Source organism: Clostridium sp. CX1 (assembly GCF_025398335.1).
GTDB lineage: Bacteria > Bacillota > Clostridia > Clostridiales > Clostridiaceae > Clostridium_AM > Clostridium_AM tanneri.
Genome location: NZ_JAODOO010000010.1, coordinates 115,343 through 167,876, shown reverse-complemented (window position 1 = coordinate 167,876; position 52,534 = coordinate 115,343). Strand labels below are relative to the sequence as shown.

49 protein-coding genes (1 of these 49 only partly in view) are annotated in these 52,534 nt (G+C 30.8%); 10 read left to right on the top strand and 39 right to left on the bottom strand.

Translation table 11 applies throughout. The annotated features are described in order from the left end of the window. Positions 1–8 precede the first annotated feature (8 nt). Together N4T77_RS12735 and N4T77_RS12730 are read right to left on the bottom strand one after the other, a co-directional pair. Positions 9–434 (bottom strand): hypothetical protein, encoded by a 426-nt coding sequence (locus tag N4T77_RS12735; protein WP_261672183.1) that lies wholly within the window; start codon positions 432–434, stop codon positions 9–11. 12 nt (positions 435–446) lie between these two features. After that, positions 447–908 (bottom strand): peptidylprolyl isomerase, encoded by a 462-nt coding sequence (locus N4T77_RS12730; RefSeq protein WP_261672188.1) that lies wholly within the window; start codon positions 906–908, stop codon positions 447–449. 430 nt (positions 909–1,338) lie between these two features. On the opposite strand from N4T77_RS12730, the gene N4T77_RS12725 reads away from it, so the two are divergent. After that, the gene (locus N4T77_RS12725) at positions 1,339–1,650 is read left to right on the top strand and encodes a YciI family protein (RefSeq protein WP_261672182.1); all 312 of its coding nucleotides are present in this window, start codon (positions 1,339–1,341) and stop codon (positions 1,648–1,650) included. A 316-nt stretch (positions 1,651–1,966) separates the two neighbouring features. Here the strand turns inward: N4T77_RS12725 and N4T77_RS12720 are convergent, their stop codons facing one another. The 5 genes from N4T77_RS12720 to N4T77_RS12700 all read right to left on the bottom strand — a co-directional run bounded on the left by N4T77_RS12720 (position 1,967) and on the right by N4T77_RS12700 (position 7,623). Next, positions 1,967–2,467 (bottom strand): hypothetical protein, encoded by a 501-nt coding sequence (locus N4T77_RS12720; RefSeq protein ID WP_261672187.1) that lies wholly within the window; start codon positions 2,465–2,467, stop codon positions 1,967–1,969. 166 nt (positions 2,468–2,633) lie between these two features. After that, positions 2,634–2,837: a cold-shock protein gene (locus N4T77_RS12715; RefSeq protein ID WP_261672181.1), complete on the bottom strand. Its 204-nt coding sequence runs from the start codon at positions 2,835–2,837 to the stop codon at positions 2,634–2,636. A gap of 287 nt (positions 2,838–3,124) precedes the next feature. Further along, positions 3,125–5,563, bottom strand: a complete 2,439-nt coding sequence (locus N4T77_RS12710) for an ABC transporter substrate-binding protein (RefSeq protein ID WP_261672180.1) — start codon at positions 5,561–5,563, stop codon at positions 3,125–3,127. 124 nt (positions 5,564–5,687) lie between these two features. Beyond that, the gene (deoD, locus tag N4T77_RS12705) at positions 5,688–6,395 is read right to left on the bottom strand and encodes a purine-nucleoside phosphorylase (protein ID WP_261672179.1); all 708 of its coding nucleotides are present in this window, start codon (positions 6,393–6,395) and stop codon (positions 5,688–5,690) included. A gap of 19 nt (positions 6,396–6,414) precedes the next feature. Then, entirely contained in the window at positions 6,415–7,623 is a 1,209-nt protein-coding gene (locus tag N4T77_RS12700) for an MFS transporter (RefSeq protein ID WP_261672178.1), read from the bottom strand. A gap of 611 nt (positions 7,624–8,234) precedes the next feature. Here N4T77_RS12700 and N4T77_RS12695 point away from each other — a divergent pair. After that, entirely contained in the window at positions 8,235–9,095 is an 861-nt protein-coding gene (locus N4T77_RS12695) for a hypothetical protein (RefSeq protein WP_261672177.1), read from the top strand. Between the two features lie 75 nt (positions 9,096–9,170). Here N4T77_RS12695 and N4T77_RS12690 read toward each other — a convergent pair whose 3' ends face one another. The 5 genes from N4T77_RS12690 to N4T77_RS12670 all read right to left on the bottom strand — a co-directional run bounded on the left by N4T77_RS12690 (position 9,171) and on the right by N4T77_RS12670 (position 13,961). Then, a complete protein-coding gene (locus tag N4T77_RS12690; RefSeq protein ID WP_261672176.1) occupies positions 9,171–9,893 on the bottom strand; it encodes a VanW family protein in 723 nt (240 codons plus the stop codon). Between the two features lie 91 nt (positions 9,894–9,984). Continuing rightward, positions 9,985–10,614 (bottom strand): hypothetical protein, encoded by a 630-nt coding sequence (locus N4T77_RS12685; protein WP_261672175.1) that lies wholly within the window; start codon positions 10,612–10,614, stop codon positions 9,985–9,987. Positions 10,615–10,809: 195 nt separating this feature from the next. Further along, positions 10,810–11,715, bottom strand: coding sequence for a 3'-5' exonuclease (locus N4T77_RS12680; RefSeq protein ID WP_261672174.1), 906 nt, complete (start codon positions 11,713–11,715; stop codon positions 10,810–10,812). A 238-nt stretch (positions 11,716–11,953) separates the two neighbouring features. After that, entirely contained in the window at positions 11,954–13,432 is a 1,479-nt protein-coding gene (gene malQ / locus N4T77_RS12675; RefSeq protein ID WP_261672173.1) for a 4-alpha-glucanotransferase, read from the bottom strand. 46 nt (positions 13,433–13,478) lie between these two features. Next, positions 13,479–13,961 carry a hypothetical protein gene (locus N4T77_RS12670; RefSeq protein WP_261672172.1) on the bottom strand — a complete coding sequence of 161 codons (483 nt, stop codon included), beginning with the start codon at positions 13,959–13,961 and terminating at the stop codon, positions 13,479–13,481. Between the two features lie 62 nt (positions 13,962–14,023). Between N4T77_RS12670 and N4T77_RS12665 the strand changes: the two genes are divergently transcribed. Next, entirely contained in the window at positions 14,024–14,320 is a 297-nt protein-coding gene (locus N4T77_RS12665) for a hypothetical protein (protein ID WP_261672171.1), read from the top strand. 104 nt (positions 14,321–14,424) lie between these two features. Here the strand turns inward: N4T77_RS12665 and N4T77_RS12660 are convergent, their stop codons facing one another. Beyond that, entirely contained in the window at positions 14,425–15,495 is a 1,071-nt protein-coding gene (locus N4T77_RS12660) for a DMT family transporter (RefSeq protein WP_261672170.1), read from the bottom strand. Positions 15,496–15,710: 215 nt separating this feature from the next. Between N4T77_RS12660 and tnpA the strand changes: the two genes are divergently transcribed. From tnpA to tnpC, 3 genes are all read left to right on the top strand, one after another. Then, a complete protein-coding gene (gene tnpA, locus N4T77_RS12655) occupies positions 15,711–16,091 on the top strand; it encodes an IS66 family insertion sequence element accessory protein TnpA (protein ID WP_261672169.1) in 381 nt (126 codons plus the stop codon). Further along, positions 16,081–16,437 carry an IS66 family insertion sequence element accessory protein TnpB gene (gene tnpB, locus N4T77_RS12650; protein ID WP_261672168.1) on the top strand — a complete coding sequence of 119 codons (357 nt, stop codon included), beginning with the start codon at positions 16,081–16,083 and terminating at the stop codon, positions 16,435–16,437. The genes tnpA and tnpB overlap by 11 nt, the downstream gene beginning before the upstream one ends. A 108-nt stretch (positions 16,438–16,545) precedes the next feature. Continuing rightward, positions 16,546–18,087, top strand: coding sequence for an IS66 family transposase (tnpC, locus tag N4T77_RS12645; RefSeq protein WP_261672167.1), 1,542 nt, complete (start codon positions 16,546–16,548; stop codon positions 18,085–18,087). A 209-nt stretch (positions 18,088–18,296) separates the two neighbouring features. Here the strand turns inward: tnpC and N4T77_RS12640 are convergent, their stop codons facing one another. The 11 genes from N4T77_RS12640 to N4T77_RS12590 all read right to left on the bottom strand — a co-directional run bounded on the left by N4T77_RS12640 (position 18,297) and on the right by N4T77_RS12590 (position 32,479). Beyond that, positions 18,297–19,004: a 1-acyl-sn-glycerol-3-phosphate acyltransferase gene (locus N4T77_RS12640; protein WP_261672166.1), complete on the bottom strand. Its 708-nt coding sequence runs from the start codon at positions 19,002–19,004 to the stop codon at positions 18,297–18,299. Between the two features lie 269 nt (positions 19,005–19,273). After that, positions 19,274–20,434, bottom strand: coding sequence for a transposase (locus N4T77_RS12635; RefSeq protein ID WP_261672165.1), 1,161 nt, complete (start codon positions 20,432–20,434; stop codon positions 19,274–19,276). Between the two features lie 244 nt (positions 20,435–20,678). Further along, positions 20,679–20,840: a hypothetical protein gene (locus N4T77_RS12630; RefSeq protein ID WP_261672164.1), complete on the bottom strand. Its 162-nt coding sequence runs from the start codon at positions 20,838–20,840 to the stop codon at positions 20,679–20,681. Between the two features lie 41 nt (positions 20,841–20,881). After that, positions 20,882–21,064 (bottom strand): hypothetical protein, encoded by a 183-nt coding sequence (locus N4T77_RS12625; RefSeq protein ID WP_261672163.1) that lies wholly within the window; start codon positions 21,062–21,064, stop codon positions 20,882–20,884. A 580-nt stretch (positions 21,065–21,644) separates the two neighbouring features. Next, positions 21,645–23,777 carry a dynamin family protein gene (locus N4T77_RS12620; protein WP_261672162.1) on the bottom strand — a complete coding sequence of 711 codons (2,133 nt, stop codon included), beginning with the start codon at positions 23,775–23,777 and terminating at the stop codon, positions 21,645–21,647. A 17-nt stretch (positions 23,778–23,794) separates the two neighbouring features. Further along, on the bottom strand, positions 23,795–25,138 hold the full coding sequence (locus tag N4T77_RS12615) for a hypothetical protein (protein WP_261672161.1): 1,344 nt from the start codon (positions 25,136–25,138) through the stop codon (positions 23,795–23,797). Positions 25,139–25,249: 111 nt separating this feature from the next. Then, positions 25,250–26,629, bottom strand: a complete 1,380-nt coding sequence (locus N4T77_RS12610; protein WP_261672160.1) for a hypothetical protein — start codon at positions 26,627–26,629, stop codon at positions 25,250–25,252. A 4-nt stretch (positions 26,630–26,633) separates the two neighbouring features. Beyond that, the gene (locus tag N4T77_RS12605; RefSeq protein WP_261672159.1) at positions 26,634–27,776 is read right to left on the bottom strand and encodes a right-handed parallel beta-helix repeat-containing protein; all 1,143 of its coding nucleotides are present in this window, start codon (positions 27,774–27,776) and stop codon (positions 26,634–26,636) included. An 11-nt stretch (positions 27,777–27,787) separates the two neighbouring features. Then, on the bottom strand, positions 27,788–29,272 hold the full coding sequence (locus N4T77_RS12600; RefSeq protein WP_261672158.1) for a dynamin family protein: 1,485 nt from the start codon (positions 29,270–29,272) through the stop codon (positions 27,788–27,790). Next, entirely contained in the window at positions 29,262–30,935 is a 1,674-nt protein-coding gene (locus tag N4T77_RS12595; protein ID WP_261672157.1) for a dynamin family protein, read from the bottom strand. Before N4T77_RS12595 ends, N4T77_RS12600 begins: the two co-directional genes overlap by 11 nt. 200 nt (positions 30,936–31,135) lie before the next feature. Then, positions 31,136–32,479, bottom strand: coding sequence for a hypothetical protein (locus N4T77_RS12590; RefSeq protein WP_261672156.1), 1,344 nt, complete (start codon positions 32,477–32,479; stop codon positions 31,136–31,138). Positions 32,480–32,820: 341 nt separating this feature from the next. Here N4T77_RS12590 and N4T77_RS12585 point away from each other — a divergent pair, with 341 nt between their 5' ends. Continuing rightward, positions 32,821–33,027, top strand: coding sequence for a hypothetical protein (locus N4T77_RS12585; protein ID WP_261672155.1), 207 nt, complete (start codon positions 32,821–32,823; stop codon positions 33,025–33,027). Positions 33,028–33,058: 31 nt separating this feature from the next. After that, positions 33,059–33,655 carry a hypothetical protein gene (locus N4T77_RS12580; protein WP_261672154.1) on the top strand — a complete coding sequence of 199 codons (597 nt, stop codon included), beginning with the start codon at positions 33,059–33,061 and terminating at the stop codon, positions 33,653–33,655. 79 nt (positions 33,656–33,734) lie between these two features. On the opposite strand, the gene N4T77_RS12575 is transcribed toward N4T77_RS12580, so the two are convergent. After that, positions 33,735–35,069, bottom strand: a complete 1,335-nt coding sequence (locus tag N4T77_RS12575) for a CCA tRNA nucleotidyltransferase (protein WP_261672153.1) — start codon at positions 35,067–35,069, stop codon at positions 33,735–33,737. 213 nt (positions 35,070–35,282) lie between these two features. Here N4T77_RS12575 and N4T77_RS12570 point away from each other — a divergent pair, with 213 nt between their 5' ends. Further along, positions 35,283–35,738, top strand: coding sequence for a DMT family transporter (locus tag N4T77_RS12570; protein WP_261672152.1), 456 nt, complete (start codon positions 35,283–35,285; stop codon positions 35,736–35,738). A gap of 82 nt (positions 35,739–35,820) precedes the next feature. On the opposite strand, the gene N4T77_RS12565 is transcribed toward N4T77_RS12570, so the two are convergent. After that, positions 35,821–37,614, bottom strand: coding sequence for an ATP-dependent metallopeptidase FtsH/Yme1/Tma family protein (locus tag N4T77_RS12565; RefSeq protein WP_261672151.1), 1,794 nt, complete (start codon positions 37,612–37,614; stop codon positions 35,821–35,823). A 397-nt stretch (positions 37,615–38,011) separates the two neighbouring features. Here N4T77_RS12565 and N4T77_RS12560 point away from each other — a divergent pair, with 397 nt between their 5' ends. After that, positions 38,012–38,689: a PHP domain-containing protein gene (locus tag N4T77_RS12560; RefSeq protein ID WP_261672150.1), complete on the top strand. Its 678-nt coding sequence runs from the start codon at positions 38,012–38,014 to the stop codon at positions 38,687–38,689. 130 nt (positions 38,690–38,819) lie between these two features. On the opposite strand, the gene N4T77_RS12555 is transcribed toward N4T77_RS12560, so the two are convergent. From N4T77_RS12555 to N4T77_RS12495, 13 genes are all read right to left on the bottom strand, one after another. After that, positions 38,820–40,073, bottom strand: a complete 1,254-nt coding sequence (locus N4T77_RS12555) for a glycosyltransferase family 4 protein (protein WP_261672149.1) — start codon at positions 40,071–40,073, stop codon at positions 38,820–38,822. 480 nt (positions 40,074–40,553) lie between these two features. Next, positions 40,554–42,596, bottom strand: coding sequence for a DUF6449 domain-containing protein (locus N4T77_RS12550; RefSeq protein WP_261672148.1), 2,043 nt, complete (start codon positions 42,594–42,596; stop codon positions 40,554–40,556). Further along, on the bottom strand, positions 42,571–43,470 hold the full coding sequence (locus N4T77_RS12545; RefSeq protein ID WP_261672147.1) for an ABC transporter ATP-binding protein: 900 nt from the start codon (positions 43,468–43,470) through the stop codon (positions 42,571–42,573). The genes N4T77_RS12550 and N4T77_RS12545 overlap by 26 nt, the downstream gene beginning before the upstream one ends. Before the next feature lies 1 nt (position 43,471). Further along, a complete protein-coding gene (locus N4T77_RS12540; RefSeq protein WP_261672146.1) occupies positions 43,472–43,852 on the bottom strand; it encodes a GntR family transcriptional regulator in 381 nt (126 codons plus the stop codon). Between the two features lie 183 nt (positions 43,853–44,035). Further along, entirely contained in the window at positions 44,036–44,434 is a 399-nt protein-coding gene (locus N4T77_RS12535; RefSeq protein ID WP_261672145.1) for a hypothetical protein, read from the bottom strand. A gap of 157 nt (positions 44,435–44,591) precedes the next feature. Beyond that, positions 44,592–45,704, bottom strand: a complete 1,113-nt coding sequence (locus N4T77_RS12530) for an amidase domain-containing protein (RefSeq protein ID WP_261672144.1) — start codon at positions 45,702–45,704, stop codon at positions 44,592–44,594. Between the two features lie 211 nt (positions 45,705–45,915). Next, a complete protein-coding gene (locus N4T77_RS12525; RefSeq protein ID WP_261672143.1) occupies positions 45,916–46,857 on the bottom strand; it encodes a M15 family metallopeptidase in 942 nt (313 codons plus the stop codon). Between the two features lie 164 nt (positions 46,858–47,021). Continuing rightward, a complete protein-coding gene (locus tag N4T77_RS12520; RefSeq protein WP_261672141.1) occupies positions 47,022–48,065 on the bottom strand; it encodes an HD-GYP domain-containing protein in 1,044 nt (347 codons plus the stop codon). A gap of 32 nt (positions 48,066–48,097) precedes the next feature. Continuing rightward, the gene (locus N4T77_RS12515) at positions 48,098–48,490 is read right to left on the bottom strand and encodes a response regulator (RefSeq protein ID WP_261672140.1); all 393 of its coding nucleotides are present in this window, start codon (positions 48,488–48,490) and stop codon (positions 48,098–48,100) included. Between the two features lie 49 nt (positions 48,491–48,539). Then, the gene (locus N4T77_RS12510) at positions 48,540–50,507 is read right to left on the bottom strand and encodes an ATP-binding protein (protein WP_261672139.1); all 1,968 of its coding nucleotides are present in this window, start codon (positions 50,505–50,507) and stop codon (positions 48,540–48,542) included. Between the two features lie 27 nt (positions 50,508–50,534). Beyond that, positions 50,535–51,584 carry a chemotaxis response regulator protein-glutamate methylesterase gene (locus N4T77_RS12505; RefSeq protein ID WP_261672138.1) on the bottom strand — a complete coding sequence of 350 codons (1,050 nt, stop codon included), beginning with the start codon at positions 51,582–51,584 and terminating at the stop codon, positions 50,535–50,537. A 5-nt stretch (positions 51,585–51,589) separates the two neighbouring features. Next, positions 51,590–52,399 carry a protein-glutamate O-methyltransferase CheR gene (locus tag N4T77_RS12500; protein ID WP_261672137.1) on the bottom strand — a complete coding sequence of 270 codons (810 nt, stop codon included), beginning with the start codon at positions 52,397–52,399 and terminating at the stop codon, positions 51,590–51,592. Positions 52,400–52,531: 132 nt separating this feature from the next. After that, a protein-coding gene (locus N4T77_RS12495; RefSeq protein WP_261672136.1) for a methyl-accepting chemotaxis protein crosses the window boundary here: on the bottom strand, positions 52,532–52,534 show its final stretch. The gene runs 2,754 nt beyond the window's last position; the window shows 3 of its 2,757 coding nt (coding positions 2,755–2,757); its start codon lies beyond the right edge, outside the window; it ends in the stop codon at positions 52,532–52,534.

Sequence of the window (52,534 nt, the reverse complement as noted above, 5' to 3'; positions counted from 1 at the left end):
TTTAGACATTATTCTGCCTGAGTTAAAAGTCTCTTCATAATATCTCTTAATTTTAGCTCTCCAAGATCCTCATGAGCTATTACCGCAATTAACTTTATATCTCCATACGATTCATCCAGTTTATAAGCTCTAATATCTAAAATAGCCTCTTCTGGTATATATTCTTTAATATCCGTTGCAAGATCTTCTGCTAATGTAAGGTATTCTTCAAATAGATCATCCTCATTACTTTGATCTACATTGTAGTCCTCTTCGTAATCTTCCTCCATCATATCTTTTAAAACATCTACACCAACACTTAGATTAAAAGCCAGTATATCTTCTCTTTTTGACCCTTTACTCATATCCTTAATTACTTTAAACTCTGTATTTTCTTCAATAGTTTCTTTAATCTCTTTACTATCTATAACTTGATTTCCAAATGCTATGTACATTTTTAGCCTCCTCTATTTTATTTCTACAGTAACCTTCTTCATTTTTTGATCAGTTAAAGGCTTATTTTTTTCATCTCTTTTTGCATTAACTATTTTATCAACTTCATCCATACCCTCAATTATCTTTCCAAAAGCTGCATAATCTCCATCCAAGTGAGGGCTATCCTTAACCATAATAAAGAATTGAGAACCAGCAGAATCAGGATCTTCGCTTCTAGCCATAGAAAGGACTCCCTTGCTATGTTTTAAATCGTTGTTAAAACCATTACTTTTGAACTCTCCCGGAATTGTGTATCCTGGTCCACCAGTACCAGTTCCTGTTGGATCCCCTCCCTGTATCATAAACTCTGGAATTACTCTATGAAATATTAATCCATCGTAAAAACCCTTTTGTACCAAGGCTATAAAGTTATCTACAGTCTTAGGAGCTGTATCCGGGTATAATTCTGCTTTAATTATTGCTCCATTCTCCATTTGAATACTAACAACTGGTTTTTTACCGCTATACTGGCTTTTATAATTACTGTTTTCTTTCTTATCACTTGTACCTGTGCTAGGAGCTTTTGAACACCCAGCTATTGATATAGCAAGCATAATCATGATAAGGGTGGTTAACTTTTTCTTTAGATTTACGAATTTCATACTCTGCATCCTCCTTAAATTACGCATTAATAAATCTATAAGTATGTTACCAAAATATGTTTTCAAGTTCAATATATCTCATAACATATTCTTTCAATCTATAAATTATATTTTGCTACCACTTCTCTATTAGTTTATATATATGTTAATTTTTATGAAGGTATAAAAACTCATAATAGTCATATATTAAGTATAATTGTCAGTTACTAGTTGATGATTTCAACTTATCTATTATATAATTGAAAGGAAAGGATGTGATATAATGCAATTTTTTATTACTGCCTACGATGCAACAGATAACGGTGCACTAGATAGACGTCTAGCAGCTCGTGATGAACATCTAAAGCTCACTGACAAATTATTTAGGGAAGGTAAACACTTATATGCTGCTGCTATACTAGATGATAATGAAAAAATGATTGGATCAGTAATTATATCTGAGTTTGCTTCAAGAACTGAGTTGGATGAATACTTAAAAATAGAACCCTATGTTAAACAGAATGTTTGGGAGAAAATTGATATTAAGACTTGCAAGGTTGGTCCAATGTTTATGGAACTATATAAAAAAAATTAACAGCACCTTCAACTTTGGGCTAGATTATAATATCCGTTGACCTGTCCCCTTAGCAATTATATAATAACCTCTCTATCTTTAATCTTTGACGGAGAGGCTATTATTGCAATTGGTAAATTTGTACAAAATCCATCTTCTAAATATTATTTCATTTAATTCTTCTAAAATCACTTTTTACGAAAATATAACAAAATTCTGCACTGTAAAGCACCCTTTAGTATGAATCTTTATAGCCTATGGATTAAATTAGAAGGATGAGATCAAATATTTCAGAATTGTTCTCTAGAGATTTGTCTACTTTCTAATTTCATATAATTTAAATATAGCTTTTGCTATTACTATTACTTTTCGCTTTAATGTCTGAACGTGAAGTCATCTCTTTCACAATATCTAGATAAGATTGAGATACTTCTGGACATACGCCTAATATAGTATCTACAACATAATCAATGTTAGTATCATCTACTTTTTTGGCATTTACTCCCTCATCCATTGTCGTAGTCTCATTTCCTAGGGAACTATATATAGTACTTACAACTGGTGCCTGCATTACATAATCATTTTCCATAGCTTTTTCTGAAAAATATAACACTCCGTCGTCAACTATTAACTGCCCATAAGAGTATTCTTTTTGTTCCTTATCTTCATTAGAACCATACATTGTATGTTCTACATGTTTGATATCTACCTTATTATAATCTTCTTTTCTTGTTAAAACGGATCTTAAGTTTAAATCTAATAATCTTTCCTTCATATGTTCAGAGAAGTCTTCTCCTAATTCAGAAATAAACTGTTTTACAGATATTGTTTTTTTCATTTTATAAATTTTTCTTACCACAACTATTCTCCTTTTAAATTATTTGAAACAAGGTTATATAAAATTATATTTATAATCTTATAATTAGATAAAAAACCACCTTTGTTAAGGTGGCAAAACATTTGATGTCTATAATATCTATATATTAAAATATTAAAGATTACTTTTATAGTTTTACTACATTAGATGCTTGAGGACCTCTAGGACCTTTCTCTACATCAAATTGAACCTTTTGACCTTCTTCAAGGTTTTTTCTTCCTTCGTTTCCTTGTATAGCTGAGAAATGAACAAAAACATCATCTTCTCCTTCTACTTCAATAAATCCAAATCCTTTTTCTGAATTAAACCATTTTACTGTTCCTGTCTTCATTGTATTTCCTCCTAAAATAAAATATTCACTGATATCTCTTCTTATGTTAACAGTGTTTTCTTCTAATGTTAACTAGTATAACACAATAATGTAAAGTTAACAAAATTTTTTAAAAAATAATTTATTATTGTGCGTCGTAAACTACGTTGTAAATCTATTGTTTGCATTAATGAAAAATTTAATACTATAAAAATACAAAAATTTATTTTTTGCTCATAAAAAGATGGCGATTGTCTCTCAGCTAAGTGGTAAATTCTTTAGTCAGCATATAGTCACATAGGTTCCTGTTATCTTACTATTATATTATCATAATTTATAAAACCAAGTGGATTTAATCTTAATCCTAAAATACCTTTTCTGTGGCCTACTGCAACTTTAGGATGGTATAGAAAAATCCAAGGCATGTCTTTTATTATAATTTGCTGAATCTCTCTGTAAAGTTGAAGTTTTTTGTTAGGATTTATCAAGGCTTTAGCTTCCTCAAGTTTTTCTATTACTAAAGGATTATTATATCTAGAGAGATTAGCTACATTTGCTGGATTAAATATCGGTTGAAGGAAATTATCCGGATCTCCTGAATCTGCTATCCATCTTCCTATGCACAAATCGCATTTCTTAATACTTTCCGGATTTAGATATTCTGAAACCGGAACTTTAATAAGCTTACAGGAAATTCCTAGAGCAGCTAAGTCTTCAATAATATAATTAGTTATTTTATTAAAAAGTATATCCTCACTAGTATCTCTATACAAAATGCTAATAGTATTACCTTGGGCATTGTTTTTTCTCAATAATTCCTCTGCAAGACCAGGATTATAAGAAATTTCAGTAAGATATGAGTTATCTATGATTGAAGGTGGAATCGGCCCTTTAGCCTCCTCTCCCATATCTCCAAGGAGCTCAGTTATTATTCTCTTTTTATTTACAGCTAAATTTAAGGCTTTTCTTAGTTCAACATTAGATGCAAATATTGATCTTGAGTCCAAATTAAATCCAGCATAATAGGTTCCCATTACTACCTTTGTATTCATGCATAACATATCTTGATTTTTTATCTTGTCAATATCCTCTTTACTATCTATAAGAGCAAAGTCATAATCTCTATCTATAATGCGCTCTGCAAGTTTTTCCTTACTGAATTTAATAACTATTTTATCTATGTAAGGTGCTCCGTTAAAGTAGTCCTTAAAAGATGTTAATACACACTCCTCTTCATCTGTCTTTGCTAAAATAAAAGCTCCACAGCCTACTATATTTCCTTTTTTCAATTCCTCTTTGTCCATAACAGCACAAAAACCCTGTCCAAGGTTTAGAAGAAATCCACTGTAAGGCTTGGATAACTTTATAGAAATACAGTACTTATTTAAAATTTTTATACCACTTACAGAAGAGCAACTGCCATTTCTAAACTCTCTTGCTCCCTCAATATCCTCCAGCGTCCAACTATTAGGTGAATTAAGTTCAGGGCTCAATAGTCTTTCATAGCAGTACTTAACATCTTCTGCTAATATCTCTTTACCATTATGAAATCTTGCCCCTTTACGCAAATTAAATACCCATGTAAGATTATCGTCCTCCACATACCAGCTCTTAGCAATTCCAGGTGAAATATCACCAGATTCACCTATAATCAGAATTCCTGAATGTAGGTTTGATAGTATACTCACTATTTCGTAATCATAGGATATAGATGGATCATAACTATTTGGATGTGAACCTATACAAGTTCTAAGCACTATATCTTCCTGTATCTGTGCATCCATACTGTTTAATAGATCCTTAGTAGTAACTTTTAAGTCCTCTGATACATTATATAATGATGCCAGTGAAGTTTTAGTGTACTGGGTGCTAAGAGAAGCACTTTCAACTACAAACATCAATTTCTCAGAGGTATTATTCATGTCATCAGTAGAATCTATTACTCCTTCAAGGCTTTTAGTTTGAGTAGCAACTGCTGAAGCAATTTCTTCCATTACATTGTTGCCCTCGTTTACTGCTTCTGTTATTTTTCCAAAAACCTCTAGAGTATTGCCTGCTATATCAGATCCTTTTTTTACTTTTTCTATAGTCTCATCCATTGCTGTTATAGTGCTTTTTATACTGTCATTAATTTCACTAATAGTGTTGGATATATAAGAAACTGATTCCATACTTCTTTGAGCTAATTTTTTAACCTCTGAAGCTACAACAGCAAAGCCTCTCCCAGCTTCTCCAGCTCTTGCGGCCTCAATAGATGCATTTAATGCCAACAAATTTGTATTATTAGCAATGTCTTTTATGACATCTAACATGCTGTGTATATCAGTAGCTTTATTGCTAAGAGTATTTACTACAGTTTTTGAGTAAGTAACCGAGTTCTGTATATCTTCCATCGCACCTATAGATTCATTTACAGCGTCACTTCCTTTTCTTGATACCTCTAGGGTTTGGGAGTAAAGCTGTTTTGAACTATCTATGCTCGCAGAAACTTCCTCTGCTAAAGCAGAATAAGTGTTAATTTGATCTATAACTTTGTTTATAGAACCAAACTGGACTTCAATATATTGTGAAATACTATTAATAGTTAATATAAGGTTTTCTACTACAAAACTAGTTTCGTTAATTTTATTACTAATTTTGTCTACGATGCACTCTTCATTACGCACTAGTAGTCCAAGGTTATTATTATATATTTCTTCTTTATCCTTAGTTTCTTCTGTTGCTTTTGTTTTTCTAAATGTAAACATAGAACATCCCCCACAGTTAGTCATATAATCTAATAATCCAAATATTATTATGCTATATAAATTTTGTAAAAAAACCTGTTGTCAAAATAACTTTGTCAACAGGTCAGAATAAATTATAAAAAGACTACAGTGAATTCACAGTATCAAGTGCAACTTCAATCATCTTTGTGAAAGTTGTTTGTCTTTCTTCTGCTGTAGTAATTTCTCCAGTTACTATGTGGTCACTTACTGTAAGTATAGTAAGTGCATCAACTCCATACTTAGCTGCCAAAGTATAAAGTCCAGCAGCTTCCATTTCAACTGCTAAACATCCAAAATTAGCCCACTGTTTCCAGTCCTCAGGATTGTCATGGTAGAAAGTATCCGAACTAAAAATATTACCTACTTTTGGATCAAAGCCTTTTTCTACTGCTATATCGTAAGCTTTTTTTAATAATTTAAAGCTTGCCGTAGGAGCAAAATCTCTTCCGTTAAATCTTATTTTATTTATATTAGAATCAGTAGATGCTGCTGATCCTATAACTATATCCCTAACCTTAACAGATTCTTGGAAGGAACCACAAGTTCCAACTCTTATAAGGTTTTTAACTCCATAACTTTGAATTAACTCATTAACATAAATAGATATAGATGGTATTCCCATACCAGTTCCTTGAACTGAAACTCTTTTACCTTTATAAGTTCCTGTAAATCCATACATTCCCCTTACTTCGTTATAACATATAACATCTTCAAGAAAGTTTTCTGCTATAAACTTAGCTCTTAGTGGATCTCCTGGCAGTAATATACTCTCTGCTATTTGATTTTCTTTTGCATTAATGTGAACACTCATTTTGTTACCTCCTGTTATTTTAATTAGTTAAGTCTCTGCTTTTCCAAAAAGATAAATCTTCTTTTTGCAGTAAATATACTATAAAAAATATTACTACTGCTAATGAAGCAGTAATAAGGTATAGCACATAAAAGGTTTCTGAATAACTATGTCCTAAGTTTCTGTAAACTTCTATAAATTTCCCCCAGGTAAAGGATAGGAAAAATCCTGCTGCAAACCTTACTGAGGTATATAAGGACATTTTTTGTGATGCATTTGATACTACAGCCCTAGATAGATAAATATTTAATGTTGTAAAACCTATTCCCACAAATAATGTTATAATAAGTAAGCTTATTACAGATATACCGAAAGAAATTTGCATAGCTAATAAAACAGAACCTAGTAAAAATACCACTAACAATATGTTTCTTATATTTATAAAAGAAAGTCTTTTAAGAAGTATTACCGGTACAATTGTCCCTACTGCGATTAAGATTTGCTCTAGAGATATTAAAAATCCAGTTCTATTTACTGCTGCAAATATCTCCATATAATAAGCTAAAAACACTTGAGAAGATGCAAATACCATTTGAGTTCCGAAAATCATAAATAACAAGCTTATATACGCTTTTTTACTCTCTCCTGCCCCAGTTGTCACTAAATCTTCCCTTTCTTCTAAAACTACTTCTTTAATCTTTAGTAAAACAAATATCCACACCATAACTCCTAAAGCTATTGGTATAAGTAAGAATACTTGAGGTGAATTTAGAAAATATCCTGCAAGAATTGCTGCAATCAGCCCTCCTATAGCAGAACCTGTTTCAATAAGACTTGCTCCTATTTTACTATCCTTTTCTTCCTTCATCACAGCTTTATTAATAGATAAAAGAATAGGAAAAAAAGTAGCTTCTCCTATGCCCTCTATAAATCTACCAAAGACAAATAAGCCATAGCTCAATATCTTAATAGCTAAAAGCTCTATGCATATCCCAGCTACCCACAAAAACAAACAAAATAGCAAAAGTTTTTTTGCCCCTATTTTTTTTATTACCTTTCCCACTAGAGGAGAAAATAATATCATGGTTAAATATCCTATATTAGGTAGCCAAGCTATTTTAGAAACAGTTACTCCAAAAGTTTCCTGAAGATTAGGAAACATCGGTAGAAACATAACAACACCAAATACTACTAAAAAGGCTACAAAAAATTCTACCACAAAATAATCTTTTTTGCTACTTAATTCCATAAATACCTCCAAAATTTCTATAAAATTCGCATAGTATATACTATTTTTAAAGAGTTCTTAATTTTATATTACTTTACTTATTCCTACACTATCTTTTGTATAAATTGTCGATATAATTCCTTTTCTTCAAAAATATATCGGAATAATTATAGCACAATTTAATTTTCTTTGTGTATGATAGTTATATGCTTATCTTTTTTTAATTTTCTCACATACAAGTACTTATTTTGTTTTAATTTTCACTAGGACTATACATAAAATTAAGATGGTTTACTTTAATTTAGGTAAATCATTAAGTTTTCACAATATTTTACTTACAGTTAACATTTTACAAAAGAAATGGTTATTTTTTAACAAATCATAGATATCAACGCTTTTTCTAATAATAAAATGCTGAAAAAAGAAAAACGATTTTTATATAATTATCAAAAAACTTACTAGAATTTTCTGATAATTCATGTTAACATATTAACATAATAGTTGTTAAATATAATACAAAGCTGTTAATTATTTATTTAATATAAATTTGACTTAATAAATAATGTATTTATTTAGATAAAAGAAAAACTTACTTTCCATTATGTTATTAATTATATAAGGAGTGTGTATGTATGAAGGAGAATAACGTTTTGCTAAAGGAAACAATTTCTGTTGATATTAAACCTGGCGAATTTTTAATGATCATAAATAATAAAAAGAAATTATCTATTAACAGCAAAGTTACTTTCAAAGGTGAAAATATAATAACAATAGCAACAAATCATTCTAAGAAGGTGAATAATACCTTCATGTCTTTAATAAAGGCATATTTGACTTCCTTAAACCCTATACGCTCTATTGGAAAGCAATGCCTTGAGGTTATTTCTCAGCATAGCGGGTTGTCCCTAAATGAATCTGAGGTGAAGCTGAAAGAAATACTAGGCAATTTACTTTGTCCTAATACTGAGATTCTACTAAAAAGCTTGCCATATAAGTTAGAAGCTTATGAAAAGCAAAGACTTATGCTTGCATTAGCCTTTTTAATCAAACCAGAACTCATAGTTTTAGACGATAGTATTTTTGATGCAGAACCAAAAGCAAAAAACTATATATTAGAGCAAATAGAAGAATTAAAAAAGGAAAATTGCAGCTTCATATTAATATCAAAGAAACTCCAATCTGTAGTTAGCTGTGTGGATAACATCGCTATTATGTATAAAGGAACTATTGTTGAATACGGTAAAAAAGACTTAATTTTATCTGACCCTATGCATCCTCATACTAGATGTTTCTTAAATTACAGGAGTTTTCTTAGTCTCTCAGAAAAATCAGCAGAGGTTGCTCATTATGTAAAAGGTATTAATAACCTGCCTAGAACTGGCTGCTCTTTCTGTCTAAAATGTAAGGAAGCATCCTATGACTGTATATATATATCCCCTAAAATAAAAACTATAGGTAGCGAAAGACAGGTAATTTGTGCTCTCGGAAACTAATAGTAAAAAAATATGTAGACAAATTTTATCTTGTCTACATATTTTTATTAAAAATTATATTTCTAAGCATTACTTTTATTTTACCTTTGAAATAGAAGCATATACCTTTCCATTTTTAACGCTCACACTCAATTTAACAGGGTAACTATTGATATTTTTAAACTTTAAATCCTTATACCCATAGCTAACTGCTGCATCTCTACCTCTTGGAACATAAGAAACTTCTCCACTATGAGAATGTCTTTCTATAATTTCTAAACCTGATTTTTCAGCTGCGTTATACAAGGTGCTACTTAATTGGCATATGCCACCACCTACACCTTCATCTCCCTTTCCATTTACTAAAATTCTGGACTTTTTATATCCATTTTCATAATTTCTCTTTCCTACTACCTCATTAAATGAAAAGGTTTCTTCCGGCTTAAGTATATATCCATTAATTTTTTGAGCTGCAAGTCTTATGTTACTAACTCTATTACTTTCACTATCTAGTATAATTGTGTTGAAACTTGCTAAAACTCTACTTTCTTCCGTTATCTTTTTAGGTGATTCTTTTTTTGGTGCTGGTTTTGGTGCTTCCTTTGGTGTTTCCTTCGGTTCTGTTTTAGGTGCTGGAGGCTGCTGTGAAGATGGAGGCTCAGTCTTTGTCTGTGCCTGCTGTTTACTTTCCCTTATTGGTGTATTATTTTTATTTTCTAATTGCCCTTGAGGAGTAACCGACTGATTATTTTTACACCCAGATAAAGATACAAGAAAAAATAAAGTTAAAAGTATTGTACTAAATTTATTATTACGCAAATATTATCACCTCCATAGATAATATTTGCGTATTTGCTTGATATAATACTTAATATTAATGAATAAATACTATTTTACTAATTTTATTATATTACATAATATCAAAATTCTTTTTAATATCTATTATTCTCCATTTACCTTCCTCTTCACTAATTAGTAAAGTTGCATTCCAGGCGTAAACTTCATCTTGCGAAGTTACAGCCTTAAAAACTATATTATATTCCCAAGTTGATTCATTTACTTTTTTTTCTTTTATCTCATAGCTATCAACCCAAGGATTTGAAGTTCCAGTTACCCAGCTTCCTTTGTTTTCTGCTGCAGCCTTAAATTTTTCTTTTAGTGGCTTATTTAATGCAGCATACTGAAATACTCCATTTCTTTTTTTAACTCCCTCAGCCCAAAGAAAAGCAGCAGATTTAGAATTTTCTGGAGAACAATACTGTGCAAATTCTTCAAATAACTTAACTCTTTCTTCAAGAGAGATCTTTCTAGTATCATATAAATCCACCTTATTTTGATCCTTGTTATAAAATATATTAAAGTAAAAATCTCTCTTTAGTCCATCTTCGGATACATATATTTTATTTCTATCCATAATATATTCTCCATTATTTTCCACTTCTCTATCTTCAACAGTTACGCTAAGAGTATTTTTGGCATAAACAAAACCCACAGTAAATGACAGCATAAAGCAGATAAGTGATAATACTATTTTTTTCATATTAGCACCCCTTTTAAAATATAGGTTATTTTTTATATTTTGCCACATATATGAAAATTTAGTAGTATTAATTTGTATATTTACTGTAAATTTTTAAATTATTTAAATAAAATTTTATTAATATATTTTAATTGCACTATTCCTCTTTTTTTAATTTTATGCCTTTCCCATAAACCGCTAAAATTAATACTGCCCCTAGCTTATCTTTTCTAACCTTCCTGTAATATTTCTATACTCCTCGTCGTTTAGTATTTTATTTGTATTTTTATAAATCTCCTCGCCTACAAGGTTTTTCTTGATAACTATTTCCTGCATTATGTTAGATTTACATCTTTCGCAATACCCAACTCCAACAAATCTCCATTTTAAAACTCTTAATGGATACTCAAAATTCACTTCCCTTTTGCATCTTGGACAGCGAAATTCTGTCTTACCCTCTTCTAACTTAAAATTTTCATCTATTCTAAGAACTACTGCAGGCATTTGATTAATGTCTTCAACTATATAATTCTTAACGGCTCTACTATTAAAGCATCTTCTAAAAACCTCTGCAGTATATACGGAATCATTTAAAGCGTCGTGAAGCTTATTTTCGTCCACCTTTACCCTAAACCTATCTAATGCTCTTCTTAAGCTAATAGAGTTATTCAAAGCCAATACTTTAGTACAGTACTCCTGAATATCTAAATAAGAGCTAATCCATTCTATGCTTCCATATTTATAATAATTTGCATTTCTTATAAGTTCCACTACGTCATCCTTAGCCCAAGAGCAAAGAATACTATCTTCTCCTATAAAACTACGAAGCTTGTCTATTGCTTCTAAAAAAGGAATTCCTTCCTTCAAATCTTCTTCACCTATACCTGTAATTTCTTTTACTTTGGGATTAATTATAGGAAATATAGTTGGTTTAATATATAATTTTAAGGTTTCTAATGTTCTAAGCTGCCCATCTAATTTTACCGCTCCAATTTCTATAATTTCATTAGGACACTCTTCTGCTTTATCCAAAATCTTACCATACTCAGTGTAAAAATTAGGATAACACTGTTCTATGTCTCTTAAGTTATTGAATTCCATATCAACAATAATATACTGCATCGCCTTTACTCTTCCCCTCTAACTTTTCGCTTAATTTTTCTTTATTACTATATTGTATCAGATTTGTGTTCCTATTTTTAGTATAAAGAAAATAAAATTAAAATTAAATTAGAAAAGTAAATTAAAATAACTTTTTAAGTACAATTCTTCAAATTTATACTTAAAAAAGTCATCTTAAATACTAGGAATGCCTGAACTTACAATGTTAAGAAGGCATTTTTTCCATATAATAACCTATTTACCTTCCATACAATTTGGTAATTTTGTTTATCTTTTTAGCTAAACTATCATTTAAAACATCTTTCTTTACCCTCCACTGCCAATTTCCTTCCAGAGTTGATGGAGTGTTCATTCTAGCCTCACTACCCAAGCCTAAGTAATCCTGCATCTGTATTATTGCAAGATTGCCAGTGGAGCTTAAAGCACCTCTTATAAATCCCCAATGATAGCCTTCCTTTTTGTTCAATTTCAAATATCTTCTAGCAAAATCCGCATGACTTTTTTGTGCACTATCAAACCAACCTATAACAGTTTCATTATCATGGGTTCCAGTATAAACTACGCAATTCTTATCATAATTATGAGGAAGATGTTCATTTTTCTCACTATCATCAAAAGCAAATTCCAGCACCTTCATTCCTGGATATCCTAAAACTATTCTAAAATCTATAACTTCCTTAGTTAAATATCCTAGATCTTCAACTATTATATCCATTTCTCCTAAAACCTGTTTTATTGCATAAAAAAGATTTATTCCCGGTCCCTTCACCCATTTTCCATTTACGGCAGTGTCATCACCATATGGAATCTGCCAAAAGGATTCAAAACCTCTAAAGTGGTCTACTCTAGTTACATCATAGAGTTTAGTATTACCTTTTATCCTTCCTATCCACCACTTATAATCAGTTTTTTCAAGATATCTCCAATTGTATATAGGGTTTCCCCATAATTGTCCTGTAGCTGAAAAGGCATCTGGCGGGCAACCTGCAACTGCAATTGGCATCTTATCTTCATCTAAAAGAAACACTTCATTATTTGCCCAAGTATCTACACTATCTTCTGCTACATATATTGGAATATCTCCAATTATTTTAACATTCTTTTCATTGGCATAATTTTTTAAAGCTGTCCACTGTTTAAAAAACTGGTATTGTAAAAATATCCAGTAATCTATTTCTTCTTTCAACTCTTTCTTATACCGTACCAATGCCTGTTCTTTTCTTAGCTTAATATCTTCGTCCCATTGTTGCCATGGCTTTGAATCAAAGTTCTCTTTTACAGCCATGTAAAGAGCATAATCTTCTAACCAATCCTTATTCTCACCTCTAAATTTTGCTATTTGATTTTCATATTCTCCTTTACTATTTTCGAAGGCAAGCCTTAAAATAGGCATCTTATTTTTAAATATTTTCTTATAGTCTACTCTTTCCTCATTATCTCCAAAGTCTATCTTTTCATAGTCCTCTTTTTTAAGTAATTCATCTTCCTTCAATAAGTTTAGATCTATAAAATATGGATTGCCTGCAAAGGTTGAGAAGGATTGGTAAGGTGAATGTCCCTCTCCTGTTGGACCTAAAGGCAATACCTGCCAATATCCTTGTCCTGATTTTACTAGGAAATCTACAAATTTATAAGCTTCTTTTCCAAAGGTTCCTATGCCGTATGGACTTGATAAAGATGTAATATGCATTAAAATCCCGCTACTTCTTGTAATCATCTTCCTTCTTCTCCTTTATTCTTGCTTTACATGAATTGACTTTTGGCTAATGGCTTATTCCTATCTCATCCCCAGTAATTCTAAGCTGAACCTTAATATGTCTTCTATCTATCCTAGTGACAACTACACTATAATAATACTCTGTCATTATGTGCTCTATGACCTCACTATATTTTTCTTCGAAAAGATATAGTTGTTCCTTGTTTTTATTTATTAATTCATATCGCCCATTTATCTTTTTTATCAGTAAGTTATCCCATTCCCTTACCTTAACATTTTTATTAGGTATATTAAACAATAGTCCTCTTAATTTTAAAACTTCTATCAATGAATTGTATACTTCATCATATTTGTTATTTTCTTCTTTAAATTTTTCTCTAGTTTTTATCAGTTCATCGAATTTTAATGATTCCTTTTTTATCTTCAAGGATAAATCTTTTATTTTATTTTCTACTTTGGCTATTCCTTGTTTCTTAAAATTATTATACTTGTTCATAAACTTTGATAGAACTTTTTCTCTTTTTTTCATAGTTTTCTCCTTGTATTAGATAACATAATCATTATAAAATAATGTTATAGGGGTTGTTAAATATGAATAATTTATATGAATTGATATTAAAGTATACAAAAATACTAAAAAAATTTACATTGTCTGCTATAGATTATATTAAAATCTTTTTTAAAAGTAAAAAGTACATAGATGATACCTATTTTGAAGTAGAGCAAAATAAATTAAACCAAATTCACCAGCTAGAACTACAACTTAAAATTATAAGAAGTAAAAATTTAAAGTTAGAAAAGGAGCTTTCCAATATGACACACTCTATAAATAAGAAAAGGAAACTGATTGAAGGTCTTCAGGATTTAATTACAAGAAGGACAGAATAATTCTTAGACTCTGCCCTCTTTTTTTACATTAGTTCTCCTTCTTCCTTCAAACATTTTTTTAAAGCTTACATTGTGAGCCAGCTTTCTATTTTTATCTTTTGTTCTCAGTCTTCTTTATGTTCATGTCTATGGTGAACGTCTGGAGTATGTTCATGACAATGAGATATTTCGTTATGTGTATGTACATGAGAATGCCACTTACTACGATTTAATTCCTCCATTGGATGACTATGATTATGATGCTCATCACTATGACAGTGTCTGTGCTCATGAGTTTCAAAGCTGTGAAAATGTTCATGAATGTGACTTTCTTTTAATAACAATATAGTTCCTAATATCATTATTGAAAATCCTATTATAAAATTATACTCTATGTTCTCTTTGAACACTATAAAGGATAAGATAGTGCCTATAAAAGGTGCTGTTGCAAAAAAAGCACTTGTTCTAGCACTACCGAGACCTCTAAGCGCTAATACAAATAACACAATGCTAAAGCCATAACTAAAACAACCGAGGATCATAGCTAGAAGTATAGTTTTGAAACTAGGCATAGGATTTTTCAGTAAAAGGGCAAGAAAAAGTGAGAATATACCTGCTGAAAAACCCTTTATAGTAACTATAGAAAAAGGATTCTTTAGAGATATCTTACCTGTAAAATTATTGTCCATTCCCCAACAAAAACAAGCAGCTACTATTCCTAATGAACCTGGGGAAATTCCCCATTGATTACTAAAATCCCATGATAACACTATGCTAGATAGCGTTATTATAAGGATTGCTGTCCATATTCTTTTTCCTATGCTCTCCTTAAATAATGCTGCTGCAATCAGTGTAGTGGCAACCCCCTCAAAGTTTAGTAGAAGGGAAGCAGTAGACGCAGGTGTTGATTGAAGACTGTTCATAAGTATTATGGGAGCAAATACTCCTCCAAAAGACACTGCGCCCAAAAGCCAAGGTATATCTTTTTTTCTTAAAGGTGCCTCCTGTTCACTTCTTTTGTTTAAAACACCTTCAATTTGTTTAAATATAAAAATCCCCAGACCACTACCAATATATAGAAAAGCTGCCATAGGAATTGGCTCTATTTTACCTAAAAGCAGCTTAGAAATTGGCGCGCTAGAACCAAATAAGGCTGCTGCTAAAAGTATCTGAATTACTGATTTTTGCCTATCCATTTATATCACCCCATCATAATTCCTTTTTAGTTATATAATACCAAATATACTGAAATCCTTCACTATTTTTATAAGGTTTTACAGAATTTAAAGATATAGAGTAAGCGGCTAATAAGAAAGTGGATGGAAAGCGTTTAAAAAGTGTGAGATAATCTTCTAAAATAAGTTTTAAAGTTTTTAAAGTTTACTTGAAAAACTTTAAAAGGAGGTTTTAGATGGACACTCAAAAAGCAACTCAAGAGTATAGAATGAACCAATGGATTAAAATTATACGAGAATGTCGCAGTAGTGGAGAAAATATATCTTCTTGGTGCAGAAATAATAACATTAGGACTAATAGTTACTACTATTGGCTAAGAAAAATTCGCACTGCTGCCTGTAAGGCGCTTCCCCCTATAAACTCTCAGGAACAAATAGTTCCCTTAGACACATCTAAGTTATCAACTTCCACTCCTATAGACGTAGCCTATGTTTCTTCAGAAACAGACCAGGCTGATATTATTATCCGCTTAGGATCTGCAGTGCTCGAAATTCACAACAGTGCTTCAGCTAGCTTAATTGAAAATACTATAAGGGTACTACAAAATGCTAGGTGACATTTCAAAGGCAGAAAAAATATACATCGCAACAGGTTATACTGATATGAGAAAGTCGATTGATGGGCTGGCTGCAATTGTACAGCAAAACTTTGAGTTGAATCCTTTCCAGAACAGCCTGTTCCTATTCTGCGGTCGAAAACGAGATCGAATGAAAGCACTCTATTGGGAAGGTGACGGGTTTGTACTTCTATATAAGCGTTTAGAAACTGGCTACTTTCAATGGCCAAAGGATGCCGAGGCAGTCAAATCTATCACGCCTCAGGAGTTTCGGTGGCTCTTAGAAGGTCTCTCCATAAATCAACCTAAGGCTGTAAAAAAAGTAGATATACAAACTGCTATTTAAGGGCAAAAAAGTCTGGAAATATGCGGCTCTTCGAGCTTTTATTGATGCGAAAATTCTGATTTTATGGTATAATATAGGTAAATAAAATCAGTAAAGGAACTGTCGATTATGTATACGGAAAAACAGATAACAAAACTCGAAAAACGTATTGAGCAGCTGGAACATGAGAATAAAACCCTACATGAGACAGTTGAGTTTCTGACCCGTAAATTATTTGGAAGAAGCAGTGAGAAAACATCAGTTGTTACAGGTCAGATGTCTCTTTTTAATGAAGTTGAATTAGAAAGCAATCCGTCTGCCCCAGAACCAAACTTACAGGATGTATCAAATTACAGACGTAAGAAGTTCAAAGGACAGCGAGCAGAACTTTTGAAGGATCTTCCTCATGATACGATGCTATGTGCCCTTGCTGAGGATGAACGTTTTTGCGAGAAATGTGGAACAGAGCTTGTTAGCATCGGCAAGGAGTTCATTAGAACTGAGATTGAGTTTATTCCTGCCAAGATTCGTGTTATCGATTATTATAGGGAATCTTATGAATGTCGAAAATGCCGTAAGGCTGGTTTACCATATATAGAGAAATCACCTATGCCCTACCCTGTAGTGCAGCACTCCATGGCTTCGCCATCTACAGTTGCACACATTATGTATCAGAAGTTTGTGAATGCTCTTCCCCTATACCGTCAGGAGAAGGAATGGGAATCTTTAGGTGTGAAGCTTAGTCGTGCAACTATGGCAAACTGGATTATGGTTGCTTCGGAAAATTGGCTGAAACCCCTTACCAATTTGATGCACCAAAAGCTGATAGAAGAAAATTATCTGCATGCTGATGAGACACCTGTCCAAGTTTTGATGGAGCCTGGTAGGAAAAACTCATCGGATTCCTATATGTGGGTTTACAGCACCTATGCAGGTAGTAAGAAGCCTATACGGCTCTTTGACTACCAACCTTCACGAAGTGGTGACTGTCCTCAAAAGTTCTTGAAAGGTTTCAAGGGATTTCTACATACGGATGCATACAGTGGCTACAATAAAGTCCCGGGAATAACCAGATGCTTTTGCTGGGCGCATCTAAGACGTTACTTCGTAGAAGCCATTCCAAAGGACATCAGCAGCCCTGAAGCTACTCTCCCTGCAAAGGGACTTGAGTTCTGCAATAAACTCTTTGAGATAGAGAAATTACTGACAAACCTCTCGCCGGAAGAAAGAAAGTCTAAGCGTCTTGAAACGGAAAAGCCGATTCTTGATGCCTTTTGGTCATGGGTTGATTCAGTAAGATCTAACTGTTTACCTAAATCTAAGATTGGCAAAGCAATGGAATATGCACTTAACCATAAGGATGGGTTTATGAATTATCTCCTTGATGGCAATTGTGTAATCTCCAATAATATCTCGGAAAATAGCATACGCCCTTTTACCATTGGTCGTAAGAACTGGCTCTTCAATGGAAGTCCAAAAGGAGCTAGCGCAAGTGCAACAGTCTACAGTATAATTGAGACTTCAAAGGCCAACGGCTTGAACCCGTATATTTACCTTCAGTTTTTGTTTAAACAACTTCCAGGGGTTCAGTTCGAAGCAAATCCAGAATTCTTAGAGGAATTTCTGCCTTGGGATTCGTGGGTACAGGATTCCTGTAAAAAGAATAATTAAATCAAAAATTACGGCCACCTTATCGGATGGCCGTTTCTATTTAGCCCTACACTAGGTAATTTATCGCTTACGATATAGAAATTATTTACTACTATAAAAAACTCAGATAAAGGCTAAATATAGTTATTATTTAACCTTTATCTGAGTTTTTAAGTGTCAAGAATTATCTTTCTCTATCTACCTTTTCTAATTAGGTATCCTCTGTAAACTTACTTTAATCCACTTTCTATTATGTCATGTAAAATTTCTGCTAAGTTCTTTTTGTCTTCTTCAGAAAGATTTTCTAAATAAATAGGCTTATGAATCATCATTTTAACGGAATGTCCTCTTACCTGATTTCCTACTTCTAATACTCTATAAGTTCCGTCAATTGTTATTGGAACTATAGGCACCTTTGCTTTAAGTGCTAATTTCATACTACCCTTCTTAAACTCACCCATTTCAGACTTTAAACTTCTTGTTCCCTCTGGAAAAATAATCATGGACCATCCTTTTTTTAAATTTTCTACTCCCTGGTTAATAGCCTTCATTCCTTCTCTAATATTCTGTCTGTCAATATACACAGAATCTATTTGCTTTAGCCAACTTCCAATCAGAGGAATTTTTTCAATCTCTTTTTTTGCAATAAACCCTGACAACTTGTCTATGCCTGCAAGTAAAAGAAAAGCATCAAAAATAGCTTGATGGTTGCTGACAAAAAGACAAGGTCCTTCCGGAATATTTTCTTTTCCTTCTATTAACGTAGTTGTTTTAGATTTTTTCAAAACATGATTTGATATGCTTTGTAACTTTCTATAGGCATATTCCTTTGCTAGTTCCGGTGATTTCTTTCTGATAAAAAATAATTTAGTTCTACCTACTATAGTAGTTAATAGTAGGTAGATTGAAAAATAAGTATACCAAAATAGTTTAATCATTTTCTATTCTCCTTTTTAATATAATTTCTGATAAGCTTTCCTTAGTATTTAATTCAGGCCTTTCTAGAATCTTTTCCAGAAGCATATGTGAACCTCCCCCACTTACTTTATTGAAGTGAGGACTTCTTATCATTCAATATATAAGCTCTCAATGAATAATAGGGTTTGCCTTCTATTCTCTATACAAGTATAGGAGTAGCTATATATCTTCCAGTAAGCAACATATAGTTCTTTATATGGGTGGGTTCTCACCATCTACTACTTCTCGCTTACGCAATACGTAGATACTTTAGTTCTTTTGTATCCCCTATATATCTTATCTCTCCATATTTATACTTTGATAAGATATTCCTAGCTCCGTGAATATCTCTATGATCCTTATATCCACAAATACATTTATAGTTTCTATTAGAAGATTTTTTTCTTCTACCACAACAAGGGCATTGTTGTGAGGTGTATTCTTCTGATATTTCTTTTATAGAAATTCCTCTTACTTCTAACTTATATGCTAGATATTTTCCAAGTTTTCCAAAACTCCAATTTGACAGCTTTTGATTTATTTTTTTATTTCTTTTCTTCTTCCCGTTTCTCTGTACTCCCTCCACATCTCCTACAGCAACTTCTTTTATGCTGTTTTCTATACACCAGTCTACAAAACTTTTGCTAGTTTTATGTAGTATATCTTTTATCTGATTATCCGATTTGGATAAAAGGAACTGTTTTGCTTTGTTATACTTCTTCCAGTTACGGGAATACTTTTTGCACTTGCTCATTAATCTTTGTAGTTCTGCTAATTTCTTATTTCTTAGTCTGTTAATACTCCTAATTTTTCTACCAGTTATTATTATAGAATTCCCATTTTCGCAATAAGAAGCTATTGAATGTATTTCTCCTAAATCTACGGCACAGCTTTTAGTATTTTTATTTTCCTCTATAGTCTTTCCGTCATCATAACTTATTGATAACATTAATTTCCGATCATACACTAATTCTATTTCTTTTATATCACCTTTTGGTATTTTGTTTACTTTTACTTTTACTTTTTCTGCGCCTCTTCCCATACTTAGATAAATGTTATAGCCCTCTATTATAAAAGCTTTATCTACCCATTTGGTATTGAAGTTCTTCTTTTTTTTATATGGATACTTATTATTTGTAAAACCTTTTTGTCGTGCCTTGTTTGCTCCATCTCTTGAAAACAAGTATTTATGTGCTATAGCTTGTATGCTTTGAGAATGAAGCTCATATTTCCCTTTTAGTTCCCTTTGCAGCTCTGTTCTATTTATCCACTTACCATCACTTGTCAATGAATAATTTTTACTTATATTAAGACAATCATTCCAAATTTCTGCTGATATTCTATTGCACTCAAACAATCTATTTAATATTTTTTTAGAGCATCTAAAATTTACTTTTGCACATCTTATCACTTTATCACCTCCCATTTTCCATCATAATTTCCATAGTAAACATAAATATAGCATACCAACACTAGGGCATCAGTAGGATAACTGAAAAGTATATTGAATACTTTTCAGTTATATATTATTCATGTCCATCTGTAAAAAGCAGATACCTCAAACCTTTGATTTGGTGCAAATCGTTTTCACACAGTGTTATTGTGGAATTCCTCGTATTTAAGGTTAATGCGTCCTTATCATGGTGTTTATTATGCTATTCAAAGTCTATAGTAGGAATTAATTCTAATATAGTGTACTGCAACAGTCTACTTTCTTTTAAAGCTATCATTCCATTACTTCGTTCATCAGGGACTAAAATCTTAGAAAGTCCCTCTCTAATTTGTTCTTGACCTATATTTTCTATAAGAGATTTCATTGACTATGAAATCTCTTCTTTGTAAATCCTAATTTTTGAAACTATGACAAATTGATTTTATCTATCATAGTCAAAGCAAATCCATCTAGATTAGGATTTATATCTATGATCCTATTCTGTCCTGTATATACCTCATGTACTTTTAGTAATTCAAAAGTTATATGGCAATAATATTTACCTTTTTTCTTAATTTTTTGTACTTGATAAGCATCTCCAGTGCCCAAATAATTTAAAAATAAGTTTTTATAATCATTTCCATTTGTTTCGCCATCTTTTTTGATAACTTTTCCGGTAAATATATAGGAACTTCTATTTTTACAGATCTATTGTTTTTAGTTTTTTCAAGTGTCGGTATTTGGAGATAATTAATGCCATTATTTATTACCGCTCTTAAATTTAGATTACCCTTTTTAATTTTATTTTCTCTTTGATAGATACGATTATTTCTATAATTCTTGCTGGAAAACAGGTGACAGTGACTATCAAATCCTACATCATTTCTTTATTATTCCCTAATTTTTCTTCATACTATACTATTTAAATAGCAACACCAAAACTCTACGGGGTATGTGTATTCGAGTCTTGCCAATCTATATGAGTACTTAATTGAAATTACTTCCACTTTATTTGGTCTTCTAAACATTTTTTGTGTTAAATTTTTAATTTTAGTTAATCCTAAAAATACTTCAACTTCTAACAATCTATATCTTTTATAGTTTCTTAAACTGTAAGTAATAATTTTTTAATGATAAAACTTCTATATTAAATGATATAGTGCGAACATAGAACATTTAGGCAAAATTATTAACGTATGTTGGTTAACTGTTTGTTAATCTCAGCTATGAGTATATTATATTTTTCAATCTCCTTTTCCTTATTAGCACATTGCTGAATTACACTATTAAACTCACTATTAATATTCTCAAGAAGTTTACCTAAAAATTCAGCTTTAGAATTTTCCAACGTTTTCTTAAACCCTATTAACTCATCTGCAAACTTATTAGAAATTGTATCAAATAACATACTAATGCTACTTGCAAGTATTTGTTTAAGATTAGATTTTTCAGAGGAATTTCTAATTTCTCCTGAGAACTTTGTGGATATAGAATCTAAAAAATTACTAACATCAATTTTTACAATAGGTATTTCCATTGAATTTAATGTTTTTTCAGCAATTAGTTTAAGATATCCTGGATCATAGTTATCATCAGCAGCATTAAAATTTTGTATAACAACTGTTAACAATTTTCGTTTCATTATATCTAATTGCAAAGACTTAACAAAGGAATCTTCAATAGCATTTGTTGCTTCAATGGAATAGTTTCTTATATTTTCTAAAGCATCTGCAGCATCCAAATAATAGTATCTCTGTTCACTTGTATAGTATTCTGTTCGGGATGTTCCCCATGAAAAAGGATTATACCATTTTGAGGTAGACACTTCATAGGAACTTGTAACAAATTCTGTCCCTGTTCTTTCTGATAGTGCAGAGAACTCTCTGCTAGAAGTTCTTAGTTGTGCTAAGGCTTCTGTCTTTTCTTTTTCTAGATTTATAAAAAGTTCACCAAAAACCCCTTCAATTTCTGACTTTATACTATTAATTTGTATTGCCATTTCTCTCTTTTGATTTTCGAGTTTTTCCTTATCATTGCCAGTAAGCATAGCTATTCTCTTTTGTACTGTCTGTTTCAAATTATTCAGATCTGCAGTAACTTCTTTCTCTGCACTAGAAACAAAGGAGCCAGCTTTTTGAGAAAGTGTATCTTCCTTTTCACTGACAACTATATCAAAAATATCCTGTACTGCTTTGATATTACCAATTTGTTTAAGATATTTTTCATCTAAATCTTTATGTCTATTAAGCTGCTTATATACAAGTTGTTCTTGCTCATCATAATCAGCTTTATCTTTTTTTGACATATTGTGTGTCATTGAAGAAATAAAAATTGGAACCTTACATTCATCAATTGCTTTTACTGTATCTGTATCAATATTTCTCTGTTTAAACCCCTCAACCACTTCGTTAAAAGTCTTAATTGCATGTTTCTTTAATTTCATTTTGGTAGAAACATTAGCCTCAGATAAACTGTCTGCTCGCTTTATAGTATCCATAATACCTTCGTCAAATCTACTGCATATTAGTACTAATTTCTTAACACCCTTTTGTGGCAGCTGTTTTGTGAGCAAGTCTTTGTCACTTTGTTCAAGAAAATTACTGGCTTTACTTAAAAAGAATACAACATCACACACTTCTATGAACTCTTTAGTTTTTTGTGTACGTGAAACTACTGGATCATTAAGTCCTGGAGTATCAACTATTGACACTTCTTTTAAAGCATCATTATTAATAGCAAGCCGTACACTCTTAACCAGTGGCGTAACTTTACCATTTTGACCAACATACTCATTTAGTTGGCTCATAAGAATATTTTTATCTTCAAATACAATTTTTTGACTGCCCTGTTTTAAATATTCATATGGATCAATGTTATTTTCTTTGACCATAGCCAAAATTTCTCTAGATACAGCATATTCATCCAAAGAACTATCCACCTTGGACTTTTCTTCTAGCTGTTTCCACTCTTCAACAGTATAGAATTTAACTGTAATTGAGTTTTCTTCTGAATACTCAATTTTTGTAAGAGTTGCTGTCTTTGGTGTTGCCGCCTTTGGCAAAACTTCCACACCATTAAAAAGTAATGTATTTAAAAATGATGATTTTCCTGCTTTAACTTGTCCTATAATACCGATGTTCAACTTTCTATCTTCTCTATAGAAATCATCAGTTTTGCAAATAAAATTTTCCTTTATCTTTTTTATTGATGATATATTTTCAATAGTCGCATATTGTAAAATGCTATCATATACATTATCAAGTTTAGTAATAAAGTTTTGAAAATTTTCTTGTTCTTGTTGTGTTTTTTTAAATATTACCATCTTAATTCACCTCTTCTTTAATATAACCTGGCAGAGTTTATGGTTTTGCAATTAATGAAATGTTCTTTTTTAAAAATTCCCTCAAATAAATTTCCTCCATAAACAAACTCTTTTTCAGTGTCTTTTTTCCACAAAACATTAACATTACTCGAACTCGGCCATACACAATGAGAATTTGAAAACCTCACGTTATTTACTTCAAAATTATTTACTTGCTTTATATAAGCAATAGCTCCCCATACGTTTTGTCCTGTGTACCTATTTTCTATATAACAATTAATAAATTCGCTATCTTTCAATATAAAACTATTAATTTTAAGAATATAAAAGCATCCACCTGATTGTTCACTATAAAGTTTGTCTCTCCAATAACCACATTTTTCAAATGTGCATTTTTCAAATTTAATATCTTTACACTCATCATCAAATAAACATACTCTGTTATTGAATCCTGAAATCTTACAATTATAAAATAAAATTTCTTCTGCACCCTTAAAATTAATATTTTTATTATGTGATTTAAAACTACAATTATTAAACAATACACTATTACACTCTCTAAAAATTAAGTCTTCATTAGCTGTTTCTAGATTAAACCTTACATTCTCGAATACTACTTCTATTCCTGCTTTATATTTTCCAGATATTGAACTTATCATTTCTTCATCTGCATCCATATCATAAGCATAATACATTGATTCTGTATCACAAATAACTCCAGTAACAAAATCTTTTAAATAAGATTTTACAAATATAGATGTATCCACTGTTTTCGTTCTAGTATTTACTAGTTCCTTATATTTACTGTTACTTTGCTCTAAAACAACCGCAGATAACTTAATTAAAAATATAGCTTCTTCTTTAGTAATCCCCAAAAATCCAATAAGATCAGAAATATATTTTTTTGCTATATCATCAATTTCTCCACCAAGATTACTAATAATCAAGCTCTCAAAAATGAATAGTTGCTTTGATTTACTGTCTTCCATACACTTAATAAATTCACCAATAGTTTTATCACTTATTGCCATACCATCTTTTACAACAGATTCAAGACTTCCTTCATATTTAATCCCTGACAATATCCTATGTAAAAATACTAACTTTTCTTCTCTATTGTCATTATTCGTTTGAGATATAGCAGATAACATAGTTAAATATAACTTTTTCTTATAATTATCTGCCTCTTCTAAGCTATGCTCCCTAATTGGGTACTGTTCTGCTAACCGACTGATTTTCATAAAATCAGTTTGATTATTAATGTTATCCTTTGGTTTTAAGTTTTCTAATCCTTTAAGTAACCCTTCTAGCTTAATGCTAATATCTTTTATGTCATTTTCCATTTCGGATATAGTTTTCATAGTATCACCACTTTCTTGATCATTGTTAATATTACAACAATTACTTTTAACACAAAGTATACATTTTTTATGTTATCTATTATTTATAACGAACACTATAGAATTTTACTATTAATATAATTTCCCAGAATTTATAATTTCACAATTAGTGAACCTTTCTAATGTATTAATAAGGTTATTTCTGTAACTTATACTAAATAACTTTTCTCTACCAATAATGTTTAGGGAGCCTATTTCTCCACAATAACAGTGACAATTGGTAAAAATAACATTGTTAATTTCAAAATTATTTACTGCATCCCCTATATGAGCAATAGCTCCATCTACATATGATCCTTTAGAAAAATGTTGTATATAACAGTTACTAAACTCACTATCTTTTAATACAAAATCATTAACAGTATCAATATAAAAGCATCCTCCTAGATTTCTATCACTCTCTCCTATTAAACATCCACATAGTTCAAATATGCATTTTTCAATTTTAATATTTTGACATTGACTATTATTAAACATAGCTATTCTTTTTTGAAAACCCCAAAATTTACATTTATAAAAAAAAATATTCTTTACAAATTCAAAATTAATCTTTTTATACTTTTCTAACGAAGGAAAAAGTGAAAATTCATTATAATGTCTATAACTTGATTCAAAGCTGCAATTATTAAAAACCAAACTATCAATACTTTTAAATTCTAAGTTCTCATTGATTATTTCCATATTAAATCTTACATTTTCAAGCACTAATTTTATTTTTCCTAGGTCTTTGTCATATATTGATTTTATTACTTCTTCATCTGCATCAATGCCATAAATATAATACATATATTCAGTATCACAAATTACTCCATTAACAAAATCTTTTAAATAAGATTTAAGCAATACAGATATATCTACTATTTTAGGTATAATATTTACCAATTTCTTGTATTTGTTACTATCTTGCTCTAAAACAACTGCAGACAACTTTATTAAAAATACAGCTTCTTCCTTGATAATTCCCAAATTTCCAATAAGCTCAGAAATATATTTTTTTGCTATATCATCAATTTCTCCACCAAGATTACTAATAATCAAGCTTTCAAAAATAAATAACTGCTTTGATTCATTGTCTTCCATGCATTTAATAAATTCACCAATAATTTTATCATTTATTTCCATGCCATCTTTTACAACAGATTCAAAACTACCTTCATATTTAATACCTGATAAAATTCTATGTAAAAATATAAGCTTTCCTTCCCTATTGTCATTATTTGTTTGGGCTATAGCAGATAACATGGTTAAGTATAATTTTTTCTTATAGTTATCTGCTTCTTCTAATATATGTTCTTTTATTGGATGCCGTTGTGCTAGCTGACTGATTTTTACAAAGTCAGTTTGTTTATTAATGTTATCTTTTGGCTTTAGGTCTTCTAATTCGTTAAACAACTCACTTAACCTAATACTCATACCTTTTATTTCACTCTGTATTTCAGATATAGTTTTCATAGCATCACCACTTTCCTAATCTTTCATCACCAACATCACAGCTATTAGTTCTGATACAAGAAGTGGCCTTGCCACATTCTGTATTATTTAGTACAAAAAGTACTCCCTTTTCACTAAACTTTCTATTACTTATACAATCGATGAATTTTGAGTCCCTCAATCTGAAATATTTAACATTTTCTAATGTTGCTATAGCTGATGATGGATTCAACACCATTCCCATTAATGATAACTGAGGTACTGAGTGACAATTGTTAAATGTACAGCCACTAATTTTTATATTTTCTATATCATCTAATAGCATAGTTGCAGAATCAAAACAATATCCATTATCTACATTTTGAATACAATTAGAAAACTCACAATTTAATATATCTAGTTCTTCACAATCGTAAATATGCAATGCTGTATCAGAAAAATTGCCAAATATACAATTTTTAATAATTACCTTTCCACAATCAAAAATTGTATATTCTGAACTTGAATTAGATAAATTACAATTAATTATTAATAACTTTTTAATATCTGTAATTGTGTCACATATAGGCTGTCCTATTAAATTCATATTAGCAAACACTACATTATCGTATTCATATTTAACATCACTATATATATCCATATCGTTAATAACATATAAATCCGTAAAGGATTTAGTATACATCATGAACTTGGAAACATTGATATTTAAAACTTCATAGCACATATCTTTAAATGCAGTTTTATCCTGCTCCAATACTATCTTTGATAATTGCATTAGTTCTTTTATCTGTTGTTGATTTATACCTAAAACTGAAGCAATGTCTACAATATACTTTAGAGTTTTATTACTGGAGCCTTCCAAAATTATTGAAAACATCAATGCATCAACAAGAAAATTTTGTTCTATATTAGATATTTTTATAGTTTCTGAAAAATCTCTTAGAGCATTGTTATCGATGCTTAATACACTTTTAGATATAGTCATTAAAGATAAATTTATATCCATTTCCTCCATCATCACTGATAACAAGTCAACCATTTTATCATAAAAAATTTTATTATCTTCTACTCTTGCTATTGATAATAAAAACTTTAAATAAAGAGTTTGAGTATGTTCATCAGTCCTTTGTAATGGGTGATTACTAAAGTTAAATGCCTGAAAATCCATTATATCTATCCTCACTTTCCAAACTTAATTTTATTCTTATCTATAACAAAATTCTCTTCTATAATGTCATATATTTCTTCTTTATAATTACTGTTTCCCATAGTTCTATTAATTACTGGATTAATATCACGATAAGTATCTCTTAAAATCATTGTAAGATCTAAAGTATTATTAATCCCTTGTTTCTTTTTAAATTCTTCAAGTACTTCTAGTGGATCTTTTACTTTATCCTTTATTAAATCAATTTCGGAAGGTTCAGGCATTGAAATACTAACTAAGTCTGCAATATACTTAATTTCAGAAAAAAACTCATCCTGCAGCTTTTTCAAATTTTGACTTATATTTTTCAATTCCGATATATTCCTTTTAATTTCTGACACTAGAGAAGTTAAGCACTCTGTTACAATTGTATCATCAGATAAAGTCAAAGCTTTCTGTAATCTATTTAATCTTCTGCTTTCTTCATCAATGACATTTTCATAGTATTCTTTGCATTTTACAAAAAGAACTTTAAAATTATGGGCAAAAGTTGCTTCATATACAGCAGTATCCCAATTTAAAATATACTCTTTAATTTTCTTACTATCATAATTAGTTGGTTCATTAGAAGAATAAGTAAGTACATCAAGATAACCTATACCTTTTACATCAAGCTTGTTCTTAATTTCCTTAACAATATCTTCAAATTGAGTTTTAGTAACCTTATCTGCTTTGTTTACTATAATTAGCTTTGGAATCTCCTGTTTTAATGTGTTAATAAAGTTAATATCTTCTTCTCTAATTGTTCCATCTGTAGCCTGAACAAACCAAATAATATAGTTACTTGAATTAAGTTGTGCCCTAGCTATTTTTTCATCAGTTTTTGCTGAATATGCTTCTGTATCTGGCTTTGAATAGCCTGGTGTATCTAAAAATGCAATATGCTTGTACTCTTGTAGAGGAGTAGCTATAAACATACTTTTCAAAATATGTCCTAAGGTAATTTCCTCTGATACTGTACTATTAACTTCATCAATCTCTTCTCCAAATCCATGAGCTATTTTCCTAATATCTTTTAATCTAAGGGTTAGTTTACTATCAAATATATTTACGCCATATACAGCAGTTTCCTTATCATAAACAATATAGGATGGCACTGATGTAGAGGGGTCAATTTCTTCTGGCAATATATATTCATCCATCAAAGAATTTAAAAAGCTAGATTTACCACTACTAAAACCTCCACCTAATCCTACAATATTTCTCCCAATTAAGTGGTCATATAAAATAAACTCACGAAACTTTGAATATTCATACTTGAAATCATAAAATAGCTCTGGGAAGTTTGGTGGAGCATTCTTTTTCAGTGTTTCTGTAATATGTTCATTAATAATTTTTTCAAGTTTACTTAAATCAACCTTAAGCCCTATATCATTATTGGGCTTTACAATGCTTTTAAACAACTCAAATTGTTTATTTAAAGTATTATATTTAAATTCTAATTCATCATAATCCATTTACTACACTCCTTATCTTTAATAAATCAGCATTAATTTCCTCTAATTCCTGTTGATTTTGCTGTTCTTCTAATAGTTTCTTCTGTTTGTTATCCTCTAAAGCTTTCTGCATAGTACGCTTTTGTTCTTTAATATTTGCAAAAATCTCATCATTTACCTGTGCAATATAAGCCTTGATTTCTGTTTCAACACTTATACTTGTTTGTTCTACAGTTCCAGGAATAATTTCATTCTGTACCTTTTGCCTAGCAAGTTCTCGCCTGTCATTTTCCTGTTTTGACTTAAATGCACTTTCTACAAAGGCACCGATTGCACCACCTATAATAACCCCTAAAGGTCCTGCAAAACTACCTAATGCTGCTAATGCTGGTATTGTTGCAATAGCACTTCCTATAGCTGCAAAGGCAATTGGTAGACTGTTTAAAATAACATTCTTAACCATATTATCTGCGGCAACCTGTATACCATTCAATTCAATATTGGTATCCTGTAGAATGTTAACATCGATAAGCTCTGTTACATTTTTTAAGTATTTCTGTAAACGAGGTTCTAATTCAGTCTTAACACCATTCATTACTGCACTTCTAACAATCATGTTAACCTTGTCCTTAATATCACTACCATTTAACATCATACTTTCTAAAGACTGTGAAGCTGCTCTTAAATCAGTTTCTATACGCTGTTTAATCTTATCTATACATTTCTGTGCTTGAATATCAAAGGTATTCTTCTCTTTTTCTAAATTACTCATGATGTTATCTATTTGTCTTTCCAATGCCTTAATTTTTTCATCTAATTCAGAAACAGACAGCTTTGAATTATTTATTCTTGAAACCAAATAATTTTCTAATGGTTTTAAATTTGCTTTTAATTTTCTAGAAAATTCTGTCTCAAATATTTTATCTGAATTTTTTTGAATTTCCTTCAGAATTTCTTTTAACTCTGGTACATCAATATCATCTTGAGCTTCTACGCAAACAATTTTTATATTTGGTATATTCAATACTTTTGGTATGTTAACCTTTAAAAATTTCTTCACTTCTTCTAAAGTGCTTTTTGTAACTTTATCACATTTGGTTATAACTACATAAACAGGAACATCGTATATTTTAAGTTCATTTAAAAAGTTTGCTATGCTTTCTTTAATAACAGGCTCCTCTGCACTAAAAGTTAAAATATATGCTAGACTGTTAGATAAATAGTTATTAATGGATTTGTTATGTATTTCTATGCCTGAATCAAAGCCTGGCATATCTACAATCTTTACAGCCTGTATAATTTCTAAAAAATCATTTTCATACTCTAACCTTATTAGTTTGGTATTATCTACATTGAAATTTCCATTCCTTAAATCATCAATACTAATTTCTTTTACTTCATCATTTTGATATAGCTGTACCTTATTATGACCATATGTGATTTCAGTTGGTATAGCTGTTTCAGGAGTAATTTCAACTGGCAAAATATCTTTCCCTAGTAATGCATTTATCATAGAACTTTTGCCTGTACTAAAACCTCCGACTACCGGTGTAGTGACTCTAAAATTATCTATTTGATGTATATTATCTTTTATTGAATCAACTGGTAATCCATATCTCTCAGAGATTAGAATGTATTCGCTAAAAATCTCTTTATATTTTAGTGCTATTGCTGAATCTTTCAATATTAATCTCCCCTTGTTTATAATAATTAATTTTAAAACTATTAATTTATCTTTCCTTATGTTTTTAGATAGTTCAAACCTTTCATATAAATAATAAGTTTTACACATTTTTTGGCATTATCCTATGCACAAACAATTATACATGGATATACATCATTTTGCCATATTACTCACAAAGTGCTAATATTAATCATTGTTACCTATTCTAATAATTCTACTACCCTTTGTTTTATAACATCATCTGCCTTTGCTTGAAACTCTCCCTCAAAGATTAGAAAAATATACCCTTCCTCCTCCCTATTTGCTAGCTTACAATTATTTGATTTAAGAAAATTATAGGCAAAGTTTTTTATAAATTTAGCAGCCTGTCTTCTACCCTTAGCATATTCATTTAAATACTCTAACACATCTTTCTCTTCCAACTTGCTTTCTATTAATGTTGATAAATACTGTCCTTTATTACTTTGGTTATCCTCATCTCTAACTTCAAAATCATTATAATCATCAATACTTAAATTAGAATCAGTCCAAAATATAGATTCTTCATAGAAAATTGAGCTATAAGTTGATCCAACAAGTGAATAAATAGTATAGTGAAAAATATTTTTATATAGACTGTTGTTAACTAACCATTCAACAAGATTTGATGTTTTTTCAAAACCATGCATGCAGAGTGATATATCGCATACATCTGAAAAATTATCTACTAACTCTAAAAATAAAGCTATATAATTAGAATATGTGTTGAAATTCTTGCCATTGTCCTTTTCTACAGCATCATATTTTTTGTATTTTAGTAAATTACTTCTATTCAGTAGTTCCATCTCTTTAGTAATCTTTGTCTTATAATGAATGAACAGTTGAAAAACTATAAGTGGGTATAATCTTTGCCTTTCTGCGGTTTCCATGGCAAAATTATGTATCTGCTCTATGTTTTCCTCTATAAACTTGTTTTCGCTATCTATTTGTTTTTTATCCTTGTTTTTACCTTTTCTCTGAACATACTGCTTATATAGCTTTACAAGCAGCTTCTTATTTTTAGAAGATATGTCCTGATTTATGTTACTACTACCTACTTTAATTTTCTTTGAAAGTTGCCTATATTTTTCTATATTTAAATATACTTGTTTGACGTTTTTTTCAAAAGCATCTATATCTTCCTTTAATAATAGATACTCAGCTAATCCTCCTTCATTTCTAATTGATGTCTTTTTACTCTTTAATTCAAATAAATAGTCGGTCCTACATATAAAACAAGACAGCAATGGCATAAGCTCATAAATGTTCTCTTTATGCTGGCAAAGCTTTAATATAAAAGCAGCTTTATTTTTTAAGGAAAGTTCATACTTATAAGCTAAAAATACAAGTTTATCATGATATGCATTTATTTCGTTAATAAGATTCTCTATTGTTTTCCCACTTTTAACAATAATTTCACTATCAGAAGGCTTCTTATTATACTCCTCAATCATATAATCCGTAAATTCATCTTCGTTCATATCCATAATATCATATAAATCCTTATCAATATCTTTTAAGTTCAATGTAGTCCCCCCACCTTTTCTATGTTTTTACCACTATGTTCATGTATTTCTTTATGATACAAATTATATTTATTTTTACATATTTCTTCAACCTAATGAGTTCCGATTTTTTATATAAAATTCGGAACTCAAATGTATTTATATACGTATCTGTTTAGTTGTAAAATCTACCTAAGATATAAACCAATTCTAAATAAAGACAACAAAGGATGTGAATTTATGATTTTTTTTAAATTTGATACTGGATAAACAAAACTTCTGAACTGAATACTTTCACATTGATTACTATTTAAAATAAATCTGTTGCAAGGAAAATAACTTTATGTAAGGTGGAATGAAAAATGGCAATATTGGTGGTTATACTTTATTTATGGCTCGGTTCTAAGTCAATAAATTTTGTTAAGACAAGAGTATTAGGACTAAATTATGTTTACATAGAATCCTCTTCAAATTTTATATTTAGAAACATATTTTGGTCCCTATTTTTGGGCTGGCTTACTATTCCTATTTGGATTGTACTATCATTATTAGGTGTAGGAAGAAAATAAATACTTATTTTAGATATGGAGGTATTTCATGATGTTCAATAAAATAAAAAAACAGTCACTTATCAGCACATCAAAACTTACAGGAAATCATGGCACTGAATTTAAAGATTATAATTATCTTAATTTATCATCTCCAGCTCCTTTTAAAAATGAACTAAAAAAGTTTAACATATTTTATGCTATTTTATCAATAATTTTTATTATCTCTTTTAAGAAAGATGTTGGTTCAATTATTTCAATTTTGATGGGAATATGTGCATCTTTCTTAATTATAAATATTATTGCAGCTTTTAAAGTCGATAAACTTAGAGCTACGGCATTTACTTTGCCGGTTTTAATGCCAAAAGATCAAATCATTGATTTAATTACATTACCTTTAACACAGTTAAATATGAAAGTGGAAAATTTAAAACATTATATTCGAATCACTCATAATAAGATGCAGTATGATATTATAATTTATCCAGATAAAAATACTTTTATAATATGGCCACAAAAAACGTTACTATCAAGACTATTTTCTAGAATTCATACAAAACTTTATAAAAACGCTATAATATCCATGCCAATTATATCCTATACCATTCAAAACGAAATCAATAAATTTGTTAAGAAATCAGAAATTTAGAAAGAGCCAGTTGGTGTGGTTCCTAATCACTCTAATTGGCTCTTTAAAATGCTATTCTTAGATATACAAATTTAGTTTTTTATTTGATATATTTATCATAAACTATAGCTAAAAGTTTCTCTCTGCTATTAAGTTGCGGATTCTCCAACACTTTATCCAAAAGAAACCTAAGCATATCTCCTATCTCTTTCCCTGGTTTAAGAGAAAATTGTTCTATTAAATCATTACCCTTTACTGCAAGTTCTTTTATGGATAAGGGAACTTTAGATTCTAAAATAGAGTTTACTTTTTCTACTACTTTATCGATTTGTTTTAAACGTACTTCAGGAGAAACAGAACCTAAAGCATCTGCTCTTTGCAAGGCGAAAAGGTCATCTATTAAATCCTTACCAACCCTATTAATAAGCCGTTTTACAGAAGCATCAGTTGGTTTTTCTAGTACATTCATATGCTCTCTTACTAAAATACTAATTTTACTTATACTTTGATTATCAAATTTAAGTCTCCTAAGTATTTGCTCCGACAGTATAGCACCTTTTTTATCATGACCATAAAAATGACCTATGCCTTTCTTATCAGTTGTAAAACACTGCGGCTTACCTATATCGTGTAACAATGCTGCTAATCTCAAATTTATTTCTGGTGGGCATTTTTCGACAACAGATAAAGTGTGTTCAAATACATCTTTGTCATGGTGTGGATTTTGCTGATTAAAGCCTACTGCTGCTTGAAGTTCTGGTAGTATAAGCTTTAATAATTTAGTCTCTTCAAGCAATCTTAAAGCTTTTCTCGAATTATCATATGTCAGTATTTTACATAATTCATCCCTAATTCTTTCATTGCTTACATTTAATATAAGGTTACAATTTGCTTTTATAGCCTCTAAAGTTTTTTCTTCTATATGAAAATCTAACCTAGAAGAAAAGCGAATAGCTCTAAGCATTCTTAATGCATCCTCTTGAAATCTCTTATTAGGCTCTCCCACTGCTCTAATTATTTTATTTTGTAAATCTTCTATACCACCAAAATAATCTACGAGACCCTTTTCATCATTATAAGCTAAGGCATTTATTGTAAAGTCTCTTCTAGCTAAGTCTTCTTTTAAATTTGAAACAAAGGTAACAGCATCCGGTCTCCTATTGTCTAGGTATTTACCATCTATTCTATAAGTCGTAACTTCATACCCAACTCCATTTATCATAACTGTAACAGTTCCATGTTCTATGCCTGTAGGTATAGTTTTATCAAAGAGCTTAATGATTTCTTCTGGTAAAGCATTAGTAGTTACATCATAATCCTTCGGTAAAGATGACCCAATTTGAGAATCACGTACACTTCCCCCTACTATATAAGATTCGTATCCATTATTCTTAAAAGTGTCTAAAATCATTTTTACATCACTTGGTATAAACATAAAACCTCCAAAATGTTATATTAAGTTTAGTCATCTCAAAATACTATCTTTCTTTTTTATTATAACAAATTTATTCTAAATATAATTAAATAAATCTGCAAAGGTTGAATAATAGCATTTTATTACAAATTTACCCTTAATATGATATAATAAATACTGTGGAATAATATATTTTTCTTTGCCTTTAAAAGACATACAAAAGAGGTGTGAAAAATGAAAAGTATTTACTATTTGCTGTCCCTGCTTTCAGGCTTAGCTATAGCAACACAGGTAGCAATTAACGGCAAACTTCGTTCTAATCTTGGCGATCCTATGCTGACTTCTTTTATTAGTTTTTCAATAGGTGCCATAGCTCTTGCCATAGGCTTTTTTCTTTCCTTAACCTATGGAATAGGAGCAAAACCAACCTTAGCTAGCATTAAAAGTACAAGTTGGTGGATGTGGACAGGAGGAATATTCGGTGCCTTTTATGTGTTTACTACTATAATAGCTCCTCCAAAAATAGGTTTTGCCAATATGATAAGCTTAGTGATAGGTGGACAGATATTTCTTACTGTAGTTTTTGACCATTTTGGTGCCTTTGGCGCTGCGATACACCATATAAGTCCCTTAAGGGCTTTAGGGATTGTCTTATTAGTAGCAGGGGTATACATTATACAAACTCATTAATAAGATTTAATTTAAATCTCCCCCACCAGTTTTATGCCGGTGGGGACTTCTTATTATTACAATCTCCTCTTTTTCACAATGATCAAACACATTTAGACAATAATATTTCAAGTTCTTTTTCCTGGATAACTTCACTATTTAAAAGTTCTTTAGCTACTAATTCAAGTTTTTTTCTATTTACTAGTATATAATTTAAGGTATCCTTATAAATACTATCAAGGATTTCCTTAGTTTCATTTAGTATAATTTCATTTTGTAAAGTTATTTCTCTATCATCAAAGCTAACCAATCCTAATTTATCGCTCATTCCATACTTTGTTATAAGCGTTAACGCCATCCTTGTTGCTCTCTGTAAATCATTTGAGGCCCCGCCAGTTACACTGTCTTTGCCAAATATTATTTCCTCCGCTGCTCTTCCGCCTAACAATCCACTTATTTTATTTAGAAGTTCTTCCTTTGTTTGAAACATTCTTTCTTCCGGATTTATAATGGTATATCCAGCAGCTCCTTTAGTAGTTGGTATTATGGAAACTTTAGGAACGCTTTCATTATTTAACATTTTAGCTATTAGTGCGTGACCTGCTTCATGATAAGCAGTTATTTTCTTTTCTAGTTGTGTTATATTGGATCTATCCTTTTTCTCATCTCCTGCAATAATCTTATTTATTCCCTTATCTATATGTTTTAAGTTTATCTCATTACAGTTTTCTTTAATAGCATATATGGCAGCTTCATTCATTACTCCAGCTAAATCTGCCCCACTCATGTAAACAGTCTGTTTAGCTACCTGAAATAAATCTACTTCCTTTGATAAAGGCTTGTTTTTACCATGAACTTTTAGTATTTCATACCTTGCATTTAAATCAGGTAGATCTACCATCACATGTCTGTCAAACCTTCCAGCCCGCAGCAGCGCATCATCTAAAATATCTAGCCTGTTTGTGGCAGCTACTACAATAATATTTTCATCACTCTTAAAACCGTCCATTTCTACAAGAAGCTGATTTAAGGTTTTAAAATCTTCGCTTGTTCCTTCTATCCCTCTTTTACCACCTACAGCGTCTATTTCATCAATAAAAATTATTGCCGGAGCTTTTTCTCTAGCCCCATTAAATAAAGCTCTAATTCTAGATGCCCCTACTCCTACATATTTTTCAACGAAATTTGCACCACTGGTAGAAATAAAGGAAGCTCCTGTTTCTCCCGCTAATGCTTTTGCTAGAAGAGTTTTTCCTGTACCTGGAGGCCCATAAAGGATTATACCCTTAGGAATTTTAACTCCAAATTTTTTAAATTTCTCTGGATCTTTTAGAAACTGGATTATATCCATCATATTTTCCTTGGCTTCTTCATTTCCTGCCACATCACTGAACCTCACATTACTAGAAGGTGATTGATTAAATTCTTCGGGGAGCTTAGCTTTAGTTGATGCAGTATAAGCCTTTTTTTTCTCATTAATTGCAGAAACTTTAATGATAATCAATATAATTAAAGTAAACATTAGCAAAGTAATTGCTACTGAAAGTAAACTAGCACTCTTTTCAATTTCTACTTTATGCTGTAATAGATATACCATAAACTGCATATCTCTAGGGTTCTCAAAAGTTATCCTTCTACCTGTTACTTCCTCAGCATCAAGAACAGTATCAGTTCTATTATAGTAAACTTTTTTTATCCTTCCCTTTTCCACCAAATCCTTAAATTTCTTTGTATTCATGTCTGCTTTTCCCAAATTTAACCCTAAACTGCTTTGAAACTGTGTGAAGATATCTTCAGCAGATACACTAGGGTTTCTTAAAAATACAAAAGGGGAAATTACTATAGGTAGCAATATAATAGCGTATAAAAAATATGTTCCTAACTTGTTAAATTTCATTTTTTCTCTCCTTTTATAAATATGAAAAATTAATTTTTTATAGTTAAAAGAGAGAAGTATTAGCTTCTCTCTTTTATTGTTCCTATTTAATTAAAAAATCATTACATTTAATGTAAAAGTTTTTCAATTTCTATCCTATTATATTTTTAGCTCCCTATTTACTTATTCTGAAGCCTCTGTTAACTCACAAATAATGCTAGATAACTCCTAAGCAACCTTTCCTTGTTGTTTCCCTGCAGATATAGTTTCATAGTTCTCAAAAATATTTTAATATTATACAATAAAATATTTTTATAGTAACTAGCTGTATGTATAATTTTTTTTTATAATTCAACAAATTTCATAATAAAATTGTTAATATATAAACAATTAAAATTTGTTACTTTGGAGGTTTTTTATGATAATTGACACTCATATTCATGAAAGTAAATATTCCTTAGATAGTGAAATATCTCTGAAAGACATTGTAAAAAGAGCAAAAGAAATTGGACTAGATGGGGTTTGCATAACAGACCATGAAAGTAACGAAATTATGGAAGAAGCTCATGAATACTCAAAATCCACAGGTTTTTTAATTTTAGTCGGAGCGGAAATACTAACTTATCAAGGCGATATATTAGTATTTGGATTAAAAGATTTACCTAAAAAAATGCTTCCTGCTAAAGAACTAATAGAGTTAGTCCACAAAAATAAGGGAGTAGCTATAAGTGCTCATCCTTATCGAAATAACAATAGAGGCATGGGGGATTATATAAAAGTAGCTAAGTCTTTAGGCTTAAATGGCGTAGAATCTTTTAATGGCAGCACTGAGCCCCACCAGAATCTTCATGCATATTCCCTAGCTACAGAGTTAAATATACCTTCCATAGGTTCTAGCGATGCTCACGTTATTGAGAATATAGGTAAGTATGCTACTGTATTTCCTAATGGAATAAGAGATGAAAGAGACCTTATAGATGCTATAAAAGCTGGAAATGTATGTCCTGCTATGTTTAAAAATGGCCACTACAAACATATAGATATGTATAAGGAAGTTGAAAATAACTTAAAGGATAAAATTTACAGGGTTGTTTAGTGAAGATAGGCATACTGTTTCATTTTCTAAAATTAATACTATTATTACTAAAGCATTTCCATAACCGAAAAGTATACTCAATGCTTCTCGGTTATTTAATACTAGTTCGTAGGAAACTATATTATCTAGCTTACTTAAAAGTAAAAAGCCTCTCTATATCTTCAAAGGCGCTTTTCCAAGACTTTTTACCAATAGCTTCCTTAAGGGTACTGTTCATAGTTAGTTTATTTTCTATTTGTTTTTTTATAGCTTTACTTAAATTATTCTCAAAAGTCGGTATGTCCTCCTCCAGTGGGCTATCTACATCTTTTAGTCTTGGCAGAGGTATATACTCTATAATGCCACTATTGTTTATAGTGCTTCCCATCCATTCCTTAACCCCAGGCAGATCTGTAACTACTATTTTTAAACCGCAGGCCATAGCTTCTATTAATACTAAAGGAAGTCCTTCATAAAGGGATGGCAGTACTAATATATCACACTGCCTAAAAAGTTCTCCTAATTCCTTTTGAGGAAGAGCACCTAATATATGTATGTTAACCTCCTCTGAATTTCTTTTACATTCTTCAGTAATCTCTTTAGCTTCCTGTCCGATTCCGGAGCCTGCTAAGTATAGCTCTATGTTGCAGTACTGTTGCTTTAGGATTTTTATTGCATTAATTAGATGAGGTACACCTTTTGAATAGCTTAGCTTTCCTGCATAAATTATCTTTATCCTATCTTCCTTTTCTTTATCTTCACCTGTATAAAAGATCTCTGGGTTAAAACCTGTGCCAGCAATTCTTATATTCTTTTCCTCTATACCATACTCTTTAATTACAAGCTCCTTTTCATCTCTTTGGGAAACAATTACCCTTTCAATATTTTTACAATGATCTGTTACATATTTAATAATTTCTTTAGGGAACTTAGTATCCATAGTCTTAAAAATTTCTAACTGTCTTAAGTCTGTTCCATGACAAAAGGCTATTATCCTAGTATCAGGATATTTCTCCTTAACTAGTGCTGTTAAAATCCATAAATGGTGACAGATTATTATATCTGGTTCAAAATCATAAATAGCCTTGCTTATAGCGTCAGAAAAAGCCTTTTTCCACTTTTTAAGCATATCTATATCTAAATCCCTGTATCTAGTGCTTTTATACGGCATTACATCACTCATCCCTACCACAGGAAAAGGTAATTCCTCTCTTTCAAAAACCACTGGATAAAAATTAACATTATTATTTGTATGAAAGGAATACTTTCCATCTTCTGCTGATATACCGGCAACTATAGCTTGATGATAATTTTTTCTATCCCCTTCCTTCACTAAAGACCGTAAATATATTCCACTTCCCGTTTCCCCAGGCTTCTGTGCTATTATATTTAGTATTTTTTTCATATAACTCCTCCACGCAAAAAACTTTATGTTACTTTATAGTACACTAAAGTGGGTATTTTTTCTACAGTAATATTATTAAGCAAAACCTTTCCTATATATTCATTAGTAGATATATAAGTATGATGGCACACAAAGAAGATCTTAGAAATTAGACTTGGTAGCCTGTGTCTGTTGGTAGTTATGTAATAAAACTTTTGAGTGCACTAAAAACAGGTGTGTAGGTAGAGGTATACTGCGTAGAAAGCTTCGAATAAGAGCTAGAAGGTCTTATGCTGGCGATTTTGAAAATGTTAACTCAAACTCAGCTTTTGAAGAAAGCATTGAGCTTGAGTTCATTTTCAAAGTTGAGCCAGCATTAGATCTTCTTCTCGAAATGAGGGCTTTCAAGCAGTGTACCTCTACTTTAACACACCGGTGTTCAGTGCACCTAAACTTTTGTTACACAATAATTTGCAAAATGGATGAGACTTCAATTGCAAGCTATTCTTTAAAGTAAGCCCTCACAAAATCCGGTGCATTATCCTCTGTGAAGACTCCAAAATCAATATTTTGTTTACTATGATTATAAAAGCCTATAAGATATTTTGCCCCTCCATCTTTTCTATGATAATTATAAGTTCTAAGACAAGTTTCAACCTTATCTTTATCGGTGATCTCCAGCCTCTTTACACTGCTGCCCGTTATATCTGTTCCCATTTTTAACTTTCCTTCTAATTGCTGTTCATTTTGAACTTTTTCCACTACAGCGTATCCAATATCCTTCGGAAGAATTCTTGAATTCTCCAAATACCCTTTTTTCCTTAACCATTCCTCAAATAGAACATAGGATTTTTCCCAAGATAAATGAGCTTGCTTATCACCTCCGCGGTACTCGCTATCAGTAAGTCTTGGATATTTCTTCAACTTACCCTCAGCTATCATAAAGCTCATTTCTGACCAAGCTGGTTTATCATCCTTCATTTGTTCATAGGTTTCATTATTAATATCCTGCTTTAATACTTCTATAGCTTCCTTTATGTCCTCTGGTTTTAATATAACGGTTCCTTTTCCGATGCCGCTATCTCCAATTTGTCGAAGAGTAATCTTTTCCACATCGGCTGAATCTAAACTAAAGACATCATATTTCATATTTTTAAATTCTTTTGATTCATAAATAGGCTTAAAATATTTAACATAATCATCGTAAGATATGTTATAGGATCTTTGAATTTTATTTCCGTTATTTAGTCTGTATTGAAAAACTACAGATCTTGTACTCTGCCTATTTAAATTCTTATTTTTATGCTTGTCTTCTATAAGTTTTTTATGAAAGCTTTCTATACTTTGAAGGTTTTTTTCATCACTATATAGGTCGATACTATACTTATCAGAATACAAATTATAGTATTCACTAAAATATATACTTTCAACATTATCTAAAGCTGGTATCCTATTTTCATATCCAGTTATATCAAATCTTATTCCTATAGAAACTATTATCATTACAACTATATAAATGCCATACCCTTTTATACTTTTGAAAACCCAAAGAGATTTTTTTACTATCACCTCTGCAACAAAATATCCTATAAGAGAACCAATAAAAAATCCAAAGAATATCCATCTGTCACTATTTTGTACTGCTTGGAAATAAGCCCCTCCCACCAGCATAGCACAAAAAGTAACTCCATATTTAAAAACATATTGAAGACTTTTAAAAGCAATTGGATTAGAGGCTGCTTCTAGTTTTCTTATGTTGTACACAAACTGTGAAATAAAATATAGAATAATGCATAGTAGTATATATAGTGTTACTTCAGTTAAAGTAAGGTTTTTATTATTAAAATCAAAATTTCCGAAGCCATCAAAAATTCTTACTATAGGTGAAAGCTTATTGCTTATTTCATTGACGTTATAAGCAAAACCATATATAAATAGCTTAAGTGTTTCACTAATCAATAAAGTTAAGCCAAAAGGTAAAAACATAAATATATAAGTTAATACTCCTTGCAGTACAGAGCTGCCTGTGACCATTCCCATAAATACAGCTACAAAGAAAGATACTAAAGGAAAAAGAATCATAATTCTCGACCACTGAATTGCATCATAAGCACCATAATACTGTCCTAGACCTAAAACTTTATTTAAAATTATTATTATAAGAGCATTAATTATAACTGGAGCTACTAGCGATACTACAGCAAAAGCAATATGACTTCTGTATAAGGTGTTTCTCTTAATAGGCAAACTGTGAATCATGTCCACAGAAATTTTTACTTGAATATATCTAAAAATAAATATTGCTAGTAGTACTGGTACTATTAAAGCAAAAATTCCCTGCAGTCCTCCGCCTCTAAAATAGAGTAGATCTTTTATCATATTAATGTTATTAACATTATTAATTCTTTCATTAGTGCACAACATAAATATTTTAAGCGGAAGTAAAAATATAAGCACCATTGTGTATGCAGCACTTATCCACCCAAACCTTCTTATATCATCAAGGATTATACCTTTATTAAAAAATGATATTTTTGATTTCATATCCTACATCCCCCATTTCATAAATGAAAATTTCTTCTAAGGTTAAAGGTAAAATGTCTAAGATAACCGGTTCTTCTTTCATAATATCCTTTAAAATCTCTTCTTTCTTACCTCTTACTATAAAGAGCATTATGCTTCCTCTTTTTTCTTTATATAGGACATGGCAATCTTCTAAAATTTCTGAAGTTACTTCCCTTTTAAAAGCAACTTGAATTTTATGCACATCTGATTTTAAGTCATCTAAATCCTTTTCTAGTATTAAGGAACCTTTATGTAGTATTCCAATATGGTCACATAAATCCTCCAGCTCCCTTAAATTATGAGAAGATATTAAAACTGTCATCTGTCTTTCTGCTACATCTTGTACTATAAGGTTTTTTACCTTTTGTCTCATAACAGGATCTAGTCCATCTAAAGGTTCATCAAGAATCAGCACCTCTGGCATAGCTGATAACCCAAGCCAGAAGGCAACTTGTCTCTGCATTCCCTTAGAAAGCCTGTGTAACTTTTTATTTTCATCAATGTTAAAGACCTCTTTTAACTTTTTATATCTTTCTTCATTGAAATTGGGATACACTCTCTTGTAAAATCTAGCCATATCCTTTATGCTGTACTGGGTAAAAAAATACAGAGTATCCGGAATAAATACTAATTTTGATTTAATATCTACATTCTCAAAGACTTCTTCACCAGCTATGAAAACCTCTCCTTCATCCTGTCTATAGATACCAACTAAAGTTTTTATTAAAGTTGTCTTTCCTGCTCCATTAGAACCAACTAGCCCGTAGATAGAACCTTTTTTTACATTGATGCTTACGTTCTTTAATGCTTCTAAGTCTTCAAAAGTTTTGCTTACCTTTTTTACCTCTAGCACCTTACCTTCCCCCTTGTATCATCTCATCTATTTCTGAGACAATTTTTAAAATTTCTTCTTTTTTCATACCTAGATACATAGCCTCCGATAAAATCTTCACTAATTCTTCTTTTAACTTAGATAACTTTTCAATATTTCCGCTCTGCAACACTGCTGCCACAAAATTCCCCTTTCCTGGTACTGAATAAATGTAGCCTTGGTGCTCAAGTTCCCTATATGCCTTTTGAATAGTATTAGGATTAACTGTAAGTTCATTTGCAAGACTTCTTACTGAAGGAAGTTTTTCATCCCTTTTTAAAATTTCAGTTATAATCAATTCTTTGAATTTCTCTACTAATTGTTCGTAAATAGGCAATCGACTTCTTAAATCTAATTCAAACATTTTTTCCCTCCCTCACTATTAACTATATTTACCTAACTATGTCATATACCGTATTAACCGTATTATTATTTATGGTACAGTTTTATTATATGCTACTTATTTCCTTTTGTAAATATCTATTATAAGTTTTTATCAATATAAAAGTACCTGTAGTATTATATTTACAGGTACTTTTCACTTAAATTATAGTTTAAGCTTTTTACTATTTAAAGACTTTTCTAGGGTTAAAGTTCCAAATTCATCGAAAACCAAGATATAACATTCCTTATCTATATTAAATCTTACCCCTACTAGATTAAACTCTAACTTCTCCTCTACATAGTCCTTAAATCCATAAAAATCCTCTGGTAATTCCTTTTTAGCATTAAAGCTATACCCCAGAAAATTACACACTATTACATATTTATAACTTTTAAATGTTAACCTCCTATAGCAATCTATCTTTGCTATATCCACACCTTCAAAATACATTTCTTTAATTTTCTGGGGTATTAATTTTGTAAAAATAACTTGTTCATTCTTATCACTTATCTGTTCTTCTACGTTGATATGAACAATTAGGTGGAATTCATAGCTAATCACAAAATTCATCCCCTTATTTTGATTTGTAAATATTGGTACATTTTGAATGGGTATGTAATATTAATACAGTGTAAATGTACCTAGAAGGAATTTGCTATTGAAAAAAGTTCCACCTAGTTATATAGTATTTTAATTATTGTTCTTGGTGACAAAAATATTAATAGTGAACCCGTACTAACCAAAACTTTATTTTTTTATCACTCCATCCAAGATCCCAAGGAGCTTTATTTCTATCTGTGTTGTGGCAGGTAACTAAGGAATAGCCTCTAGAGTCAGCTCCTGTTACAACAGAAATATGAGTAATGTCTCCTTTTTTTTCATAAGCTACAAAATCACCGGGCAAGAGCTTGTAGGAAGCTTTATATACCTTATCATAATTACCATAAGCAATAATCGATGCTCTTCCACTGTAAATCATATAATTCTTAAAGGCATCAGCATTTAACCATGCACCTGTAGCGCCTCTACCATCATAATTCCATGAAGAATTTTTCCTAAACTTGCCTCCCTCAAATAAAATTTGAGATGCAAAGTTTGCACAATCTCCTCCCTGTGGATTATAATCTCTATATTTTTTATTATACTTAAATCCATACTGTTCCTCACTGGCAGCTCCACAATATTGTTCTGCATATTCTATAGCCTTTTTTCTTCTTTCATTTATATTGGAAACATCTCTAAAACTTTGTGATAAAATATATTGTTTTATGGAATCTGCTTTTATGTTATCTAGGTTTAAGGCATCTGCGAAAGGATCTTTGTACCATTCCTTTGTAATTACCCATACACCATCTTTTTTAGCAATTTGCATTGAATGGTGAGTTCCAATTCTAGATACGTTAACCATATCTGGTGAATCTTCATATACATACTTATATTCTGTTGAACATATTAGATAAGCAGAATATCTGTCTCCAGTGCCCTTAAGACTTTTAATTACCACCTTTGGGGTAATGTTTGTAAACTTTACCCCCTGCTTTTCCTCCCAATTATGAATGTAGTCCATTTTCTTTTTTTCGTGTTCATAGGCCCAGGTTCCATACTTAGTGTCTTTGTCGTAAATAGACTCTATTAACTCTAAATCTCTGTTTACTATTGCCTTATTTCTATTGCATATTATTTCTTCTATAGCTTGAGTTATTTGCTCCTTGGAGTTTTCTTCCTCAGCTAGCACCTTATTAGGACAAAATATCTGAATTAGCAATAAGGTAAATAATATCGTTAGCTTCACTAAGATTATTTCACTTTTTTTCCTTTGAGAAAGCTTCATAATTCAATACTCCTTTACTTTGCGAAATGTTGTTAATAAAATTTCATGCTTTTATTATTCCCCCAATGCTTATAAAATCGAACTATCAGTTTTATCCAAAATTTCAATTTAACTTTAAAGAAACCACTTCAACTATGTCTTAACTTATATTATATATCTTGGTAAAAAAACTGCTTATTTAAAGCAGCCTATAACTCCTAAGAATACTAAATTACTCTAATGATTTATTAATTTTTTCAACACAAGATTTCACGTTAACATCCTCTAAAGGCACCCCATTATACCACAGTTTATCAAAGTCTCTTTTTACTCCAAAATATCTAGCTTTTAAGATAATTTCTGGCCTATATTCAAAATGTAAAATATCAAAATGGCCCCATTTTCCTCCCCATATAAAATTATTCTTTTCGAATATTTCTACAACCTCCCTTGGGTAACTATCTAGTCTCTTTTGGCCTTGCTCTTCATTGGCCCACTTCCAGTAGTCTCTCCTATCTCTAGCTAAATCAATAGCAATTCCAAAAGAGTGAGGACTTAACCTATTTGTTCCTGATATTAAGCGATAATTAAAAGTTCCACTACAAGGAATTACTGCAGCCCTAATAGCTGAATTTCTTTCTATCAAAGGTGTAAGGTCCTTCATGACATCTTTCAGTGATTCTGCTGCTTTATTTTTGTCATTAAATTGAAGTGGTGTATATCCGAAGTTTACCCTTGCTAAATTAGATTGTATTTGCTGCTGAGAACTCCCATAGACTTCATTTAGTATTCCATATGCTCTACAACGACCTGGATCAAAGTTTTTATCCATTAGCTTCAAATCAGTAGAAAGTGGATAAACCTGCTCCATCATGTCTTGCAAATCTGGGTTCTCTAATTTTTGTTCGTAAGTTTTTATTTTTTTATCATCATAAAGTATCCTTTTTCCTGACTTCATTACTAGGTAAACAAGACCATTGTCTTCCTTAACTATATCGGAAACATATCCTGGATAAGCCATCATTAGAGACAGGATATCCTGTTTCATATTTACTTCATAGCTATTAATGCTTGTGTATGTAGACTTATTATTAGTCTGTGAAGCCTCTACTGGATAGCTTGTATTAATACATAAAGAAAATAATAATATTATGCAAAGAGTTATTTTTTTCATTTCACTGCCACCACCTTAGTATCTATAATCTATTAATTTTATTTTATATACTTACCAATACAATTCTATTGTATGTATGCATTAATGATAAAAAATAAAAGCAGCTTACCCTATTGGCAAACTACTTTTTCTTCATGTAACTATATTCAATATTTATAAACAACTTAAAAAATCGATAAAATCTTTATATCACTATTTTTTGATAAATCTATATAATTTGAGTTTACCTGAACTATTGGCTCCGTGATGTTAAAAGGCGGTATATATACAATTTGTCCTATATCCCCTGAACTTAACCTAACCTTAAATCCAATATATAATGCTGATATATGGCTTAGAAATTCCTTCATTATAATTAAGTCAAAATACCTTATACCTGATATCTGAAAAAATTGAAATGCTTCAAAAGGAGTATTCCTTTTTTTATAAACTCTATCAGAAGTAATAGCATCATAAACATCTGCTATGGAAATTATTTTTGCGAATCTATTTATCTTGTCGCCCTTGGCACCAAAAGGATATCCAGAACCATCTTCTTTTTCATGGTGCATTAGTACCGCTAGTCTCTCATCCTTCGATATGTTTTTCAAAGGTTTTAGAATCTCATACCCGTATACTGTGTGTTTTTTTATTATTTCAAACTCATCTGGAGTCAATTTTCCTTTCTTATTCAATACTGTACTTTCAATCTTAATTTTTCCTATATCATGAAGAAGTGCTGCTTCTATAACCCTTAATATTTCTGTCTCTGATAAGCCTAGCCATTTACAAATAAGCATTGAATAAAAGGCAACATTTATACTGTGACTATAGGTGTATTCATCAGCATCTTTTATGCTATTTAAGCATTTAATTATATTTATATCTTCCTGTACTTCCGCGTATATTGTTTTGGACACACTATTTATTATGTCTAGGTTAACCTCTTCCCCTTTTAGCATGTTTATTAGCGACTTTTTTAAAGCAGCTATACTTCCCTTGTAATTTACTTCAAGTCTTTCCATGGAGTCGTATTCATCTAATTTACCAGTGATCTTAGTTTCATATATCCAAAGTCCCTCTATTTTAAATTTTATAAGCTTTTTTATTATATAGTCATTTAAAGTGGTATTTTTTATTATCAATGTAGCTCCATGGTTGGTAATTACATCAAAAGCTATGACATCCCCACTTTTACAGGATGAAGTTGGTATATATATGTAATCCATAACATCCCCCTTATAGTTTTGATATAAAAATATCAAACTAAGTTTAATTCTCTCATTGTGCTTGTTAACTTATTTATCTCTATAGGTTTCTCTATGTAAGTTGCATCCTCTGTTTCTAAAGCCTTAGAAATATATTCAGTTTTTCCAAGGGCTGTAAGCATAATAATTTTAGCTTTCCTAGATTCCTCAATTTTATAATGACTTTCCATTTTTCTTATTGTTTTCAGTACTTCTATACCATCAACCTTTGGCATCATTATATCTAGACAAACTAAATCATAAGTTTCCTGTAATTCTAAGGCTAAAGAAAAGGCTTCCAGGACCTCAATTCCATCAACAGTAGTATCACACTTTCCATATTTAGAAAAAAATTTAAACATAAATTTTCTACTTGCTAAGTCATCTTCTGCTACTAAAATCTTCATCAAAATTCCTCCTGCTGACGCATCGTTAACATTTTTTATTTATTATTAATCAATAAGTTTCCTCTAGCTTCTTTAAAAACTTCTTTCCTTCTTCTAGATCCCTCCGTCTTACTGCAAGTTCAATGGCAAAAGCCAACATTTTTATATTTTTTATACCAGCACAGCTGCTTATATTTTTAATTTGCTTTGCAGCCTTTTCAGCCTTTAAAAAGTTCCCTTCTTCCAAAGCTTCTTTGATTTCCTTAACATAACCTTTAGTAAATTCTAAAAGCTGGTTATTATCACTAATAGGTTTATTATTCTTACATTTGTCTTTCATTGATGAAGTAAACTCATAACTATATGAATTCATTTTTTCATTTTTATGGTATTTTCCACTTAAAAATTTTACACTATTTTCGAAATTTTTGTCAATCTCTTCATTGTAAAATAGCTTTGACTCATTGTTGTAATTGACATTAACCTTTGGTTGAGCTGCTTTTACAGAAGTTCGTTGAACTTTAACAGTAAAATAAAAAGTACTGCCTTTATCCTTTTGGCTTTCTACTCCTATAATTCCACCCATTATTTTTATAAGACCTTTAGAAATTATTAAACCTAAACCTGTACCACCATATCTTCTAGTTATGGATCCGTCTACCTGGCTAAATTCCTTAAATAGTTTAATCCTATCTTCTTCTGCAATCCCAATGCCTGTATCTGTTATAGCAAATACTATCTCTACAAAGTTTTCTACATTTTCAATGACTTTTACACTAAGGATAACTCGCCCTTCTTCTGTAAACTTTATAGCATTTCCAAGTATATTATTTATTACCTGCTCTAATTTATTAGCATCACCAATTATCTCTTCCGGTACGTTTGCATCCATATTCCACGTTAATATTAAATTCTTATCTTTTACATTAATCTGATGTATCTTTATAGAACTTTCAATCAAGTTTCTTAAATTAAATGGAGTTCTATCTACTGTCATTTTGCCAGCCTCAATTTTTGAAAAATCTAAAATATCGTTTATTATAAGTAGCAGAGAATTTGCACTGTGTTTCACAGTCTCTAAGCTATCTCTTTGATCTTCTGTTAAATTTGTTAACAGGGTTAAATCTACTAATCCTATAATGCTGTTTAAAGGTGTCCTTATTTCATGACTTACGTTTGCTAAAAATGTACTTTTGGCACTACTAGCTGCCTCCGCTGCTTCCTTTGCTTCTCTTAATTCCTCTGCATTTTTCTTCTGTTCCGTTGTATCTCTGAAAATACAAGCAAAGCAATCCTCTTCGGGACTGTATATATATACTTGGCACCACTTATTAATATTGCCTCCTATAAAAAACTCTTTAGATTCAAATGGTTGACTTTCAATTACAGCATTAGCTACTATTTGTAAATAAAGTTCTTTATAATTTTTTAAATCCAAAAATATTTGAAAAAAGCTTTTTCCTACTAGTTCTTCTCTCTTTGCATCCACTAGTTTCTCATAGGCATTATTTACTTCCAAATATATAAAATCTATAATGTTTTTATTTCTGTCATATACTACCTTAAAATATCCAAAAGCATTATGCATATTTTTAAATAGGTTCTTATACTTAGCTTCACTTTTTTTCAGTGCCTCTTCAGATTCTCTTATAGCTCTTAAGTCTCTTACAATAGACGCCATTACATATCTTCCTTGAAGATAAAATTTAATTGCCGTTATTTCTACAGGTATATAGCTTCCATCTTTAGCTATAGTTATACGCTGAAAAATGCACTTTCCTTTTTGAAAAAATTCCTCTATTACATGAGGTAATTCTATTGAAGACTCTGGATCTTCAATGTCCCTAGGAGTCATCTTTAGAAATTCTTCTCTGCTATATCCCCATAGCTTGCAGGCAGTGTCGTTTATTTCAATGTACTGACCTGGTTCCTCAGTTCTTCCCATTTCCTGAACAAAAATTGCAGCATCACTGTTATTAAACAATGTGCGAAACTTTTCTTCACTATCTCTTAAGGCCTTTTCTGTTACTTTACTCATTTCCATTCACCTTTTATAAAACATATTTTAAATATGAATCATAATCTGTTCATAAATATAAGATAGTGGTACCTGCGTGTCTGCATAACCTCCTTCAAAGACAACCTTAGGCATACCGTAAACAACACAAGATTCCTCTGCCTCTGCAATTACATGACCTTCATAATGCTTCACTAACTTACAACCTTCTAATCCGTCATTTCCCATACCAGTAAGAATTACAGATAATAGCTTATCTTTATAAATAGGAGCCAAGGACTTAAGGGTTACATTTATAGATGGTTTATATAATATATCTTTAACTAACTTATCACTTACATTAAAAACATCAGTTCCGTCTTGTCTTCTATTTATTGTTGTCTGAAACCCAGAAGGTGCTATATAAATATTTCCTGCCTCTATTATCTCACCATCTTCTATTTCTTTAACATTAAGATTACACAGAGTATTAAACCTCTCAGCTAGAGATTTTGTAAAACCAGGAGGCATGTGCTGCATTACAATAATAGGAACGTTAAAATCCTTTGGGAATCTAGGAAGTATAGCCTGCAAGGCAGAGGGCCCCCCCGTAGAACAGCCTATAGCTACTAAATCTACTTTATGCATTGGAAGGGATTTAGTAGTTCTATTTTCCTCTTCTACCTTTTTACCAATACTTTCTTTTGCTGTATTACTTTTCTTCTCTGCAATAGTCCTTATTCTATATAAAAAATCCTTTTCTATCTCATTCGTTATATCTTCACCTATTAAATCCTCTTTTAGAAAGAAGTCTGCAGCACCTAATTCTAAGGCTTTAATAGTAGATTCTGTCTCTTTATCTGTATGCTTACTTATCATTACAACAGGTACAGGATAATTCTTCATTATAATCTCTAGTGCAGCTAACCCATCCATCTCTGGCATTTCTATATCCATGGTCACAAGATCTGGCTTTAGTCGCTGTACCTTTTCTATAGCATCTGCACCATTTCTAGCAATACCTAGGATGAAAAACTGGCAATCTTTCTCAATTAATTTACTTACACATCTTCTCATAAAGGAAGAGTCATCCACCACTAACACTCCAAATTTTTTCATAAGAGTTATCCCTCCTTTCTATAATAAAAAGTAGAATCAGTATAAATAGCTTTAAAGCCAGTATTCATACCAGTTATAGTTTCAGCGTGGCCTAATAGTAAGTAACCACCAGGCTTTAATATATTATAAAAGGAATGGATTATCTTCTTAATAGTTTCTTGGTCAAAATATATTAGTACATTTCTACAGAATATAATATCCATCTCTTCCATTTTTTCAACAAGATTTGAATCAAAAAGGTTTATATTTTTAAACTCTACTTTCTCTTTAATAATATCTTTTACGGCATATTCTTCCTCTAAATGTAAAAAATATTTATCTAACATTTCTTGAGGCATCTTACGAAAGGAAAAGGATTTTTTGTTATATACCCCTTTTTTTGCTTTGCTAAGCACCTTTTTATCTATATCTGATGCAATAATTTTTACTGTACTAGCTCCAAAGACTTTACTTTCCTCACAGAGCATGGACAAGGTATATGGTTCTTCTCCAGTGGAGCAGGCTGCGCTCCAAATACGAAGTGGGTTACTTAAAGAATATTCTTTAAACTGAGGCAGAATACTATCCTTAAACTCTTTTAAAAGGTTCTCTTCACGGAAAAAGTAAGTTTCATTAATAGTGATCAGTTGTATAAGATTATCCCATTCCCCCTTCTCCATCTTTAGAAATCCGCAATATTCCCAAGGTGATAGAGCTAACTCTACCAACCTGTTTGCTATTTTGGATTGAAGAAGGGAAATATTATTTAAAAAATTGATTCCACAATAATTGTATATTTCTTTAGCTAACTGCTGTAGCCCTATGTCATTACTCATCAGAGTAACCTCCTTGCCTTTTGTAATAAAATAATTGACAGTGGATAGTTAACCTAGTTTCCTTATCCACTGTCAATTTCATAAATTTGCTGCTTCTGTTATAGTACTATTTCAAAGGATACTACCTAAAAACTA

Bases quoted from the DNA above. Each gene is read 5' to 3' on its own strand.
- N4T77_RS12735 (WP_261672183.1), bottom strand. From the start codon at position 434: ATGTACATAGCATTTGGAAATCAAGTTATAGATAGTAAAGAGATTAAA.
- N4T77_RS12730 (WP_261672188.1), bottom strand. From the start codon at position 908: ATGGAGAATGGAGCAATAATTAAAGCAGAATTATACCCGGATACAGCT.
- N4T77_RS12725 (WP_261672182.1), top strand. From the start codon at position 1,339: ATGCAATTTTTTATTACTGCCTACGATGCAACAGATAACGGTGCACTA.
- N4T77_RS12720 (WP_261672187.1), bottom strand. From the start codon at position 2,467: ATGAAAAAAACAATATCTGTAAAACAGTTTATTTCTGAATTAGGAGAA.
- N4T77_RS12715 (WP_261672181.1), bottom strand. From the start codon at position 2,837: ATGAAGACAGGAACAGTAAAATGGTTTAATTCAGAAAAAGGATTTGGA.
- N4T77_RS12710 (WP_261672180.1), bottom strand. From the start codon at position 5,563: ATGTTTACATTTAGAAAAACAAAAGCAACAGAAGAAACTAAGGATAAA.
- deoD (WP_261672179.1), bottom strand. From the start codon at position 6,395: ATGAGTGTTCACATTAATGCAAAAGAAAATCAAATAGCAGAGAGTATA.
- N4T77_RS12700 (WP_261672178.1), bottom strand. From the start codon at position 7,623: ATGGAATTAAGTAGCAAAAAAGATTATTTTGTGGTAGAATTTTTTGTA.
- N4T77_RS12695 (WP_261672177.1), top strand. From the start codon at position 8,235: ATGAAGGAGAATAACGTTTTGCTAAAGGAAACAATTTCTGTTGATATT.
- N4T77_RS12685 (WP_261672175.1), bottom strand. From the start codon at position 10,614: ATGAAAAAAATAGTATTATCACTTATCTGCTTTATGCTGTCATTTACT.
- N4T77_RS12680 (WP_261672174.1), bottom strand. From the start codon at position 11,715: ATGCAGTATATTATTGTTGATATGGAATTCAATAACTTAAGAGACATA.
- malQ (WP_261672173.1), bottom strand. From the start codon at position 13,432: ATGATTACAAGAAGTAGCGGGATTTTAATGCATATTACATCTTTATCA.
- N4T77_RS12670 (WP_261672172.1), bottom strand. From the start codon at position 13,961: ATGAAAAAAAGAGAAAAAGTTCTATCAAAGTTTATGAACAAGTATAAT.
- N4T77_RS12665 (WP_261672171.1), top strand. From the start codon at position 14,024: ATGAATAATTTATATGAATTGATATTAAAGTATACAAAAATACTAAAA.
- N4T77_RS12660 (WP_261672170.1), bottom strand. From the start codon at position 15,495: ATGGATAGGCAAAAATCAGTAATTCAGATACTTTTAGCAGCAGCCTTA.
- tnpA (WP_261672169.1), top strand. From the start codon at position 15,711: ATGGACACTCAAAAAGCAACTCAAGAGTATAGAATGAACCAATGGATT.
- tnpB (WP_261672168.1), top strand. From the start codon at position 16,081: ATGCTAGGTGACATTTCAAAGGCAGAAAAAATATACATCGCAACAGGT.
- tnpC (WP_261672167.1), top strand. From the start codon at position 16,546: ATGTATACGGAAAAACAGATAACAAAACTCGAAAAACGTATTGAGCAG.
- N4T77_RS12640 (WP_261672166.1), bottom strand. From the start codon at position 19,004: ATGATTAAACTATTTTGGTATACTTATTTTTCAATCTACCTACTATTA.
- N4T77_RS12630 (WP_261672164.1), bottom strand. From the start codon at position 20,840: ATGAAATCTCTTATAGAAAATATAGGTCAAGAACAAATTAGAGAGGGA.
- N4T77_RS12620 (WP_261672162.1), bottom strand. From the start codon at position 23,777: ATGGTAATATTTAAAAAAACACAACAAGAACAAGAAAATTTTCAAAAC.
- N4T77_RS12615 (WP_261672161.1), bottom strand. From the start codon at position 25,138: ATGAAAACTATATCCGAAATGGAAAATGACATAAAAGATATTAGCATT.
- N4T77_RS12610 (WP_261672160.1), bottom strand. From the start codon at position 26,629: ATGAAAACTATATCTGAAATACAGAGTGAAATAAAAGGTATGAGTATT.
- N4T77_RS12605 (WP_261672159.1), bottom strand. From the start codon at position 27,776: ATGGATTTTCAGGCATTTAACTTTAGTAATCACCCATTACAAAGGACT.
- N4T77_RS12600 (WP_261672158.1), bottom strand. From the start codon at position 29,272: ATGGATTATGATGAATTAGAATTTAAATATAATACTTTAAATAAACAA.
- N4T77_RS12585 (WP_261672155.1), top strand. From the start codon at position 32,821: ATGGCAATATTGGTGGTTATACTTTATTTATGGCTCGGTTCTAAGTCA.
- N4T77_RS12580 (WP_261672154.1), top strand. From the start codon at position 33,059: ATGTTCAATAAAATAAAAAAACAGTCACTTATCAGCACATCAAAACTT.
- N4T77_RS12575 (WP_261672153.1), bottom strand. From the start codon at position 35,069: ATGTTTATACCAAGTGATGTAAAAATGATTTTAGACACTTTTAAGAAT.
- N4T77_RS12570 (WP_261672152.1), top strand. From the start codon at position 35,283: ATGAAAAGTATTTACTATTTGCTGTCCCTGCTTTCAGGCTTAGCTATA.
- N4T77_RS12565 (WP_261672151.1), bottom strand. From the start codon at position 37,614: ATGAAATTTAACAAGTTAGGAACATATTTTTTATACGCTATTATATTG.
- N4T77_RS12560 (WP_261672150.1), top strand. From the start codon at position 38,012: ATGATAATTGACACTCATATTCATGAAAGTAAATATTCCTTAGATAGT.
- N4T77_RS12555 (WP_261672149.1), bottom strand. From the start codon at position 40,073: ATGAAAAAAATACTAAATATAATAGCACAGAAGCCTGGGGAAACGGGA.
- N4T77_RS12550 (WP_261672148.1), bottom strand. From the start codon at position 42,596: ATGAAATCAAAAATATCATTTTTTAATAAAGGTATAATCCTTGATGAT.
- N4T77_RS12540 (WP_261672146.1), bottom strand. From the start codon at position 43,852: ATGTTTGAATTAGATTTAAGAAGTCGATTGCCTATTTACGAACAATTA.
- N4T77_RS12530 (WP_261672144.1), bottom strand. From the start codon at position 45,704: ATGAAGCTTTCTCAAAGGAAAAAAAGTGAAATAATCTTAGTGAAGCTA.
- N4T77_RS12525 (WP_261672143.1), bottom strand. From the start codon at position 46,857: ATGAAAAAAATAACTCTTTGCATAATATTATTATTTTCTTTATGTATT.
- N4T77_RS12520 (WP_261672141.1), bottom strand. From the start codon at position 48,065: ATGGATTACATATATATACCAACTTCATCCTGTAAAAGTGGGGATGTC.
- N4T77_RS12515 (WP_261672140.1), bottom strand. From the start codon at position 48,490: ATGAAGATTTTAGTAGCAGAAGATGACTTAGCAAGTAGAAAATTTATG.
- N4T77_RS12510 (WP_261672139.1), bottom strand. From the start codon at position 50,507: ATGAGTAAAGTAACAGAAAAGGCCTTAAGAGATAGTGAAGAAAAGTTT.
- N4T77_RS12505 (WP_261672138.1), bottom strand. From the start codon at position 51,584: ATGAAAAAATTTGGAGTGTTAGTGGTGGATGACTCTTCCTTTATGAGA.
- N4T77_RS12500 (WP_261672137.1), bottom strand. From the start codon at position 52,399: ATGAGTAATGACATAGGGCTACAGCAGTTAGCTAAAGAAATATACAAT.